Source organism: Streptomyces sp. NPDC051452, from assembly GCF_044454765.1.
Taxonomy (GTDB): Bacteria; Actinomycetota; Actinomycetes; order Streptomycetales; family Streptomycetaceae; genus Streptomyces.
In genome coordinates this window covers 111,892-169,562 of sequence record NZ_JBITEB010000001.1, presented here as the reverse complement: position 1 = coordinate 169,562, position 57,671 = coordinate 111,892, and the positions used below count along the sequence as shown (strand labels likewise).

40 protein-coding genes (2 of these 40 only partly in view) are annotated in these 57,671 nt (G+C 73.7%); 12 read left to right on the top strand and 28 right to left on the bottom strand.

The annotated features are described in order from the left end of the window. The 7 genes from ACIBA9_RS00735 to ACIBA9_RS00705 all read right to left on the bottom strand — a co-directional run. On the bottom strand, nucleotides 1-1,311 hold the 5' portion of the coding sequence (locus ACIBA9_RS00735; RefSeq protein ID WP_399359198.1) for a xanthine dehydrogenase family protein molybdopterin-binding subunit. The gene continues 786 nt to the left of window position 1, outside the view; 1,311 of the gene's 2,097 nt are visible here — the first part of the coding sequence; the start codon lies at nucleotides 1,309-1,311; the stop codon falls past the left edge of the window. Nucleotides 1,312-1,339: 28 nt separating this feature from the next. Next, nucleotides 1,340-2,335, bottom strand: coding sequence for an FAD binding domain-containing protein (locus ACIBA9_RS00730; protein WP_399359197.1), 996 nt, complete (start codon nucleotides 2,333-2,335; stop codon nucleotides 1,340-1,342). After that, a complete protein-coding gene (locus ACIBA9_RS00725) occupies nucleotides 2,332-2,871 on the bottom strand; it encodes a 2Fe-2S iron-sulfur cluster-binding protein (RefSeq protein WP_399359196.1) in 540 nt (179 codons plus the stop codon). Before ACIBA9_RS00725 ends, ACIBA9_RS00730 begins: the two co-directional genes overlap by 4 nt. Nucleotides 2,872-2,943: 72 nt before the next feature. Further along, nucleotides 2,944-3,804: a hypothetical protein gene (locus ACIBA9_RS00720; RefSeq protein ID WP_399359195.1), complete on the bottom strand. Its 861-nt coding sequence runs from the start codon at nucleotides 3,802-3,804 to the stop codon at nucleotides 2,944-2,946. 87 nt (nucleotides 3,805-3,891) lie between these two features. After that, nucleotides 3,892-6,072 carry an RICIN domain-containing protein gene (locus ACIBA9_RS00715; RefSeq protein WP_399359194.1) on the bottom strand — a complete coding sequence of 727 codons (2,181 nt, stop codon included), beginning with the start codon at nucleotides 6,070-6,072 and terminating at the stop codon, nucleotides 3,892-3,894. A gap of 22 nt (nucleotides 6,073-6,094) precedes the next feature. After that, complete coding sequence (locus tag ACIBA9_RS00710; RefSeq protein ID WP_399359193.1) at nucleotides 6,095-7,453, bottom strand: lectin; 1,359 nt, start codon at nucleotides 7,451-7,453, stop codon at nucleotides 6,095-6,097. Nucleotides 7,454-7,685: 232 nt separating this feature from the next. Next, nucleotides 7,686-9,578 (bottom strand): ABC transporter ATP-binding protein, encoded by a 1,893-nt coding sequence (locus tag ACIBA9_RS00705; protein WP_399359979.1) that lies wholly within the window; start codon nucleotides 9,576-9,578, stop codon nucleotides 7,686-7,688. Between the two features lie 186 nt (nucleotides 9,579-9,764). Between ACIBA9_RS00705 and ACIBA9_RS00700 the strand changes: the two genes are divergently transcribed. Together ACIBA9_RS00700 and ACIBA9_RS00695 are read left to right on the top strand one after the other, a co-directional pair. Then, nucleotides 9,765-10,739, top strand: coding sequence for a YbhN family protein (locus ACIBA9_RS00700; RefSeq protein ID WP_399359192.1), 975 nt, complete (start codon nucleotides 9,765-9,767; stop codon nucleotides 10,737-10,739). Nucleotides 10,740-10,789: 50 nt separating this feature from the next. Continuing rightward, the gene (locus tag ACIBA9_RS00695; RefSeq protein ID WP_399359191.1) at nucleotides 10,790-11,554 is read left to right on the top strand and encodes a crotonase/enoyl-CoA hydratase family protein; all 765 of its coding nucleotides are present in this window, start codon (nucleotides 10,790-10,792) and stop codon (nucleotides 11,552-11,554) included. A gap of 67 nt (nucleotides 11,555-11,621) precedes the next feature. On the opposite strand, the gene ACIBA9_RS00690 is transcribed toward ACIBA9_RS00695, so the two are convergent. The 3 genes from ACIBA9_RS00690 to ACIBA9_RS00680 are packed head-to-tail and all read right to left on the bottom strand — an operon-like array spanning nucleotide 11,622 to nucleotide 15,462. Beyond that, a complete protein-coding gene (locus ACIBA9_RS00690) occupies nucleotides 11,622-12,617 on the bottom strand; it encodes an NAD(P)/FAD-dependent oxidoreductase (protein WP_399359190.1) in 996 nt (331 codons plus the stop codon). Then, a complete protein-coding gene (locus ACIBA9_RS00685) occupies nucleotides 12,614-14,032 on the bottom strand; it encodes an FAD-dependent oxidoreductase (protein WP_399359189.1) in 1,419 nt (472 codons plus the stop codon). Before ACIBA9_RS00685 ends, ACIBA9_RS00690 begins: the two co-directional genes overlap by 4 nt. Continuing rightward, nucleotides 14,029-15,462, bottom strand: coding sequence for an FGGY family carbohydrate kinase (locus tag ACIBA9_RS00680; protein WP_399359188.1), 1,434 nt, complete (start codon nucleotides 15,460-15,462; stop codon nucleotides 14,029-14,031). The genes ACIBA9_RS00685 and ACIBA9_RS00680 overlap by 4 nt, the downstream gene beginning before the upstream one ends. Nucleotides 15,463-15,718: 256 nt before the next feature. Here ACIBA9_RS00680 and ACIBA9_RS00675 point away from each other — a divergent pair, with 256 nt between their 5' ends. The 3 genes from ACIBA9_RS00675 to ACIBA9_RS00665 all read left to right on the top strand — a co-directional run bounded on the left by ACIBA9_RS00675 (nucleotide 15,719) and on the right by ACIBA9_RS00665 (nucleotide 19,619). Further along, the gene (locus ACIBA9_RS00675) at nucleotides 15,719-16,711 is read left to right on the top strand and encodes a hypothetical protein (RefSeq protein ID WP_399359187.1); all 993 of its coding nucleotides are present in this window, start codon (nucleotides 15,719-15,721) and stop codon (nucleotides 16,709-16,711) included. A 98-nt stretch (nucleotides 16,712-16,809) separates the two neighbouring features. Continuing rightward, on the top strand, nucleotides 16,810-18,342 hold the full coding sequence (locus tag ACIBA9_RS00670; protein ID WP_399359186.1) for an amino acid permease: 1,533 nt from the start codon (nucleotides 16,810-16,812) through the stop codon (nucleotides 18,340-18,342). A gap of 188 nt (nucleotides 18,343-18,530) precedes the next feature. Then, entirely contained in the window at nucleotides 18,531-19,619 is a 1,089-nt protein-coding gene (locus tag ACIBA9_RS00665) for a mechanosensitive ion channel family protein (RefSeq protein ID WP_399359185.1), read from the top strand. Nucleotides 19,620-19,684: 65 nt separating this feature from the next. Here the strand turns inward: ACIBA9_RS00665 and ACIBA9_RS00660 are convergent, their stop codons facing one another. Both ACIBA9_RS00660 and ACIBA9_RS00655 read right to left on the bottom strand, forming a co-directional pair. Further along, nucleotides 19,685-20,203 (bottom strand): hypothetical protein, encoded by a 519-nt coding sequence (locus tag ACIBA9_RS00660; RefSeq protein WP_393898763.1) that lies wholly within the window; start codon nucleotides 20,201-20,203, stop codon nucleotides 19,685-19,687. A 124-nt stretch (nucleotides 20,204-20,327) separates the two neighbouring features. Further along, nucleotides 20,328-21,674: a hypothetical protein gene (locus ACIBA9_RS00655; protein ID WP_399359184.1), complete on the bottom strand. Its 1,347-nt coding sequence runs from the start codon at nucleotides 21,672-21,674 to the stop codon at nucleotides 20,328-20,330. 264 nt (nucleotides 21,675-21,938) lie between these two features. Between ACIBA9_RS00655 and ACIBA9_RS00650 the strand changes: the two genes are divergently transcribed. From ACIBA9_RS00650 to ACIBA9_RS00630, 5 genes are all read left to right on the top strand, one after another. Further along, complete coding sequence (locus tag ACIBA9_RS00650; RefSeq protein WP_399359183.1) at nucleotides 21,939-22,358, top strand: DUF4186 domain-containing protein; 420 nt, start codon at nucleotides 21,939-21,941, stop codon at nucleotides 22,356-22,358. A gap of 124 nt (nucleotides 22,359-22,482) precedes the next feature. After that, nucleotides 22,483-24,702 carry an NADP-dependent isocitrate dehydrogenase gene (locus ACIBA9_RS00645; protein WP_399359182.1) on the top strand — a complete coding sequence of 740 codons (2,220 nt, stop codon included), beginning with the start codon at nucleotides 22,483-22,485 and terminating at the stop codon, nucleotides 24,700-24,702. 200 nt (nucleotides 24,703-24,902) lie between these two features. Next, the gene (locus ACIBA9_RS00640; protein ID WP_399359181.1) at nucleotides 24,903-26,213 is read left to right on the top strand and encodes a bifunctional o-acetylhomoserine/o-acetylserine sulfhydrylase; all 1,311 of its coding nucleotides are present in this window, start codon (nucleotides 24,903-24,905) and stop codon (nucleotides 26,211-26,213) included. Continuing rightward, nucleotides 26,214-27,377, top strand: coding sequence for a homoserine O-acetyltransferase (locus tag ACIBA9_RS00635; RefSeq protein ID WP_399359180.1), 1,164 nt, complete (start codon nucleotides 26,214-26,216; stop codon nucleotides 27,375-27,377). It abuts the gene before it with no gap. Nucleotides 27,378-27,453: 76 nt separating this feature from the next. Beyond that, nucleotides 27,454-28,251: an N-formylglutamate amidohydrolase gene (locus ACIBA9_RS00630; RefSeq protein ID WP_399359179.1), complete on the top strand. Its 798-nt coding sequence runs from the start codon at nucleotides 27,454-27,456 to the stop codon at nucleotides 28,249-28,251. A gap of 262 nt (nucleotides 28,252-28,513) precedes the next feature. Here ACIBA9_RS00630 and ACIBA9_RS00625 read toward each other — a convergent pair whose 3' ends face one another. The 3 genes from ACIBA9_RS00625 to ACIBA9_RS00615 all read right to left on the bottom strand — a co-directional run bounded on the left by ACIBA9_RS00625 (nucleotide 28,514) and on the right by ACIBA9_RS00615 (nucleotide 31,130). Beyond that, nucleotides 28,514-28,975: a hypothetical protein gene (locus tag ACIBA9_RS00625; RefSeq protein ID WP_399359978.1), complete on the bottom strand. Its 462-nt coding sequence runs from the start codon at nucleotides 28,973-28,975 to the stop codon at nucleotides 28,514-28,516. A 95-nt stretch (nucleotides 28,976-29,070) separates the two neighbouring features. Further along, nucleotides 29,071-29,646: an RNA polymerase sigma factor gene (locus ACIBA9_RS00620; protein ID WP_399359178.1), complete on the bottom strand. Its 576-nt coding sequence runs from the start codon at nucleotides 29,644-29,646 to the stop codon at nucleotides 29,071-29,073. A 59-nt stretch (nucleotides 29,647-29,705) separates the two neighbouring features. Beyond that, nucleotides 29,706-31,130, bottom strand: a complete 1,425-nt coding sequence (locus ACIBA9_RS00615) for a S8/S53 family peptidase (protein WP_399359177.1) — start codon at nucleotides 31,128-31,130, stop codon at nucleotides 29,706-29,708. 74 nt (nucleotides 31,131-31,204) lie between these two features. Here ACIBA9_RS00615 and ACIBA9_RS00610 point away from each other — a divergent pair, with 74 nt between their 5' ends. Then, the gene (locus ACIBA9_RS00610) at nucleotides 31,205-33,817 is read left to right on the top strand and encodes a CHAT domain-containing protein (protein WP_399359176.1); all 2,613 of its coding nucleotides are present in this window, start codon (nucleotides 31,205-31,207) and stop codon (nucleotides 33,815-33,817) included. A 69-nt stretch (nucleotides 33,818-33,886) separates the two neighbouring features. Here the strand turns inward: ACIBA9_RS00610 and ACIBA9_RS00605 are convergent, their stop codons facing one another. Beyond that, entirely contained in the window at nucleotides 33,887-35,638 is a 1,752-nt protein-coding gene (locus tag ACIBA9_RS00605; RefSeq protein ID WP_399359175.1) for a LuxR C-terminal-related transcriptional regulator, read from the bottom strand. A gap of 94 nt (nucleotides 35,639-35,732) precedes the next feature. Between ACIBA9_RS00605 and ACIBA9_RS00600 the strand changes: the two genes are divergently transcribed. After that, nucleotides 35,733-36,818, top strand: a complete 1,086-nt coding sequence (locus tag ACIBA9_RS00600) for a M12 family metallopeptidase (protein ID WP_399359174.1) — start codon at nucleotides 35,733-35,735, stop codon at nucleotides 36,816-36,818. Nucleotides 36,819-37,049: 231 nt separating this feature from the next. On the opposite strand, the gene ACIBA9_RS00595 is transcribed toward ACIBA9_RS00600, so the two are convergent. From ACIBA9_RS00595 to ACIBA9_RS00540, 12 genes are all read right to left on the bottom strand, one after another. Continuing rightward, entirely contained in the window at nucleotides 37,050-38,261 is a 1,212-nt protein-coding gene (locus ACIBA9_RS00595) for an acetyl-CoA carboxylase biotin carboxylase subunit family protein (RefSeq protein ID WP_399359173.1), read from the bottom strand. Further along, complete coding sequence (locus tag ACIBA9_RS00590; RefSeq protein ID WP_399359172.1) at nucleotides 38,258-41,068, bottom strand: non-ribosomal peptide synthetase; 2,811 nt, start codon at nucleotides 41,066-41,068, stop codon at nucleotides 38,258-38,260. Before ACIBA9_RS00590 ends, ACIBA9_RS00595 begins: the two co-directional genes overlap by 4 nt. Nucleotides 41,069-41,084: 16 nt before the next feature. Beyond that, nucleotides 41,085-41,936, bottom strand: coding sequence for an SDR family oxidoreductase (locus tag ACIBA9_RS00585; protein WP_362151940.1), 852 nt, complete (start codon nucleotides 41,934-41,936; stop codon nucleotides 41,085-41,087). Then, a complete protein-coding gene (locus tag ACIBA9_RS00580) occupies nucleotides 41,933-42,646 on the bottom strand; it encodes a thioesterase II family protein (RefSeq protein ID WP_399359171.1) in 714 nt (237 codons plus the stop codon). Before ACIBA9_RS00580 ends, ACIBA9_RS00585 begins: the two co-directional genes overlap by 4 nt. 1 nt (nucleotide 42,647) lies before the next feature. Further along, nucleotides 42,648-47,663, bottom strand: coding sequence for an amino acid adenylation domain-containing protein (locus ACIBA9_RS00575; RefSeq protein WP_399359170.1), 5,016 nt, complete (start codon nucleotides 47,661-47,663; stop codon nucleotides 42,648-42,650). 134 nt (nucleotides 47,664-47,797) lie between these two features. After that, entirely contained in the window at nucleotides 47,798-51,571 is a 3,774-nt protein-coding gene (locus ACIBA9_RS00570) for an amino acid adenylation domain-containing protein (RefSeq protein ID WP_399359169.1), read from the bottom strand. Next, a complete protein-coding gene (locus tag ACIBA9_RS00565) occupies nucleotides 51,510-52,772 on the bottom strand; it encodes an MFS transporter (protein WP_399359168.1) in 1,263 nt (420 codons plus the stop codon). Before ACIBA9_RS00565 ends, ACIBA9_RS00570 begins: the two co-directional genes overlap by 62 nt. Nucleotides 52,773-53,440: 668 nt before the next feature. Next, a complete protein-coding gene (locus tag ACIBA9_RS00560; RefSeq protein WP_399359167.1) occupies nucleotides 53,441-54,859 on the bottom strand; it encodes an NtaA/DmoA family FMN-dependent monooxygenase in 1,419 nt (472 codons plus the stop codon). A 21-nt stretch (nucleotides 54,860-54,880) separates the two neighbouring features. Then, nucleotides 54,881-56,089, bottom strand: coding sequence for an LLM class flavin-dependent oxidoreductase (locus ACIBA9_RS00555; RefSeq protein WP_399359166.1), 1,209 nt, complete (start codon nucleotides 56,087-56,089; stop codon nucleotides 54,881-54,883). 134 nt (nucleotides 56,090-56,223) lie between these two features. Continuing rightward, a complete protein-coding gene (locus tag ACIBA9_RS00550) occupies nucleotides 56,224-56,346 on the bottom strand; it encodes a putative leader peptide (RefSeq protein ID WP_399359977.1) in 123 nt (40 codons plus the stop codon). A 68-nt stretch (nucleotides 56,347-56,414) separates the two neighbouring features. Next, the gene (locus ACIBA9_RS00545) at nucleotides 56,415-57,161 is read right to left on the bottom strand and encodes a GNAT family N-acetyltransferase (protein WP_399359165.1); all 747 of its coding nucleotides are present in this window, start codon (nucleotides 57,159-57,161) and stop codon (nucleotides 56,415-56,417) included. 67 nt (nucleotides 57,162-57,228) lie between these two features. Continuing rightward, nucleotides 57,229-57,671, bottom strand: the 3' end of a protein-coding gene (locus ACIBA9_RS00540) for an ABC transporter substrate-binding protein (protein WP_399359164.1). It continues 592 nt past the right edge of the window; 443 of the gene's 1,035 nt are visible here — the last part of the coding sequence; the start codon falls outside the window, past its right edge; its stop codon occupies nucleotides 57,229-57,231.

The window sequence follows — 57,671 nt, the reverse complement described above, 5'->3', positions numbered from 1 at the left end:
GGTGGAGGGGGAGACCTTGACGGGGTACGTCGCGGCGGCGACGCCGGTACCGATGAGCAGGGGGCCCTCGCGGCGGGTGCCGGGGCGCCGGTCGCGTCCGTCCCAGCCGAAGCGGCGGGCGCCTTCGCGCAGGCACTCCACGAGGTGGCGGCTGCTGAAGGGGGCGCCGCCGGCGGGCTCGCGGTCGGGTTCGTTGCGCACGCGCAGCTCCACCGGGTCCATGCCGAGGACGTCGGCGAGTTCGTCCACGGCCGACTCCAGGGCGTACATGCCGGGTGCCTCGCCGGGTGCCCGCATCCAGGAGTTGCTGGGCACGTCGAGGGCGACGACCCGGTGGGAGCTGCGCAGAGCGGGGCTGGCGTACATGACGCGGGAGACCACTGCGGCGTACTCCACGAACTCCTTCACGTGGGAGGTGTAGGTGCTCACCTCGTGCAGCAGGGCCGTGAGCCGGCCGTCCGTGCTCGCGCCGAGCCGCAGCCGCTGCACGGTGGGGGCGCGGTGGCCGACGACGGTGGGCATGTCGCGGCGGGCCTGGGCCAGGGTGACGGGGCGGCCGGTGTGCCGGGCGGCCATCGCGGCGAGGACGAGGTCGGGGCGTGGGGTGCCCTTGGCGCCGAATCCGCCGCCGACGTGCTCGGAGACCACCGTGATCCGCTCCTCCGGCAGGGCGAAGAGCTGCGCGAGCACGGAACGGGCGGTGGTGCCGCCCTGGCTGGAGGTGTGGACGGTGAGCCGGTCACCGGTCCACTGCGCGGTGGTCGCGTGCGGCTCCAGGGGGTGGTTGTGCAGGGGCGGCACCCGGTAGGTGGTGTCGACGCGGACGGGGGCGGCGGCGAAGGCGGCCTCGGGGTCGCCGTGTTCGACCCGGGCGGGCCCACTGCTGACCCGCTCGGGCTCGTGGGCGCGTGGGTGGTCCTCGGTGAACTCGGCGTCGTGGGGTTCGCCGGCGTAGGTGACGCGGACGGCCCGGGCGGCGGCGCGGGCCGTCTCCAGGGTCTCGGCGACGGCCAGGGCCACGCACCAGCCGCGGTGTGGCACGTGCGGGTCCTGCAGTACGGCGAGGGTGGCGTCGTCGGACTCGGCGAGGCGGGGGGCGTCGTCCGGGGTGAGGACGGCGAGGACGCCGGGCAGGGCGAGGGCGGCCGTGGTGTCGACGCCGGTGACCCGCCCGCGCGCGATCGTGGCGGGTACGGGCCAGGCGTGGGCGCGGCCGGGCACGGGTTGCTCGGCGGCGTAGCGGGCGGCGCCGCTGACCTTCTGCCGTCCCTCCCGTCGTTCGGCCGGGGCGCCGAGGGCGGTGTGGGTCATGGAGGCCTCCGATGGCATACCGGTCGGTTCACACCCCGGCGGGCGTCGGGGCGAGGCGGCCCAGGACGTCCAGGGCGAGATTGCGGGCGAGGGGCACTTTGTACGCGTTGTCCCGCAGGGGCTCGGCGTGGGCGAGTTCGAGGGCGATGGCGCCTTCGAAGGCGGCGGGCGTGGCAGGGGCGCCGAGCAGGGCCAGCTCGGTGTGCCGGGCCCGCCATGGCCGGTGGGCGAGCCCGCCGAAGGCGACGCCGACCTGGTCGACGATGCCGTCCTCGACGCGCAGCACGACGGCGACGGAGGCGAGGGCGAAGGCGTACGACGCCCGGTCCCGGGCCTTGCGGTAGGCGGACGGGGCGCCGGCGGTGGTGGCCGGGAGCAGCACGGCGGTGATCAGTTCGCCGGGGCGGATCCAGGTGTCCCGCTCCGGGTGCTCGCCCGGCAGCCGGTGGAAGTCGGTGACGGCCAGGCGCCGGGTGCCTTCGCTGCCGTACAGCTCGATCTGGGCGTCGAGGGCGGCGAGCGCGACGGCCATGTCGGAGGGGTTGGTGGCGATGCAGCCCGCGGAGTGGCCCAGGACGGCGTGGTCGCGGTGGACGCCCTCCCGGGCCCCGCAGCCGGTGCCCGGGGCCCGTTTGTTGCAGGGTTTGCCCAGGTCCTGGAAGTAGGGGCAGCGGGTGCGCTGGAGCAGGTTGCCGCCGGTGGTGGCGGCGTTGCGCAGCTGTCCCGAGGCACCGGCCAGGAGTGACTGGGAGAGTGCCGGGTAGCGGTCGCGGACGCGGGGGTCGGCGGCCAGGTCGCTGTTGCGGACGGTGGCGCCGACCCGCAGCGAGCCGTCGGGCAGGTCCTCGACGGTGTCCAGCGGCAGCCGGCCGACGTCGATGAGGACCGTGGGGTGTTCGACCCCGAGTTTGAGCAGGTCGACCAGGTTGGTGCCGCCGGCCAGGTAGCGGGCGCCGGGGTGGGCCGAGTACGCCTCGACGGCTTCCTGGACGGTGCCGGGCCTGAGGTATGCGAAGCCGTTCACCGGATCACGTCCTCCACCGCCTCGACGATGCGCGGATAGGCGCCACAGCGGCACAGGTTGCCGCTCATCCGCTCCCGGATCTCGGACCGGTCCAGCGGGACGGGCCGGCCGGAGGGGGCCGCGGGGTCGGTGACGTGGGAGGGGTGGCCGGCCTCCGCCTCGGCGAGCATGCCCAGGGCGGAGCAGATCTGGCCCGGGGTGCAGTACCCGCACTGGAAGGCGTCCCGGTCGAGGAAGGCCCGCTGGAGCGGGTGCGGCTGCTCGCCGTCGCCGCCGAGGCCCTCGACGGTGGTGACCTCGCTGCCGTCGAGGGTGACGGCGAGGAGCAGGCAGCTGTTGACGCGGCGTCCGTCGACCAGGACGGTGCAGGCACCGCACTGGCCGTGGTCGCAGCCCTTCTTCGAGCCGGTGAGATCGAGGTCCTCGCGCAGCAGGTCCAGCAGGACGCGCCGGTGGTCGACGAGCAGGGTGTGCGGTTTGCCGTTCACCCTGAGGGTGACCTCGGAGTGGTGGCCGGGCTGGTATGCGCTGGTCATGGCGGGATGACCTTCCGTACGGGCTGAGTGGCCGTGGGAACCGCGTATCCACGCCCGGACGGCTCACACGTCTCAGCCGGCGTCCGTACCGGAACGGGTCATCCGGTCGGTGACGTCCGCGGTGTCCCCGGCGGGCGGTGCGCTGACCCGCGCCTTGGTGCCGTAGTCGTACAGACGCAGCACGGTGGTGCTCGTCACCTGGGCGTTCTGCTGTCCCGGGGTCCTCTGCCTCAGCGGGTGCAGGGTGAGCCGGAGGCTCTCCTGGCGCAGCCGGCCCCGCTCGTCCAGCCACAGGTCCACGGGCAGCGCGGCCTTGCCCAGCTGGTGCCGCAGTTCCTGTTCCTGTGCGGCGTTGCCCGAGGTGAGCGCCGAGACGGGGACGAGGACGCGGTACCCGGTGGTGCGGGTGCCGTCCAGCGTCCGGGTGCCGAGGCGGGTGACGCTGCCGGAACCCACGCCCTTGAGGTAGCGCACGGGCTCGGCGGGGTCGCCCACCTGGGACCGGCCGGCGGAGCCCCGTTTGGCGAGCCGGGCCAGGTCGATCTTCGTCCAGGTCTTTCCGTCGGGGACGGTGCCGCCGTCCTTGCCGGACGGCTTCTGGTAGACCACGCCGTCGACGACGCGCTGCTCGACGGTGGTGCCCTGCGAGGTGAGCGTGATCCGGCTGGTGCCGCGCTCGAGGTCGGCGACCCCGCTGCCGTGCGCGGTGAGGGCCTGGCCGTCGGCGACGACCTTGGTGCTGACGGCCATCCTGGCGCCGCCCGCGGCGACCGTCCGGTCGTAGGCGTCCTGGACGGCGCGGGCGGGCGGGGTCGCGCTTTGCTGGGCCTGCGTGTGGCCGCCCTTGCCGGTGCCGTCCTCGCTGCCGCAGCCGGTGAGCCCGGCGGCGAGGGCGAGGACGGCGAGGGTGCTTGCGATGCGGGCCTTCGGCACGGTGCGTTCTCCTGGCAAGTCGGGTCGGTACGCGCTCACTTGACCCGATGTCGGTTTCCCTGTCCGGTGCCGCTCACGCCCGCCCGGTCACGGGTAGCGGACGAGGTTCGCCACGTTCGTGGCGGAGTTGGAGGGTCCTCCCGTGTTGTTGACGACATGGCTGATGGTGCCGGTGCCGCCGAGGGAGACGGTCACCATGCTGGTGAAGCGGACGTTGGGGTTGTTCGGTGCCTCGATGGCGTGGGCCGCGGTGACGGCGGGGTTGGCGTTGAAGTAGCAGTAGCTGCCGAGTCCGTAGGCCTGGTGGCTGGTGACGGAGTCGGCGACCTTGTAGGCCGCGTAGCCCTGGGTGGAGCCGTTCGTCCAGGCGGCCTGGTTCGGCGGGTCGTAGGGCATCTCGTTCTGGAAGAAGTAGGTGCGGCCGCCTTGGCCGTTCCAGATCGTCTGGTACTTCTGGAAGTGCTCGACGAACAGCCCGTACATCGTCACGTCGTCGCCGTTGACGACGAGTCCGGTGTCGGCGGTGTTGCTGGTCCAGCCGACGCCGCTGCCGTGGTCGGCGCGCCAGATCCACATGTGGTCGCCGATGACGTCGTCGCTGTTGACGACGAGGCTGGTGACCGCCTTGCCGACGCCCGCGCCGCCGACGCGGAAGTACACGTCGTGCAGGGAGGTCGGGTCGGCCGTGTGGGAGGCGGTGGAGCCGGCCGGTCCGACCTCGACGAGGGTCTTCGAGCTGGTGGTGCCGGCGTCGAAGAGCAGGCCCGCGATCTTGACGCCGTCGACGTCGGCGACGCTGAGGGCGGTGATGCCGTTGTCCGGGACGAAGGTGGCGAGCCCGAGGCCGAGGACGACCGTGTCGGGGCGGGTCACCTTCAGGGTCTGGTCGAGGTGGTAGACGCCCGGGGTGACGAGGAGGTTCCTGCCCGCGGCGAGCGCGGAGTTGATCTGGGCGGCGGTGGCGCCTGGCTTGACGACGTAGAAGGTGTCCAGGGACAGCGAGCTGCCCGCCGGGGCGCCGTCGGCCCAGCTGGTGGCCGTGGAGGCGGTGCGCACGGACGGCACGAACACCTGGTACTTGCCGGAGCCGTCGACGTACAGGAACGGCTTCTCCCGGGTGACGGGGCTCTGCGCGACGGTCGTGTGCGGCGGGTTGGGGAAGGTGGTGGCCGGGACGCCCTGGCTGCCGACGAAGACCATGTTCCAGTTGGCGCCGGTCCAGCCGCCGAGCTGGGAGTTGCGGGTCAGCCACTGCTGCTGGGTGCCGGAGTTCACCCGCCCGTCGATCTTGCTGTCGGCGAGGTAGCCGCCGGAGGACCAGCCGCCGTCGTCGAGGGCGAGGTTGCCGCGCAGATGCATCCGGCGGTAGGGGGCCGCCTGGGAGACCGCCCAGCGGTCGGTGCCGCCGGTGGGGGTGACGGAGAGGTTCTCGGCGCCGCGCCAGAAGTTCTGGGTGGCGTTGCCCTGGAACCAGTCGGCCTCGGCGTGCACCGCGCCGCCCACGTTGACGGCGTCCGGAGTCAGACCGAGACCGAGCACCTGGGTGTAGAAGCCGACGTTGACGTCGGCGCTGTAGGTGCCGGGCTTGAACAGGACGGCGTAGCGCTGGGAGCCGAACTGGTTGGTCTCGTGCTGGTGGAAGATCGAGTCCAGCCGGCTCTGGATCGTGGCGGCGGGCATCGAGGGGTCGAAGACGACGACGTTGGGCCCGAGGTCGGGGTCGGCGCCCTGGTTCACGGGGACCACCTGGAAGCGCTGGGCGGCGGTGCCGTTGCAGGTGTACTGCACGAACTGCGTGCTGTCGGCGGTCGAGGCGGCCGGGTCGTCCAGGCACTTGCCGCTGTTGCGGTTGACGAAGTGGAAGGCCCCGCCGCCCTCGTCCACGGGCTGCCACTGCTGGTTGGCGCCGCCGCCGTAGGTCCACAGGTGGACCGGGGCGTTGTCGGCGGTGGAGACGTCGGCGACGTCGGCGACCTGGTTGGTGTCGTTGCGGTTGTTGACGCGGACGTAGCCGTCGCCGGTGTCGGTGAAGCTCCATTGCTGGGCGGTGGAGCCGTTGCAGGTGTACTGCTGGACGGTGGTGCCGTTGGCGGTGGCGGCGGCCTTGGCGTCCAGGCATTTGCCGCTCGCCGCGTTGACGACGGTGGCGAAGCCGGTGGGCAGGCTCGCGGCCTGTGCGGGTGCGGGGGCGGCGGTGAGCAGGGACGCGGCCACCACGGTGATCAGCGCGGCCGCGGTCGATGCGCGGCGGCGGGTGAGGCGAGGCACTGGTTCTCCCGGTGGGCGAGGGTCAGCCGGTGTAGGCGGCGAAGACGCGGGTGTAGTCCCAGGCGGACTGGCTGACGCCGGAGCAGCTGTCGGCGGGGCCGCCGGTGCAGGGCCGGTCGCGGTTGGCGGACCAGAAGGTGAGCCGGGCCAGGTGGTGCTGCTGGGCGTAGGCGAGGATGGTGCGGAAGTCGTTCACCGTGACGGTCTCGTTGTTGTCGGTGATGCCGTTCATCGACGAGATGCCCATGTCCCGGTAGGCCTGGTCGTCGCTGTAGTGGTACGCGTTCTTGAGGGCGTTCTTCAGGCCCTCGGCCGCCTGTGTGGTGAGGTTGCCCATGTTCTGTCCGGCGCCGCCGAAGTCGAAGGGCATGATGGCCCAGGCGTCCACGGTCAGCCCGGAGGAGGCGGCCCGGTTGATGAGGCTGGTGTCGGGGCCGCTCTGCCCGGTGCCGATGGTGATGTACACCTTCAGGCCGGGGTTGTTGGCCTTGACCGTCTTGAGCGCGTCCACCGTGCGCTGCTGCACGGTCGGGTTGCCGTAGGCGTCGGCCTCGATGTCGATGTCGATGGCTTTCAGGCCGTAGGCGTTGATCACCTTCTGGTAGGCACCGGCGAGTTCGCCCGCGCTGGAGCAGGAGCTCTCCAGCTTGTTGCCGCTGTAGCCGCCGAAGGACGGGATGACGTCCCCGCCGTTCGCCCGGACGGTGTTGACGGTCTGCTGGTCGACGCCGCCGGTCAGGGCGCGGCTGCCGTCCCACTGCGGGTTGCAGTAGCCGTTGCTGAGCACGAAGGCGAGGGTGAACCACTTCACGCCGGTCGCCTGGGTGATGGTGCTCGGGTTCGGCGGGCTGCCCCAGCCGTTGTACAGGTACGGCGCGACGGCCATCGAGCCGGCCGGTGGCGTGGTGCCGCCGGAGGCGGGCGCGGTCCACTTCTGGTTGGCGCCGCCGCCGCAGCTCCAGATCTGTATCCGGGTGCCGTTGGCGGAGTTGTTGTCGGTGACGTCCAGGCACTTGTTCGCCTGCGGGTTGACGATGTCGTGGGCGGCCGTGACGGTCCACTGCTGGTTGGCACCGCCGGTACAGGTCCACAGCTGCGCCTTGGCGCCGTCGGCGGTCGAATTCCCGGTCACGTCCAGGCACTTGCCGAGGGCGCGGATGGTGCCGTCGCTGCCCACCGTCCACTGCTGGGCGCCGGTGCCGTTGCAGTCGTAGAGCTGGACGGCGGTGCCGTCGGCGGTGCCGGCCGCGGCGACGTCGAGGCACTTGCCGGCCAAGCCGGTGATCGTGCCGGTGGCGGCCTGGGCGGGGGCGGCGGTGAGCAGGCCGGTGGTGAGGGAGAGCACCGCGAGCGAGACGGCGGCGGGCAGGGTTCTGGCCATGCGGGGGCGGCCTTTCGGGTGGGGGGTCCGGACACGCCCAACAGCCAGGGGCACGCATGGCGTTGGGCGCGTCCGGTGTCTTTGTTTAAGGCGTGAAGTTAAAGGTCCGGACCACGCTAGTCAAGAGGTTGGACAGCGGTCACGGACCTGGACGCCCCCGAGCGGTGGCGGATCGCCGGTTCCCGGGCCGCCGGCCGGCCCCGCGCCCGCGCCCGGGGCCGACCGGCCGGTCTCAGATCCGCGCGTCCCCTCCCGCCGGCACCTCGTCCTCCCGGCGGGCGAACTGGGTCCGGTGCAGCTCGGCGTAGCGCCCGTCCGCGGCGAGCAGCTCCTCGTGCGTGCCCCGTTCCACGACCCGGCCGGACTCCACGACGAGGATCTCGTCGGCGGCCCGCACGGTGGACAGCCGGTGGGCGATCACCACGGCGGTGCGGCCCTCCAGCGCTTCGGTGAGCGCCTCCTGGACGGCGGCCTCGGAGGTGTTGTCCAGGTGGGCGGTGGCCTCGTCGAGGATGACCACGCGCTGGCGGGCCAGCAGCAGCCGGGCGATGGTCATGCGCTGGCGTTCGCCGCCCGAGAGCCGGTAGCCCCGCTCGCCGACCACCGTGTCCAGGCCGTCGGGCAGGGACCGTACGACGTCGGCGAGCCTGGCCCGGTCAAGGGCGTCCCACAGCTCCTCGTCGCCGGCGCCCGGGCGGGCCAGCAGCAGGTTGGCGCGCACGGTGTCGTGGAAGAGGTGGCCGTCCTGGGTGACCATGCCGAGGGTGGCCCGCAGGGACGAGGCGGTCAGGTCGCGCACGTCCACCCCGCCGATGCGGACGGCCCCCGCGTCGACGTCGTAGAGCCGGGGCAGGAGCTGCGCGATGGTCGACTTGCCGGCGCCGGAGGAACCGACCAGGGCGATGGTCCGGCCAGGTTCGGCGCTGAAGGAGATGCCGTGCAGGACCTCGGCTCCGCCCCGGGTGTCCAGGGCGGCGACCTCCTCCAGGGAGGCGAGGGAGACCTGGTCGGCGGCCGGGTAGGAGAAGCGGACGTCGTCGAACTCGACGGCGACCGGGCCGTCGGGCACCTCACGGGCGTCCGGCTTCTCCTCGATGAGCGGCTTCAGGTCCAGCACCTCGAAGACCCTCTCGAAGCTGACGAGGGCGCTCATCACCTCGACCCGGGCGCCGGCCAGCGCGGTCAACGGGGCGTACATCCGGGTCAGCAGCAGGGCGAGGGAGACGACCGCGCCCGCCTCCAGGGTGCCGTGCAGCGCGAACCAGCCGCCGAGGCCGTAGACGAGGGCCAGCGCGAGGGCGGAGACCAGGGTGAGGGAGGTGATGAACACCGACTGGGCCGTGGCCGTGCGCACCCCGATGTCGCGGACGCGGGCGGCACGCGCGGCGAACTCCGCCGACTCCTCCTCCGGACGCCCGAACAGCTTGACCAGGGTGGCGCCGGGGGCGGAGAAACGCTCGGTCATGCGGGTGCCCATCGCCGCGTTCAGGGCCGCCGCCTCGCGCTGCATCCGGGCCATCCGGCCGCCCATGCGGCGGGCGGGCAGCACGAACACCGGCAGCAGGACGAGTGCGAGCAGGGTGATCTGCCAGGACAGGGTGAGCATCACCGCGAGGGTGAGCACCAATGTGACCAGGTTGCTGACCACACCGGAAAGGGTGCCCGCGAAGGCCCGCTGGGCGCCGATCACGTCGTTGTTGAGACGACTGACGAGCGCCCCCGTACGCGTACGTGTGAAGAACGCCACGGGCATGCGCTGCACATGATCGAACACAGTCGTCCTGAGATCGAGGATGAGCCCCTCCCCGAGCGTCGCCGACAGGCGCCTGCCGAGGATGCCGAGCCCCGCCTCCACGATCGCGACGAGCGCGATGAGCAGGGACAGCCGGACCACCGCCGCGGAGTCGTGCCCCGCCACGATCGCGTCGACGACGCGGCCGGCGAGTACCGGGGTGGCCACGGCGAGCAGCGCCGTCACCACCCCCAGCAGGATGAAGCGGACGATGCCGGCGCGGTGCGGGCGGGCGAAGGCGGCGATGCGGCGCAGGGTGGCGAGGGCGAGGGGACGGCGCTCCGTCTGCGCGGTCATCACGCTGTGCAGCTGCGTCCATGCGGTGGTCTCCATGCTCATGGAAGAGAACGTAGAACCTCAAGGTTCGTTGAGGTCAATGTCCGCGGCATTTCACCCCCTCCGGAGTCCCCCCGACCGAAGGCCCCGATGACCTTGATGTCCCCGATGTCCACAGCCCGTAAGTCGCCGTCCGCGATCGGGCCATCCGCTGTTGGGCCGGCGCGGAGAACCTGTGGTGATGTGACCGCCGTACCCCTTCCTCCGCTCCCCGGGGGACGACTCCCCCGCCGCGTCCCGGTCCGCCGGGTGGTGTGCCTGGTCCCGTTCGCGCTCGTCGCCGTGGCCGCCGTACGGCACCGCTCGGTGCTCGCCGAGGGCCTTGGCCAGTTGCGCACCGCCTCCTGGCCATGGCTGCTCGCCGCGGTCGCCGCGACCTGTCTGACCTGGGTGGCCGCCGCGTTCACCCGGCAGGGCGCGGTGGTGCAGCCGCTGCCCAGGGGTCGGCTTCTGGCCACGCAGTTCGCGGCGGGCGCGGCCAATCATCTGCTGCCCGGCGGGCTGGGGGCGGGCGCGGTGAACCTGCGCTTCATGGCGGTGTGCGGGGTGTCGCTCGCCCGTTCCTCGGCGGCGCTCGCCCTGTATCTGGTGGCCGAGTGCGTGGGCCGGCTCGGTCTGCTGGCCGCGCTGCTGATCGCCTTCCCGGACGCGCTGCGGCTCGGCTCCCTGGCGCCGGCCGGCTCGGCGTTGCCGGTGCTGCTGGGCGCGGCCGCACTGTTCGCCGTCGCGGCGGCCGTCCTCGCCCTCGTGACACGGCTGCGCGCGCGGGTGCTGGCGTTCGCGCGGGACGCCCTGGGCGAGGCGCGTTCGGTGCACCGCCGGCCCGCCCGCGCGCTGGCCCTGTGGGGCGGCTCGCTGGCCTTCCCGGCGCTGCAGGCGGCCGCTCTCACCGCCGTCGGTCAGGCGCTGCGGCTTCCGGTGCCGGCCGCGCACATGGCGCTGGCGTATCTCGCGGCGACGGCCGCGGTCGCCGTGGTGCCGACCCCGGGCGGGCTGGGTTCGGTCGAGGCGGCGCTGATCGTGGCGCTGGTCGCGGTGGGCGGTCCGGGCGCGGGGGCCACGGCGGTGGTGCTGGCCTACCGGATCATCACCGTGTGGGTGCCGCTGGTGCCGGGGGCGCTGACGCTGGGGGCGCTGGTGCGGCTGAAGGTCGTCTGAGGCAGAGTGGGCCCTTCGCAACGAGAGTTCAGTCGGCAGGGGGTTTCGTCGTGTCGGTCCGTGTGGAGCGCGAGGGGCACGTCACCACGGTGGTCCTCGCCCGGCCCGAGGCGCGCAACGCGGTCGACGGCCCGATGGCCGCCCAACTCGCCGCCGCCTTCAGGGCGTTCGAGGAGGACGACAGTGCGCGGGTGGCGGTGCTGTGGGGCGAGGGCGGCACGTTCTGCGCGGGAGCGGACCTGAAGGCGATCGGCACCGAGCGCGGCAACCGGGTGGCGCCGGACGGTGACGGTCCCATGGGGCCGACCCGGATGCGGCTGTCGAAGCCGGTGATCGCCGCGGTGGCCGGGCACGCGGTGGCGGGTGGCCTCGAACTCGCTCTGTGGTGCGATCTGCGGGTGGCGGAGGAGGACGCCGTGTTCGGGGTGTTCTGCCGCCGCTGGGGAGTGCCCCTGATCGACGGCGGAACGGTACGGCTGCCCCGGCTGATCGGCGCCGGCCGGGCCATGGACATGATCCTGACCGGCCGCCCGGTACCGGCCCGCGAGGCCCACGCCATGGGCCTGGCCGACCGCCTGGTGCCCACCGGGCGGGCCCGCGCCGAGGCCGAGGCGCTCGCGGCGGGCATCGCCCGCTTCCCCCAGGCCTGTCTGCGCGGCGACCGGGCGTCGGCGCTCGACCAGGAGGGACAGGACGAGGAGACGGCGATGCGCGCCGAACTCGCCCATGGCCTTGCCGTACTGGCCGAGAGCCGGGAGGGCGCTGCCCGCTTCGCCGCGGGAGCCGGCCGGCACGGATCGTTCACGCAACCCTGAGCGGTCCGGCGACGGCAGGCGGGGGTGGGGCCCCGGCGCGACGAGGCGGAGCGGGCGGTGCCTTCGGTCAGGGGGCGCGCGGGGCGGGCCACGGCCCTCCCGTCAGCCAGTCCAGTGCCGCCGCGCCCGTCCGGGCCCCGTCCCGGGTCGCCTCCCCGGCCGGGCGGCCGGGAGCGCGGACCGCGCCGGTGGCGAAGACGCCGGGTCGTGAGGTGTGCGGGCCCGCGTCCAGGACGAGGCCGCCCCGGCGGGCGAGTTCGTTCTCGGGGACGAACTCGCCGGTGAAGACGACCGTGTCGCAGGGCAGTACCGCCGTACGGCCGTCGCGGCGGCGGACCCGGACCCCGGACAGGCGTCCGTGGCCGAGCAGCTCGGTGACCGTGGTGTCCGTGAGCAGCGGCGTACGGTGGCGCAGCCGGGCCGCGTGGGCACGGGTGCGGCTCGTCCGGGCGCGCGGATCCCCGGTGACCAGGGCGACGACCTCGGCACCGGCCGCGCGGACGGTGTCGGCCGCCCTGTACGACACGTCCTCGGCGCCGACGACGAGCGCGCGGGTGCCGATGTGCTGCCCGAACCGGTATACGGCCCGCTGGAGTTCGCCGGTGGTGTAGACGCCGGCGGGTCGGGTGCCGGGCACCAGGCGGGCGGTGCGGGGGCGCTCCCGGGCGCCGGTGGCGAGGATCACGGCGCGTGCGGCGATGGTCTCGGGCCCCTGGGGGCCGGTGGTCTCGAGCACCGGGCACCGCTCGTCGGTGGTGCCCGCCGGCCAGTCGAGTACCGTCACCCCGGTGCGGACCACCGCGCCCGCCCGGTCGGCCGCCTCGGCCATCAGCCGTGCGTAGGCCCCTCCGGACAGTGGACGCGTCCACGTGCCGAAGCCGCCGTGCGCGCAGTACCGGGGTGCTCCGCCGGGCTCCGTCTCGCGTTCCAGCACCTCCACGTGCCCGGCACCGGCGCCGGCCAGCCGGGCGGCGGCGGCGAGACCGGCGGGGCCCGCGCCGACCACGAGGGCGTCGACGAGGCGCGGGGGCGTCACGGCCGGCTGTTCCGTTCCGCTCGTCATGGCCGGCTCCCTCCCCCGGGTCCGTGTTCGAGCAGATCGCGGACCGCCGCCCCGCAGTAGAACCCCTGGCAGCGGCCGGCTCCGGCCCGGGTGCGGCGGCGCAGGCCCTCCCGGGTGCGGGCCGGGATCGTGCCGGCCAGGGCGTCGCGGATCTCGCCCCGGGAGACGCGCTCGCAGTGGCAGACGAGGACGGCGTACTCCGGGTCGGTGGCGACGAGTTCGGGCCGCTGGTGGGGGCGGGGGCAGTCCGCGCCGAGGTTCGGCAGGGCGACGGGCTCCGGTTCGCGTACCGGGCCGAGGTCGAGACCGCTGTCGGCCAGCAGGCCGGCCACGTGGGCGGCGATGGCCAGGGACGCGGTCAGTCCGGTGGAGCGGATGCCGCCGACGGTGACGTACGCCTGTCCGGGGTGAGCGGTGATGCGGTAGTCGTCCTGTCCGGTGGCCGCGCGCAGTCCGGCGTACACGGCGGTGATCTCCTCGTCGAGCAGGGCGGGCAGGATGCGCCGGCCCTGGTCCCGCAGCATGGCGAGCCCTGCGGCGGTGGAGTGGGTGGCCCGCTTGTCGTCGAGGTCCTCGGCGGTGGGCCCCAGCAGGACGTTGCCGTGGACGGTGGGCGCGATGAGGACGCCCTTGCCGAGTGCGGTCGGGACGGGCAGCAGGATGTGCCGGACGAGGGGGCGGGCGAGCTTGTCGTAGACCAGGAGCTGGCCGCGGCGCGGGGTGACGGTGAAGTCCCGGTGGCCGAGCCGGCGGTCGAGGGTGTCCGCGTGCAGTCCGGCCGCGTTGACCAGGTAGCGCGTGCGCAGGGTGCCGCGGCTGGTGGTCAGGAGGTGGTCGTCGCCGTCCCGGGACACCTCCTCGACAGCGGTGGCCAGGTGCAGGTCGACTCCGGCGCGGACGGCCTGGGTGGCGTAGGCCAGGGTGGTCGTCCAGGGGCAGACGACGCTCTCCCCGGGGACGTGCAGGGCGCCGAGCGCGCCGGGGCCCAGGCGGGGTTCGCGGGCGTACAGTTCACCGGCGCTCAGCCGGCGGGCGTCGAGGTACGCGTTGCGCCGGGCCTTCTCGGCCAGCCGGGGCAGGGCGGCCAGTTGCTCCTCGTCCCAGGCGACGAGCAGGGCGCCGACGCGTTCGACGGGGATGCCGGACTCGTCGGCGAAGGCGGTCAGTCGCCGGTGGCCCTCGCGCACCAGCCGGGCCTCCAGGGTGGCGGGGGTGGCGTCGAAACCGGTGTGCAGGATGGCGGTGTTGGCCTTGGAGGTGCCCTGTCCGACGTCGTCGTGGGCCTCCACCAGGGCGACCCGCAGGCGGGGCCGGCGGGCGAGTTCGCGGGCGACGGCGCAGCCGACGACGCCGGCGCCGACGACCGTCACGTCGTACGTCCGCCGGGGCAGCGGCCCCTCGGTGGTGACGGTCATGCGTCGAGCAGGGCGGCGACGGCGGTGCGGAAGCCGGCCCGGCGTTCGGCGGCCTCGGCGGCCGGGATGCGGGGTTCGTACACGGCGGCCGGTTCCGGGTCGGGCAGGGCGTCCTCGACGCCCAGCGCGGGGTCCGCGCCGAGGCGGGCGAGCGCGGCGGCGCCGAGCGCGGTGGCGTCGGGCAGCGCGCAGACCTCGACGGGGCGTTGCAGGAGGTCGGCCTGGGTCTGCATGAGCAGGGCCGAGCGCGTCAGTCCGCCGTCGACGCGGAGCAGGTCCAGCGGGGCACCGAGGTCGGTGGCGGCGGCCTCGGCGAGCTCGGCGACCTGGGCGGCGATGCCCTCGCACAGGGCGCGCACCACGTGCCCGGGGCGGGTGTCGAGGCCGAGACCGGTGAGGGAGCCGCGCAGGTCGCCGCGCCACCAGGGGGCGGCGAGACCGGCGAGGGCGGGGACGAAGGTGACGCCGCCGCTGTCGAGGACCGTGCCGCCGACGGGGTCGAGGTCGGCGGCCCCGGCGATGACGCCGAGGTCGGTGAGCCAGCGGACGGCGGACGCGGCCGTGTACACCTGTCCGTCCAGGCAGTAGCTGGTGGCGCCGGCGAGCCGCCAGGCCACGCAGCCGACCAGGCCGGAGGTGCCGAGCCGGGGCCGGTCTCCGGTGTGCGCGAGCAGGAACGCCCCGGTTCCGTAGGAGCACTTGGCGGTGCCGGGGGCGGTGACGCGCTGGGCGAGCAGGGCGGCCTGCTGGTCGACGATGAGTCCGGTCAGGGGGATCTCCCGGCCGAACACCCCGGTCGTGCCGACCGGTCCGGCCACGTCGGTCACCTCGGGCAGGCGCTCGTCGGCCAGGCCGTAGAGGTCGAGGGCGCGTGGGGACCACTCGGCGCGCTCCAGGTCCAGCAGCTGGGTGCGGCCCGCGGTGGCGGCGTCGGTGACGTACGCGCCGCCGGTGAGGCGGTGGATCAGCCAGGCGTCGGAGGTGGTGACGACGCCCTCGCGGGTGCGGTGGCGGCGGATCCAGGCCATTTTGGGCGCGGCGAAGTAGGGGTCCAGGGGCAGACCGGTCAGCCGACGCAACTCCTCGGCGTGCGGCCTGAGTTCGTGGCACACGGTCTCGGCCCGCCGGTCCTGCCACACCAGGGCGTCGGTCAGGGGGCGTGAGGTGGCCGGGTCCCAGGCCAGCACGGTCTCGCCCTGGTTGGCCAGACCCAGTGCCACGACGTCCTCGCCGGCCTCGGCGAGGGCGCGCCGGCCGGCGTCGACCAGCGAGTCGTACAGCTGGTCGGGGTCCACCTCGACCAGGCCGCCGGGCAGATGGCGGGGACGCACCTCGGCGAAGCCGGTGCCGAGGACGCCGCGCTCGGGGCAGACCACGAGGGCCTTGGTGCCGGACGTGCCCTGGTCGACGGCGAGGACCGGCCCCGTCATGGCATCCTCCCGCGCCCGCTCCCGAAGATCACCGCGTCAGCGTGCCGTCGACGCGTGCGGCTCGTCAAGAGTCGTTGGGCCGGAAGTCAACTCCAGGAAGTTAAAAGTTGAGTTGGCAACAATGGAAAGGGCGCAACCTCGGCCTCTATAGTGACCGCCGACCGCTCGCGACACTTCGATCACCGCCCCGGGGAGGGCTGTTGTTACGTCACCGCGTCACCTCACCGACGCGCCGGTGGCGGGGGGCCGACGGCTGATGGCCAGAGAAGGAGTCCGCCCCTCCTACGACCCCGCCGGCCCCGACCACGCCCTGCGCAGCGCGCTCCAAGACCTGCGCACCGGGCGCTGGATGGCCATGCGGGCCCTCCTCGCGGACACCACCCAGTGGTCGCAGTGGACCCAGCGCACCCAGGTCCTCGCGGCAGCCGCCGCCGGCACCGACGTGGTGCGGGCCTGGCTCGCGGAGGAGCCGGGCAGTGTCCACGCGGCCGTGCTGCACGCCCGGGTCGGGGTGGAGCGCGCACTGCGTGCCCGGCGCGAACGGCACCGCCGTACGCACGAGTTGTGGATCGAGGCCTGGGACGCCGCCCAGAGCGCGACCCGGCTCGCCCCGCGGGACCCCGTCCCCTGGGTGTGCCTGCTGGCGCTGGCCCAACTGGATCCGCAACAGCGCTGGGAGGAGCACCGGGCCGCCGCACCGGAGCCGATGCTGCCGCCGGCCCCGTGGGGGCTGCTGGCCGAGGCCGGCAAGCGCGACCCGTTCAACCGGGAGGCCCACCACCGCATGCTGCAGTTCCTGTACGCGCGTGGTGGCGGGGGCCGGCTCGCGGAGGCCGCCGGCTATGCCCAGTGGGCCGCCGGGCAGGCCCCGCCCGGTTCCGCGCTGCACGTACTCCCGCTGTACGTACGCGTCGAGCGCTACCGCCGGGACAGCGGACACGACGCGGCGCTCGACCTGCACTGGGTGGCGGAGGACGCGGCGCGGGAGGCGGGGCGCGCCCTGGACTCCTGGTTCGAGCACACCCACCGCGCCGAACGCTCGCTGCTGGACCTCAACCACCTGGCGCACGCCCTGTGGGGCTGTCTGCGATTCCGGGACGCGGCCCGGGTGTTCGAGGCGATCGGCCCGTACTTCACGCCGCCACCCTGGATGTACCGCTCCCCCGACCGCGACCGGGCCGCCGACCTCTTCGCCCAGGCCCGGGACCGCTGCCGGGCCGCAGCGGACGGTTCCGCCGCACATCACTGAGCGGAACGCGCCGCCATCTGTGAACGCTCGTCCGATCCGCCCCCCCTGACGCGCATCCCCCGGTGCCGCGTTCCCCCCGATTCCCCGGAGGTCTGAGCATGTCCCGCACCCCCGATCCGACGCCCGCCGCGGGCGTGCCGCCGCAGGACGAGGAACAGCGCCTGCGCGAGCTCGGCTACCGGCCGGTGCTGGCCCGACGCATGGGCGGCTTCGGCAACTTCGCGATCAGCTTCTCGGTGATCTCGATCCTGTCCGGCTGCATGACCCTGTACGGCTTCGGCCTGAACACCGGTGGGCCCGCGGTGATGTTGTGGGGCTGGGCGGGCGTCGGCCTGTTCGTGCTGTGCGTCGGCCTCGCGCTCGCCGAGGTCACCAGCGCCTACCCGACGTCCGGCGCGCTGTACTACATGGCCGACCGGCTCGGCGGCCGTCGCTGGGGCTGGTACACCGGCTGGCTGAACCTGCTCGGTCTGCTCGGCGCGATCGCCGGCATCGACTACGGCGCCGCCCTGTTCGTCGGCGCCTTCGCCAACCTGCGGTGGGGTTTCGAGCCGACGCCCGGCAAGACCATGCTGATCTTCTGCGTCATCCTGCTGCTGCACGCGACGCTGAACCTGTTCGGCGTCCGGCTGGTCAGCGTGCTCAACTCGGTCAGCGTGTGGTGGCACCTGGCGGGCGTCGCGCTGATCGTCGGCGCCCTCGCGATCGTCCCCGACCACCACCAGTCGGCGTCCTTCGTCTTCACGAAGTTCGCCAACGAGACCGGCTGGTCCAACCCGTTGTACGTGGCGGCGATCGGCTTGCTCCTCGCCCAGTACACCTTCTCCGGCTACGACGCCTCCGCCCACCTCTCGGAGGAGACCTCGCAGGCCTCGGTGTCCGCCGCGCGCGGCATCGTCCGGGCCATCTGGGTCTCCTGGCTCGCTGGTTTCGTGCTCCTGGCCGGCCTGACCTTCGCCATCCAGGACTACGACGCGACGCGCACCACCGACACCGGGGTGCCGCCCGCGCAGATCCTGCTGGACGGACTCGGCACCGACGGTGCCAGCGCGCTGCTCGTGGTGGTGATCATCGCCCAGCTGTTCTGCGGCAACGCCGAGGTCGCCGCGGCCAGCCGGATGGTGTTCGCGTTCAGCCGGGACGGCGCGCTGCCCGGTTCGCATCTGTGGCGCAAGGTGAGCGACCGCACCCAGACCCCGGTGGCCGCAGTCTGGCTCGCGGTCGTCGTGGCCGGTCTGCTCGCCCTGCCGTCCCTGTACTCGGCGACGGCCTACAACGCGGTGACCGCCATCAACGTCATCGGCATCACCCCCGCCTACGCCATCCCGGTCCTGCTGCGGCTGCGCGCCGGCGACCGGTTCCGGCCAGGCCCCTGGCACCTGGGCCGCTGGAGCAAGCCCGTCGGCTGGGTCGCGGTCGTGTGGGTGGCCTGTGTGACCGTGCTGTTCTGCCTGCCGCAGGCGTCGCCGGTCACGGCCGACACGATGAACTACGCCTCCATCGCGCTCGCCGTGGTCCTGATCCTCGCCAGCGTCTGGTGGTACGTCGCGCGCCGGACGTACGGCACGCCCACCACCGCCGCCTACGGCAGCGACCGTGACCAGGCCGAACTCGCCGAGGGCATCGTCTGATCGCCCTGCCGGGGGCGGTGGTCCGGGTGCGAACCGGTGCGCCGGATACGGCAGGATGAGCGAGCGCGCGGATCGCCGGTGGACAGCCGGCCCCGCGCGATCGCACATCCCGCAGATCGAGCAGGTGACAACGTGACGAGACTTCACACCAGGCTCCGCGCAGCCGCTTCGGGTTCCGGAGGTGACCGGTGAACCGCGCGCTGACCCTGGACGACCTCGTCCTCGCCGGAATCGCCCTGGGCGCGGGCCTGTTGCTCGCCTTCATGTCCCGCACGCTGCTGCGCTGGCTGGCCAAGCACGCCAAGCGGACCCGCTGGAGCGGTGACGACGTCATCGTGGACGCGCTGCGCTCGGTCGTCCCCTGGGCGGCGATCGCGGGCGGAGCGGCCGCGGCCGCCGCCGTACTGCCACTGACCAGGGCCGTCCAGCACCGGACGGATCAACTCCTTCAGGTCTGGCTGATCTTCGTGGTGACGCTGTCCGCGGCCCGCGTCGTCGCCGGTCTGGTCCGCAGCGTCACCCAGTCCCGCTCGGGCGTGGCGGGCTCGGCGACCATCTTCGTGAACATCACGCGGGTCCTGGTGTTGGCGATCGGCTTCCTGATCGTGCTCCAGACGCTCGGCATCTCGATAGCCCCGCTGCTGACCGCCCTGGGAGTGGGCGGTCTGGCCGTGGCCCTCGCGTTGCAGGACACGCTCGCCAACCTGTTCGCCGGCATCCACATCCTCGCCTCCAAGACCGTCCAGCCGGGCGACTACATCCGGCTGAGCAGCGGCGAGGACGGCTACGTGGTCGACATCAACTGGCGTCAGACGACGGTCCGTCAGCTCTCCAACAACCTGGTGGTCATCCCCAACGGCCAGCTCGCCAAGGCCAACATGACCAACTACACCCGGCCCGAGCAGCAGCTGACCGTACCGGTGCAGGTGGGCGTGGGCTACGACTCCGATCTCGAGCACGTCGAGCGGGTGACGGCGGAGGTCGTCACGGAGGTCATGCGGGACGTCGCGGGCGCCGTACCGGACCACGAGGCCGCCGTGCGCTTCCACACCTTCGGCGACTCCCGCATCGGCTTCACGGTGATCCTCGGTGTCGGCGAGTTCAGCGACCAGTACCGGATCAAGCACGAGTTCATCAAGCGCCTGCACCGCCGCTACCGCGAGGAGGGCATCCGCATCCCGGCCCCCACCCGGACGGTGGCGCTCCAGCAGGGCGCGGTGATACCGCAGCAGCGTGGCGGGGAGGACCGCGTACCGGGCTCCGTGCGGGCCGAGTAGGCCCGAGCGAGCCGCCGAGCAGGCCGGCCGGCGCCGGGAGGACACGCCGGCCGGGTGCGCGGTGGTCAGTGCGTCACGGCGATCTTGAACGAGATGATCACCAGGCCGAGCAGCAGGTTGATCGCCGCGCTGCCCGCCACCAGCGGCCAGGACGCCCCCGACTGCCGCGCGCCCGCCGCCGACCAGCCCACCTGACCGGCGACGGCCACGGCGACCGCCAGCCAGCCCGCGCCGGCCACGTCCAGTCCGAGCAGCGGGCTCACGGCGACGGCGAGGGCCGGCGGGACGGCCGCCTCGACGATCGGCCACTCCTCGTGGCAGACCCGCCGGACGGTGGCCCCGTCCAGCGGACGTTGTGCGAGGCGGGCGCCGAACAGCTGGGCGTGGACGTGTCCCACCCAGAAGACGAGACCGGTGAGCAGCAGCAGGATCACCAGTTCCAGCCGGGGGAACTCCCCCAGGCCGCCGGCGCCGATCACCACCGACGCGGCGAGCATCGACCCGTACACGGCACCCGTGTAGTCGGCGTCGGCACGGCGCGCGGCACGGCGTTCCCGGGCCGGGGAGCGGTCGGTCGGAGGCATCGCCGTGACCTTTCCGTGCGGAGGTCCTCGTGGGGGCCTCGTGGGGGCCTCGTGGGGGCCTCGTGGGGGGCCTCGTCCGGTAACTGGGGTCCCGGCGGGCCCTCGCGCCGGGCGGGGCCCGGTCTCAGCGCTCGCCCGGGGGCGGCCCCGGGGCGACGCGTCCGGTGTCGAGCCGGATGCGGCCACCGGCCGCCAGCAGGGCGAGCAGGGCCAGGACGCCGAGCAGCACGAGGACCAGCAGCACGACCGTCAGGACCGTCGGATGGTTCCAGAGGGCGAACACGAGCACGATGATCAGCAGGACGGCCAGGGTGATGCCGCGGCGGTAGGCCAGCGTCCAGGCGCCGACCCGGCCGGTGTCGATCTGGTGCGCGGCCGCCCAGCGGGCCGCCGAGTCCGCCGTGCGGTCGGACGCCCCCCGGACGGCCACGGGCAGCCGGCCCGGCCCGACGAGATAGGCGCCCAGCGCGACGACGACGCCCAGGACGATCGCCGTACGCAGGCTGACCCGCAGAAAGCGCAGCAAGGTGTCGAACACGGCCGCGGCGGCGGCCCGGGACTGCACCTGCGGCGGGAGGTGGTCGAGGTAGTAGTGGCGGGCCACGATCAGGGCCACGGCCACGACCAGGCAGGCGAACGCGGCGCCCAGCGCGGTGCGCGCCAGGGCCCGGCGCCGGCGGCGGGCCAGCAGGACCCCGGCGACGCCGAGCACGAGGACGAGCACGGGCAGCCAGTTGCCGACGATGCCCAGCAGCCGCGCGGCGTCGCGGAACTCGGCGAGTTCGTCGGAGTGGAACAGCACCAGTTCCCGGTTCACCTGCGGAATCTCGGCGGCGGGTTTCAGCCCCGCGTCGACCAGCTCCTTCTTGACCCGGTCGACGGCGGTGCCCACGTCCAGGCTGACCGTGCCGTCGCTGACGCCTACCGCGCCGCGCCCCTGCCCGGTCAGGGCGTGCACGACGGCGTTGTGCGCGGTGCGGTTCGCGGTGCGCCACACCGTCGCGAAGGCTTCGCTGTCGACGACCCGGGTGGCGGCCTTGGTCACGGCCTGGTTCGCCGCGGAGTCGAGCTGGGGTCCCAGCCCCCTGATCGCGTCGGCGGCACGCGGCGGCAGGCCCTCCTTGCTCAGCCAGGCGGCGATGTCGCCGGCCGCCCGCTGCCCGTCCACATGGGCTCCCACGGCCTCGGTGATCCGATGGACCGCCGCGTCCCGGACCGCTGGGTCGCCGGCCAGCGGCGCGACGGTGGCCACATAGCGGTTGGTGTCGAGCACGATGTCGTGCACCCAGGTGGCCAGCAGCGCCAGCGGGACGAGGACGCAGGTCAGCACCAGGAGGATGGTCGAGGCGGTGGCGCGCGCGACGCGTGTGGCGGAGCGATGGGGGGCGCGCCCGGGCGGCGGTGTCTGCGCGCCACGGGCCGTGGCGTCACGGTCCGGGTCCGGCGCGTGCGGATCGGGCGGCTCGGTCACGGGGCTCTCCGGCGCGGTAGGTGCCTGGACATTCCCATTGCGTCAGCCCGGCGGGCCCCGCGCGCGCCGGGTGGGCCGGACGGACCAGCGGGCTCCCCCGGGGCCCGGTGCCGGGCACTTTGTTGCGTGCGGCCCGGCGGCCTGATGCGATGGCGGTGTGGGCCGTCCTCGCCATCGAAAGACGGCGGGCCCGGCGAAATCGTGGCGGGCGGCACCCGCGCGGCCCGGAGCGCCGGCTTCGGGCCCGGAACGGAAGGACGACGGGTGGTGGACGACGGTCGGCACCGGGCGCTGCGCATCCTGGACCAGCGGATCGACGCCCTCGCGCGGCAGCCGTTCCGGGCGCGGTTCCACTTGCGCGGGCGGGACCGGGCGACGGCCGAGCTGAAGGGCCCGGACACGATCCGCCGGCACGCCGACGACCTGATCGGCAAGCGGTTGGCACCGGCCGAGCCGTACAAGGACGGCAAGCAGACGCCGTACCGGGGGCATCCGGTGTTCGTGGCCCAGCACGCCACGGCGACCTGCTGCCGCGGCTGCCTGCTGCGCTGGCACGGGATCGCCAAGGGGCGGGAGCTGACCCGCGCGGAGCGGGCGTACGTGGTCGACGTGATCTGCCGCTGGATCGAGCGCGAGATGACGGGTGAGGCCGGGGCCGCTCCGGCGGGTGATCGGCCGTCCTGACCGCGCGGGCCCGGATCCGGCAGGGGGGCGGGGGCGTTTTCCGGCCGGGACCCCTGTCGAGCCGACCCCGGTCACGAGATATCTTGATGTCGAGCAATGTTGCAGACGTGGAGCGGAGCACCCGGTGACTGACTCGACCATCATCTACACCTACACAGACGAGGCCCCGGCCCTGGCGACGCATTCGTTCCTGCCGGTGATCCAGGCGTACGCGTCGCAGGCCGGTGTCGCCGTGGACACCCGCGACATCTCGCTGGCCGGACGTATCATCGCGCTCTTCCCGGAGTACCTGAACGAGGACCAGCGCATCCCGGACGCCCTGGCCGAGCTGGGCGAGCTGGCCAAGACGCCCGCGGCCAACATCGTCAAGCTGCCGAACATCTCGGCGTCCATCCCGCAGCTGAAGGCCGCCGTCGCCGAGCTGCAGGCCAAGGGCTACGCGCTGCCGGACTACCCGGACGACCCGAAGACCGACGAGGAGCGCGACATCCGCGCCCGCTACGACAAGGTCAAGGGCTCCGCCGTCAACCCGGTGCTGCGCGAGGGCAACTCCGACCGCCGCGCCCCGGCCTCGGTGAAGAACTACGCCAAGACCCACCCGCACCGCATGGGCGCCTGGAGCTCCGACTCCAAGACCGACGTGGCGACCATGGGCGTGGACGACTTCCGCTCCACGGAGAAGTCCGTGGTGATCGCCGAGGACGGCTCGCTCCGTATCGAGCTGGTCGGTGACGACGGCTCCACCACCGTGCTGCGCGAGTCGGTACCGGTGCTGGCCGGCGAGGTCGTCGACGCCTCGGTGCTGCGCACCGCCGCGCTGCGCGAGTTCCTGACCGCGCAGGTCGCCCGGGCCAAGGCGGAGGGTGTCCTGTTCTCCGTGCACCTGAAGGCCACGATGATGAAGGTCTCCGACCCGATCATCTTCGGTCACGTGGTGCGCGCCTTCTTCCCGAAGACGTTCGCGAAGTACGCCGAGACGTTCGCCTCGGCCGGTCTGACCCCGAACGACGGTCTGGGCGGCATCCTCAAGGGCCTGGAGAACCTGCCCGAGGGCGCCGAGATCAAGGCCTCCTTCGACGCCGAGATCGCCGAGGGCCCGGCCCTCGCCATGGTCGACTCCGACAAGGGCATCACCAACCTGCACGTGCCCTCGGACGTCATCATCGACGCCTCGATGCCGGCGATGATCCGCACCTCCGGCCACATGTGGGGCCCGGACGGCCAGGAGCACGACGCCCTCGCCGTCATCCCGGACTCCTCCTACGCCGGTGTCTACCAGGCCGTCATCGACGACTGCCGGGCCAACGGCGCCTTCGACCCGTCGACGATGGGCTCCGTCCCGAACGTCGGCCTGATGGCGCAGAAGGCCGAGGAGTACGGCTCCCACGACAAGACCTTCGAGATCCCGGTGACCGGCACCGTCCGCGTCGTCGACGCCTCCGGTGAGGCCCTGATCGAGCAGGCGGTCTCCGCGGGCGACATCTTCCGCGCCTGCCAGACCAAGGACGCCCCGATCCGCGACTGGGTCAAGCTGGCCGTCACCCGCGCCCGCGCCACCGGCGACCCGGCCGTGTTCTGGCTGGACGAGGGCCGCGCGCACGACGCCAACCTGATCGCCAAGGCCGAGCGCTACCTGGCCGAGCACGACACCGAGGGCCTGGACATCAGGATCCTGTCCCCGGTCGAGGCCACCAAGCTGTCGGTGGAGCGCATCCGCCGCGGCGAGAACACCATCTCGGTCACCGGCAACGTGCTGCGCGACTACCTCACCGACCTGTTCCCGATCCTGGAGCTGGGCACCAGCGCCAAGATGCTGTCGGTCGTCCCGCTGATGGCGGGCGGCGGACTGTTCGAGACGGGTGCCGGCGGCTCCGCGCCCAAGCACGTCCAGCAGCTGGTCAAGGAGAATTACCTGCGCTGGGACTCGCTGGGCGAGTTCTTCGCCCTGGTGCCGTCCTTCGAGCAGTACGCCGAGACCACCGGCAACACGCGGGCCAAGGTCCTCGCCGACACCCTCGACCGCGCCACGGCGACCTTCCTCGACGAGGACAAGTCCCCGACCCGTCGCGTCGGCGGCATCGACAACCGCGGCAGCCACTTCTACCTGTCCCTGTACTGGGCGCAGGAGCTGGCGCGGCAGACCGACGACGCCGACCTGGCCAAGGCGTTCGCGCCGCTCGCCGAGACCCTCGCGGGCAACGAGCAGCGGATCGTGGACGAGCTGAACGCCGTCCAGGGCTCCGCGGCCGACATCGGCGGCTACTACCAGGTCGACAAGGCCAAGGCGGACGCGATCATGCGCCCGTCCACCACCTGGAACGAGGCCCTGGCCGCGCTCGGCTAAAGCGCCCGCCGCGGCCTCGGCCGCCTGGTGAGTGACAGTCCGCCCCGGTCGGTGTCCCCGGCCGGGGCGGACGTGCGTGGTGCGCGCGCCGGTTATTTTGTGACGTCCTCATGTCACGTTTCGTATAGGACTGTTCCGCCCTGCCCGACTGTGCTTACCTCGTCACAAGGCAGCGCCGATCTCTCCGTGCGAGGAGCAGCATGAGCACCCAAGCCGACACCTCCGCCTGGTCGTTCGAGACCAAGCAGATCCATGCCGGTGCAGCGCCCGACCCGGTGACCGGCGCCAGGGCCACGCCGATCTACCAGACGTCGTCGTTCGTCTTCCGGGACACCCGGCACGCGGCCGACCTGTTCTCGCTCGCCGAGCCCGGCAACATCTACACCCGGCTGCACAACCCGACCCAGGACGTCTTCGAGCAGCGGATCGCCGCGCTGGAAGGCGGCGTGGCCGCGGTGGCGCTGTCGTCCGGTCAGGCCGCCGAGACCCTGGCGATCCTCACGCTGGCGGGCGCCGGCGACCACATCGTCTCCAGCCCGTCGCTGTACGGGGGCACGTACAACCTGTTCCGGCACACGCTGCCCAGGCTGGGCATCGAGGTGTCCTTCGTGGCCGACCCGGACGACACCGAGGCCTGGGCGGCGGCGATCCGGCCGAACACCAAGGCGCTGTTCGCCGAGTCGCTGGGCAACCCGCGCGGCAACGTGCTGGACGTACGGGCGGTCGCCGACGTCGCGCACGCGGCGGGCGTCCCGCTGATCGTGGACAACACCGTGCCGACCCCCTATCTGCTGCGGCCCTTGGAGCACGGCGCGGACATCGTCGTGCACTCCGCGACCAAGTTCCTCGGCGGTCACGGCACCACGATCGCGGGCGTGGTGGTGGACGGCGGCACCTTCGACTTCGGCGCGCACCCCGACCGCTTCCGGGACTTCACCGAGCCCGACCCCAGCTACCACGGTCTGCGGTACTGGCCGGCGCTCGGTCCGGGCGCCTTCGCGGTCAAGCTGCGGGTGCAACTGCTGCGCGACCTCGGCCCGGCGCTCGCCCCGCACTCGGCGTTCCTGCTGCTGCAGGGCGTGGAGACGCTGAGCCTGCGCCTGGAGCGGCACACCGCCAACGCGCAGGCTCTCGCCGAGTGGCTGGAACAGCGCGACGAGGTCGCGGTGGTCCACTACCCGGGGCTCCGGTCCAGCCGGTGGTACGAGGCGGGGCAGCGGTATCTGCCCCGCGGGGCCGGTGCCGTCGTCTCCTTCGAGCTGCGGGGTGGCGTGGAGGCGGGCCGGCGGTTCGTCGACGCCGTCGAGCTGTTCAGCCATCTGGCGAACATCGGCGACGTACGCAGCCTGATCATCCACCCGGCGTCCACCACCCACAGCCAGCTGGACGAGGAGCAGCTCACGGCGAGCGGCGCCTCGCCCGGGCTGGTGCGGCTGTCGGTGGGCATCGAGAGCGTGGCCGACCTCAAGGCGGACCTGGAGGCCGGTTTCCGCGCCGCCAAGGACGCGTAGGTGGCCGTCGGCGCGGCCTTCGGGGAGCCCCTGCCGCCGGCCACCGGCGCCTGGCGGGAGGGGGACCCGCCCGGACGGCGGCAGTGGTACACCGCGGAGAAACCGCTGCCGCTGGAGACCGGCGGTGAAGTGCCCGAGGTGCGGCTGGCGTTCGAGACCTGGGGGCGGCTCGCCCCCGACCGTTCCAACGCGGTACTGGTGCTGCACGCGCTCACCGGGGACAGCCATGTCGGCGGGCCCGCCGGACCCGGCCACCCCACCCCCGGCTGGTGGGACGCGCTGCTCGGTCCGGGTCGGCCGCTGGACACCGACCGCTGGTTCGTGGTCGCGCCGAACGTCCTCGGGGGCTGCCAGGGCAGCACCGGGCCGTCCTCCCCGCGCCCGGGTGGCGGGGGCGCCTGGGGCGGCGCCTTCCCGTTCCTCACCCAGCGCGACCAGGTCGCGGCGGAGGCCGGGCTCGCGGACGCGCTCGGCGTCGACCGCTGGGCGCTGGTCGCCGGGGGCTCCATGGGCGGCATGCGGGCGGTGGAGTGGGCGGTGTCGTACCCGGAGCGGACCGACGCGCTGCTGCTGCTCGCGACGACGGCGGCGGCGAGCGCCGAGCAGATCGCGTGGGCGGGCATCCAGGTGGGCGCCATCCGCGGTGATCCGCACTGGCAGGGCGGCGACTACCACGACAGCGGCCGGGGACCGCACACGGGTCTGGGCCTGGCCCGCCGCCTGGCCCATGTCACCTACCGCAGCGAGCCGGAGCTGCGGGTCCGCTTCGGCCGGCTCCCGCAGGAACCGCCAGGCCCCGAGGACCCGCGGGATCCGCTGCGTGGCGGCCGCTACCAGGTGGAGTCCTACCTCGACCATCACGCGGCCAAGCTGATCCGCCGCTTCGACGCGGCCAGCTATGTCGTCCTGACGGAGGCGATGAACGCCCACGACGTCGGCCGGGAGCGCGGCGGGCTGCGTGCCGCCCTCGCCCGGGTGAGCGCGCGCACCCTGGTGGCCGGCGTCGACTCCGACCGTCTCTATCCGCTCGACCAGCAGCGCGAACTGGCCGAGTTGATCCCGGGCGCCGGCCGGCCGCGACTGGTCCGGTCGCCGTACGGGCACGACGGGTTCCTGATCGAGACGGAGCAGGTGGGCGCGTTGGTACGGGAGTTGCTCGGCTGACACGGATGAACCCTCGTCGGTGCCGTGTGACACCTTGGTCCCGTCCCACGCCACCGACGGCCCCCAGGAGCAGCCCGTGCCCGAGTCCGCCCCCGCCCCCTCCTTCGAACTCCTGCCCGGCGGCGCCGAGTCGCCGGTGCTGCTGCACGTGCCGCACTCGGCGCGGACGATTCCCTCGGAGGTGCGCGCCGGCATCGTGCTCGGCGACGCGGAACTGGAACGGGAGCTGGACCACATCACGGACGCGCACACCGCCGAGCTGGCCGAGCGGGCGGCCGCCCTGGCCGGCGTCACGCCCTGGCGGTTCGTGAACCGGCTCTCGCGGCTCGTGGTGGACCCGGAGCGGTTCCCCGACGAGCGGGAGGAGATGCTCGCCGTCGGCATGGGGGCCGTCTACACGCGGACCACCCACCGGGCGGAGCTGCGCCCCGCGGACACCGATCCGCGGCCGCTCGTGGAGCGGTACTTCCGGCCCTATGCCCGGGCCATGACGCGTGCGGTGACGGACCGGCTGGCGGCGACCGGGCGGGCCGTGATCATCGACGTCCACTCGTACCCTTCCGAGCCGCTGCCCTACGAGCTGCACGCGGCCGGACCGCGGCCACCGGTGTGCCTCGGCACGGACGGCTTCCACACCCCGCCGGAGCTGACCCGCGCGGCCCGCGAGGCCTTCGCCGGATGCGGGGGAACGGGCCTGGACAGCCCGTTCGCCGGCACCTACGTACCGCTGGACTTCTACGGCCGTGACGCCCGGGTGGGCGCGCTCATGGTGGAGATCCGCCGCGACACGTACATGGCGGAGCCGGGCGGCCCGTCCGGCCCCGGCCTCGGCCGGCTGGCGTCGGCGCTCGCCGCGCTCGTCGACGCCCTGTGACCCGCCCGCCGGGCGGCACGCCGCACTCCCCGGCGGGACAGCGGCGGGGCGCGTACGACCGGGGAGTGGGCACGCTCACCGGGCAGTCCACGGCGCGGCCCGTGCCCGGGAAGGCATCGGCGCCGCCGGTTGGGGAGACTGATCACCGCCGCCGCACGGTCCGGGCCGCACCGAGCTGACTTGTCGTCAGATAAGCCGGTCGGCACCGCACTTCACGCCGGCCGCCCGGACTGCGGCTGCCGGTGCCGACCGGGTGAGCGGCTCAGGCCCGCAGCCACTCCGTGACGATCACCTGCGCGCCGGTCCGCAGCCGCAGGGCGAACGGGCCGGTCGGCGGGGCGTCGCTGGTGAAACGGCCGAGGGTGTCGACGGCGACCGGCCGGGCCGTCTGCGGGCCGCCCAGTACCTCGACGCGCGCGGGACTGGGCGGCAGCACCTGGCCGATCAGGCCGTCGTCGGTGACCTCGACGTCGACCGTGAGCTCCCCCGCGCGGAAGGTCAGCATGCGTGGCGCGTCCGTGACGCCCCTGACCGGCAGGGCGTCCACGAGGGAGTCGAAGGTCAGTTCGGCGATCCGGGCGTCCAGGTCGTGCAGGGCGTAGGCGTCCAGGGCGAGTTGGCGCAGCGAGTCGGGGACGGGGTCCAGGACGGCGGCCGCCTGGCGCAGTTCCTCCTCCAGCAGTGCGTCCGCGAAGTCGTCCCCGTCCGCGCCGTGCGGGAACAGCCCGAACTCGTCGTGCCCGTTCTCGTCGTGCCCGCTCCCGTCGTACCCGCTCCCGTCGTACCCGTTCTCGTCGGGTCGGTTCTCGTGGTGTCCGTTCACACCGCACCTCGTGCGTCCATCCGGGCCCGCAGGCGGCGCAGACAGCGCTGGCGCAGCGGTCCGATGCTGCCGACCGCGATGCCGAGCGCGGCCGAGATCTCCACATAGCTGGGTGGCGGGGAAGCCATCAGCACGCGCAGCAACTGCCGGCACCGGTCGCCCAGGCCGTCCAGTTCCAGCCACAGCCGGCGGACCCGCTCGGCCCGGTCCGCCGCCTCTTCCGACTCGATCAGCGACTCCTCCGGCGTCCGCTCCTCGCTGGCCCGGTCCAGGACCTGCGGATCGTCGGTGAGCGTCAGCCGGGTCAGGCTCCTGAGCACCTTCAGGCACTCGTGCCGGGCCGTACTGGCCAGCCACGACGCGGCCTTGTCGGGTTCGCGGATCCGGCCCAGGTGCTGGGCGAAGCGGAACCAGACGGTCTGATAGACCTCGTGGCCGTCGGCGTCGGAGAGCCGGTAGGCGCGCACGATCGACCACACCAGCGGGCTCATGCCTTCCACCAGCGCCTTCCAGGCCGCGGCGTCCCCGTCGACGGCGGACTGGACCAACTCCCCGACCTCTGCTCGGTCCACGGCTCCACCCCTTGTGTACGGGATGTCATCGTACGCCGCGGAGCCTGCGCTCTTGGACCTCACGCGGGCACCGCCGGGGTCGCGAGGGGGACCGGGCGCCAGGTGGGCGGGCGCAGTGCCGGGACGTGCGCCCCGCGCACCTCGGCCCGGCCGGCCGTCTCCACGAGCAGCCGGGCGGCGGCCGTGCGCGGGGCCCGGTCCCGGCGGGCCGTCAGCCGCGCGGCCACGAGCCCGGCGACCACCGGGGTCGCGAAGGAGGTGCCGCTCCACTGGGCGAGCCCGTCGAACATCACCTGGTCCGGCTTGCCCCCGGTGCTCTCGCGCCCCTCGCTCAACACGCCGGTGTGGCGCGGGAACTGGCAGGTGCAGGCGTAGCCGAAGCCGAACCGGCAGGCATCGTAGGTGGAGTGCTGGTAGAGATACGGCACGGGGGTGTCGAAGCCGGTGAGGGCGCTGGTGAGGCGCTCGCCGGGGGCGTAGACCCGGACCCAGGGGCCGTGGTTGCTGAAGCAGGCCTCGGTGTCGCCGTCCGCGCGCAGCGCGCCGACCGACAGCACGCAGTCCGCGTACTCGGGCAGCGCGGCGTAGGCGGCGGGCCAGAACGGTGTGTCACCGCCGTTATTGCCAGCCGCGGCCACCAACAGGGTGCGACGGGAGCGCAGTTCCCGCATGAAGGCGTCCAGACCGATCAGACCCTCGGTACCGTCGGTGGGCGTGCCCGCGGAGAGGCTGATGACGTCGGGCCAGCCGTCCCGGTCCACGGCCTCGAAGAGCTTGGCGCCGAACTCGGACTCCAGCACGGCGCCGGCGTCGTTCAGCAGGCCGCTCACGGTGAGGGTGGCTTCGGGCGCGAGGGCCGCCAGGATGCCGGCGATGAACGTGCCGTGTCCGACGTACTGGTGGAGCAGGCCGTCGCCGTCGGTCTCGTGCAGCTGGGCGTCACCCGTGGTGCGGGCGAGGAGCGGGTAGGAACGGTGGTCGTGCACGAGACCGTTGTCGACCACCAGGACCCGCACGGGGCGGTCCGGGTGGCGGCCGCCGTGCGCCGGGGCGGGGTTGGCCGCCTCGGTGCGGGCGACCGGCACCGGCTCGTCGCCGGGGCAGGCGTTGACGGCGATGTGCACCACGTGGTTACGGCCCACCAGCCGGCGGCCGCCACGGCCCTCCGCCTCCCGCAGGGCACGCAGGGCGTGCGGCACGGTGTCCTCTCCCCCGTCCGGGTCGCCGACCCGGATGCGTGTGACACCGCCGCGGTTGGTCCGCGGGCCCGCGGGGCGGACGTGCTCGGGGAACAGCCCCGGGGTCGCGGTGAAGTGGGCGCGCACGGCGTCCTCCACCAGCAGGGCCTCCTCGCCGTCCCGGGCGAGGACGACCCCCCGCTCGTACAGGAAGTGGGCGTCCTCGTCCGGGCCCATGGCCAACGGGACGCCGGGCATCGAACGCTGGATGTGGTCGAACTGCTCGTGGAAGCGCTGTGGCGCCATGTCGTGTCCTCCCCCTCAAGACGGTTCGACAGTCAGAGCCGCCGGACCACCGTCTGATACAACAGGCCACTACCATGCGAGGCGTGACGGCGGGAAGCGAGTCGGTTCTCGAATTGCTGCCCCTGGTGTTCGCCGATCCCGGCGAGGCCCGGGCACGCGCGGAGCGGGTACTCGAGGCCGCCGCGCCGCCGCTGCACGCCAGCGTCGCCCACCAGGTGCTTGGGATCTGGCAGCGGGACTTCGGTGACCTGCGGGTCGCGCTGCGGCATCTGCGGCGGGCCCGGGACCTGGCAGCGCGCGCGGATTCGGCCGACCGGGAGGCCGACGTGCTCGCGACGCTGGGGGTCGCACTGGTGCACGCGGGGCGCACGCGGCAGGGGCTCGCGTCGTTCGAGCGGGGAGTCGCGCGGGGTACCGGGCACACCCGGGCCCGCGTGCTGTACCGGCGGGCGTACGTGTGGTGGGTGCTGGGGCACCACCGGGAGGCGCTGGAGGACGTGCGGCGGGCACTGCCGGTGCTGCGACAGGTCGCCGACGACATCTGGACCGCGCGGGCGCTGACCCTGCGGGCCACCGTGCATCTGGCCCTCGGCGCGGTGGACCGGGCGGACGCGGACTTCGCGGCGGCCGAGCGGCTGTGGGACACCACCGGCCAGGAGCACGACAAGGCGGACGCGGTGGAGAGCCGGGGACTCGCCGCGTTCCGCTCCGGGGACATCCCGGCGGCGCTGCGGCTGCTGGACGAGGCCGAGGAGCGGTACGCGAAGCTCGGCACGCCGACCTACATGCTCTCCGTGCGGCGCTGCGAGGTGCTGATGGCGGCCGGACTGGCCCCGGAGGCGCTGGCCGAGGCGGACGCGGCGACGGCGCTGCTGGACCGGATCGGCGGGCAGTCCACCCGCAAGGCGGAGCTGCTGCTCGCGGCCGCGTGGGCGGCCCGCTCGGCCGGGGACGCCCACACCGCGATCGCCCGTGCCGCCGTCGCCGTACGGCTGTTCGCGGCGCAGCGACGGGTGTGGTGGGAGACCCATGCGCGGCTGGTGCTGATCGGGGCGCGGGTGGCGGCCGGGCGCCGGTCGGGGCGGCTGGTGGCGGACGCGGCGGCGGTCGCCGAGCGGCTGGCCGGCTTCGGCTCGCCCGCGGCGCCCGAGGCGTCGCTCCTCGCGGGCCGGATCGCGCTCTCGCTCGGCTGGACGGCGGACGCGGAGCGGCATCTGGCGGTGGCCGCGCGCAGCCGGCACGGCGGGCCGCCCACCGCCCGGGTGACCGGCTGGGCGGCGCAGGCGCTCAGGGCGCGGGCGGCCGGTTCCCGGCGGGGGGTGCTGGAGGCCTGCCGGCGTGGTCTGGACGTGCTGGACGACCACCGGATGACCCTGGGCGCCTCGGAGTTGCGTGCCCATGTGACCGCGCAGGGTGCCGAACTGGCGGCGCTGGCACAGGAGGTGAGCCTCGACCAGGGCGGTCCGCGGCGGCTGCTGGCGTGGAGCGAGCGGTGGCGGGCGACCGTGCTGTCCGCGCCGCCGACCCGGCCGCCCGACGATCCGGCGCTGCTGAGCGGTCTGACCGCCTACCGGGAGATAGCCGCCCGCGCCGAGGGCGCCCGGATGCAGGGCCGCCCGGTGCCGGCGCTGGAGCGCGAACAGCGGCGCCTGGAAGGGGAGATCCGCTCCCGCACCCGCCATATGCGCGGGGCCGCGCCCGGCACCGGGGACCGCTTCGACGCGGGCCGGCTGCTGGACCGCCTCGGTACCGGCCGACTGGTCGAACTGGCCGTCGTGGACGGTCGGGTGCACGTCCTGCTGTGCGGGCAGGGGAGGGTACGGCGGTTCGACGGCGGGTCGCTGGCCGAGGCGGTGGCCGAGGCGGAGCACGTGCAGGCCGGGCTGCGCCGGCTCGCCCACCCCGGGGCGGAGGCGCGGCTGCCGCTGGTGGAGGCGGCGGGCGCGCGGCTACAGGAGCTGCTGCTGGGCGGGGCGGCGGCGCATCTCGGTGCGGGGCCGGTGGTGATCGTGCCGCCGGGGGCGCTGCACCGGGTGCCCTGGGCGTTGCTGCCCGCGCTGCGGGAGCGGGTGCTCAGCGTGTCGCCGTCGGCGGGCAGCTGGCTGCGCGCCCGGGAGACGCGGCCGCCGTCGGACGGCCGGACCGTGCTGGTGCGCGGCCCGGGCCTGGCGACCGGTGGTGGCGAGGTGGTGGAGCTGGCGGGCCGGTACGGCACGGCGACGGTCCTGGAGGGGGACGACGCCCAGGTGCCCCGGGTGCTGGCGGAGCTCGACGGCGCGGGTCTCGCGCACCTGGCGGCGCACGGCACGTTCCGCGCGGACAGCCCGCTGTTCTCCGCGCTGCGGATGGCCGACGGTCCGCTGATCGTCCACGACTTCGAGCGGCTCGCCCGCAGCCCGCACCGGATCATCCTCTCCAGCTGCGACACCGCCCGCCTCGCCTCGGTCGGTGCCGATGAACTCCTGGGCCTGGTCACGGCGTTGCTGCCGTTGGGCACGGCCGGGGTGGTGGCGAGCAGCGCACCGGTCAACGACGCGGCGGTCGTCCCGCTGATGCTCGCCCTGCACCGGGGCCTGGCCGCCGGCCTCTCGCTGGCCGAGGCCCTCCGAGACGCCCGCGCCACCCTCCCGTCGGACGCCACCCACCAGGCGACCGGCTGGGCCTTCGCGGCGTTCGGCGCGGCTTGAGCCACGGAGACGTCCCGGCCACGGCCCCGCGCCGGGCACCACGGCTGGGCAAGGGGGCCGGTGCGGTCCCTACGCCGGCCCGGCGACCCGCTGCTCCACCAGTCGGGGCAGCGCCTCCCGGTCCCCCGTCCCGAGCCGCGTGTAGGCGCCGTACAGATGGTTCCCCACCGTTCGCACGGACAGGGTCAGCCGCTCGGCGATCTCCCGGTTGCTGAGTCCCGCCGCCGCCAGCGTGACGATCTGCCGTTGCCGGGAGGTGAGTTCGTCCAGGGTGAGCCCGGCCAGCGCCGGTGTGCGCGCGCCCTGGCACCGCCCGGCCAGGGCGAGCGCACGGGTGCGCGACCGCCGCGCGGCCCGGGGATCGCGGTGCGCCCGCACGGCCTGAGCGTGTGCCTCCGCGGCGAACAGCAGCAGCCCGCGCTCCTGTAGCGCCTCGGCCGCCAGGTCCAGGGCGGTCCCGTCGCCGTGGGCGAGCGCTTCGGCGTGCCGGGCGAGGACGCTGCCCGCGGGCAGCCGCCCCGCGGCAGGTTCGGGGACACCGAGGCGCACGGCCTCGTAGAGGACGTGCACCTCGTCACCGCCGGTCCCGGCGGCCCGCCCGCGTGTGCCCACCGCCTCGTCCGACCGGCCCTCGGCGCACCGCAGTTCGAACCGGCAGCCGGGATCGTCCGGCGACCGCCGCAGCCCCTCGCGAGCCCAGGCCGCGGCGTCCCGCACCTCGCCGCGCAGCCGTGCGTACCGGGCCCGTACGGCGGCGTAGCCGGGCGGCAGCGGCATGCCCTCCGCCACCAGCCACTCCCCCACCGGCGTGGGCACCGGCCGCACGTCCAGCCGCTCGATCCGCTCCACGAGAGTGCGCCGTTCGGCGTCCAGGGCAGCGCCGTACGCGTCCGCGGCGGGGGCCAGCCCCCGGGCTCGCAGGTGGCCGGTCGTGGCGCGCAGAGCCGGGCCGTGCAGGGGGTGGGCGAGGGTGACGGCACCCCGGTCGTCCACCTCGATCAGGCCGTCCGCCTCCAGGAGTTCCAGGACGCCGAGGTCGAGACCGGCCATCGGCAGCGGCAACGGCTCGGCGAAGGCCAGGCGTTCGAGGGTGGCACGCTCGCCGGGGGCGGAGCGCGCCAGGAGCGGGGCGAGGCGCTCCCGCACGGCCGGGGTGACGGGCAGCGGTCCGCGCCAGGCCCGTGCGTCGGTGCCCTCCACGGGCGTGAGCCGGCCGTCGGCGGCGAGCGCGCCCACCAGGTCCCGGAGCAACCGCAGGTCCCCCCGGCACACCCGGTGCAGACGGCCGGCCGTCAGGGGTTCCAGCCCCGCCGCGGCGAGCAGGCGCGCGGTGTCCTCGCGGGGCAGCGGGGCGAGGGCCAGCCGGGGCAGCAGTTCGCCGGTCCACAACCGTGCCACCGCGCCCGGTGCGGGCACCTCGTCCACCGCGGCCACGAGCAGGCGGGTGCGTCCGTGCGCGGCGAGCTGGTGGACCAGGGCGGCGGAGGCCTCGTCCAGCAGGTGGGCGTCGTCCACGACGAGCAGCCGTACCGAGCGCAGGAGCCGGACCGCGTCGTGCAGGGAGACGGTGTCGGGAAGCAGGTGCGCGAAGGCCGCGAAGGGCAGGCCCCGCGCCTCGGGGGTGCCGGTCACACGGGTGTGGTCCGCGCCCCGGACCGCCTCCGTGAGCAGCCGGGTCTTGCCGTGCCCCGCCGGGCCGGTCACGACGATGCCGTCCCGCGTGGTGCTCAGCGCCTCGCGCACCAGCGCCAGTTCGTCCTGCCGGCCGGTGAACGGCCAGGACGGCTGCAGTGTCTTCGTGTGCTGCCGGAAAGTCCTCACGTCATCGGGAGCGCGCCTACTCGGATTTGATACAGGGGTACTTGAGTAGCCCCCGACTCAGGCGCCCGGCACCGGCGGCGGGCACGCTGGCCGCATGACCCGACGCCTGTGCTCGCTTCCTCGGCAGCCGGCCCCGTCCTTCGCGGCGGGGCTGACGGCCGAGCGGCTGGGCGCGCTGCTCGCCGGGCGGCGGATGTGGGTCAACGGCACCGTCCTGCACTACTGCTTCCTCGACGCCGGCTCCGACGCCTCGGTGATCCCGGTTCCCGGGACCGGGGAACCTCGCCGGGTGCCGTGGGCGGGGAGCGAGGCGCAGCGGGAGGTGGTGCGCGAGTGCTTCCGCGAGTGGCGGGGCCTGGGCATCGGCGTCCGCTTCGCCGAGGTCGGCGACCGGGACGAGGCGGAGCTGCGGATCGGCTTCCAGACCGGTGCCGGTTCCTGGTCGGCGGTGGGCCGGGAGGCGCTGTCGGTCGGCCGGGGGGAGCGCACGATGAACCTCGGCTGGGACGTGACCGCGGCGGGGGAACGCGGGACCGTCCTGCACCAGATCGGGCACGCGCTCGGCATGGTGCACGAGCACCAGAGCCCGTTCGCCGGGCTGCACTGGGACGACGAGGCCGTGTACGCCGAGCTGGCGGGGCCGCCGAACTTCTGGAGCCGGCAGACGACGTACACCAATGTGCTGCGCACGCTGGAGGCCGGTGAGGCGAGCGGCTCGGTGTGGGACCCGCAGTCGGTCATGGCGCTGCCGTTCGGGCCGGGGCTGGTGCTGGAGCCGGAGCGGTACCGCGCGGGGCTTGCCCCGTCCGGCACACCGTCCCCGGCCGACAAGGAGTTCGGCTTGCGCTGGTATCCGTCGGCCGGCTGCGACCGGCCGGCCGCGCTGGTGCCGTTCCGGTCGGTCCCGCTGGGTCTGGGCCCGGCGGAGCAGGCCGACTTCACCGTCGAGCCGTCGGAGACCCGCGAGTACACCGTGGGCACCTTCGGCGAAGCCGACACCGTACTCGTGGTCTTCGAGGAGCGCGACGGGGAACCGCGCTTCCTCGCAGGCCACGATGACGGCGGCTGCCCGGACAACGCCGTTGTCGGGGTGCGGCTTGTCAAGGGCCGCCGCTATGTCGTCCGGGTCCGCCTGTACTCCACCTGGGGCTCGGGAGAGACCGCGATCATGTGCTGGTGACGGCACACGGACGACGAGGACCACGGTCCGCCGCCGGGGGGAACGGCCGCGGACGTCACCCCACGGGGGAGGTGACGTCCGCGGCCACACCGGCCGTCGCGGGCCGCCCACATGAGCGCCCGGCGTCCATCGGCCCGGCGTCCATCGACTCGACGTCCGCCGACTTGCCCCCACCGACCCGGCGTCCGTCGACCGGGGTCCGGAACCTGTGCCCGGACCCCGCGTCGGACCTCACAGGGTCCGCAGCACCTCCAGGCCGACGGCTTCGGCCGCCTTGTCCAGATCCGCGCGGCACTGCTCGGCGCTCTCCGCCGCCACGGTGATCAGCGCGTACCGCCCGGACACATGACCGTTCGGGGGGAGTCTGAGTTCCTGGCCCGGCAGGGCGATCGCCTCCGCCGAGTCCACCGAGCCGGGCAGCGCGCCCGGCTCGACGCGCACCTCGCGTGCGATGCAGTCCGCCTCCGGATACAGGAACCGCACGGCCGCGACCCGGCGCTCGCGTGCCGTCAGCTCCGGCCGCCGCCCGCAGGCCACCTGGGCGGCGGCCCGTGCCGCGTCGACGCCGAGCGCGAGCCGCCCGATGTCGGGGATGCGGTCGCCGCCGATACGGGCGTTGATCTCGACGATCCTCGGGCCGTCCGAGGTCAGCCGAAGCTCGGTATGGGTCCATCCGGTGGTGAAGCCCACCGCCGTGTGCGCCGCCTGGACCACCTCGAGCAGCCGGGGGTCCGACAGCAGCGGGTCCCAGCCGTCGACCAGGTGCCCGGTCTCCTCGAAGTAGGGCGGGAAGCCGCATTCCTTGCGGGCGACGAACGCCGGTGTCATACGGCCCTCGTGCCAGGCGGCGTCCACACTGATCTCGGGTCCGTCCAGGTACTCCTCCACCAGGACGTCCCCGGGGGCCACCTCCATCGCCCCGGGCGCGGTGGCCGCCCGGGCGAGACGGAAGGAGCGGGCCAGCGCGTCGGCCGACCCGACCTTCACCACGCCCGTACTGGCGTTCAGGGCGCGGGGTTTGAGCACCAGCGGGTAGCCCACCCGGGCCGCCGCGGCGCGCGCCTGCGGCAGCGACGTCACCAGGATGGACCGGGCCTGCGGCACCCCGGCGCGGTCCAGGGCCTCGCGGGTGGCCCGTTTGTCCCGGCAGCGCAGGGCCGCCTCGGGCGGCGTGCCCGGCAGTCCGAGGGCGGCGGCCAGCCCGGCGGTCTGCACCACCCGGGTGTCGTCCCAGGTGAGCACGGCCTCGCAGGTGAGCGTCCGGGCGGCTTCCCGTAGCGCCGTGACGTCCGAGGTGTCGACCACGGTGTGTCCGCTCAGGTACGGCGTCTCCCAGGTCGGCGCCCGGTCGGCGAGCAGATGGATGTCGTACTCCTCGGCCACGGAACGCAGCAGGTAGGCCCGGTAGGCTCGGGATCCGGCGCCGATCAGCAGGAGGGTCATGTGCGGGCCTCCGCCCCTTCGAGGACCGCGGTGAGGGCGGTCACCGTGCGGTGCAGATACAGCTGGGGCAGCGGGAACGTGGGCAGCCCCTGTTCCCGCATCGCCGCCAACAGCCGTACGCCGAGCAGGGAGTTGCCGCCGAGGGCGAAGAAGTCGTCGTCGGGTCCGACCCGGAAGCCGAAGAGCTTCTCCCACACCGCGCGCAGCCGTGACGCGAGGTCGTCGCCGGCCGCCTCGGGCACGGCGGGGCCCTGGTCGCCGAGCGGCAGGGGCAGCCGGGCGGTGTCGACCTTGCCGTTGGGGGTCAGCGGCAGGGCCGACAGCGCGGTGAGGGTGGACGGGACCATGTGGTCCGGCAGGAAGCGGGCCGCGTGCCGCCGTACGTCCTGGACGTCGCCGGTGAGGGCACCGTCGGCACGGAAGACGACGTAGCCGTCCAGCCGGGCCCCGGCCGTGTCGCCGTCGGTGCCCTCGCGCAGCACCACGGCCGCCGCGTCGACCGCCGGCGCGTCGAGCAACCGGGCCCGGATCTCGTCCAGTTCGATACGGAAGCCGCGCAGCTTCACCTGGTTGTCGAGACGGCCGAGGTGTTCCAGCCGGCCGTCGGGCAGCAGCCGCCCGCGGTCGCCGCTGCGGTACATGAGTCCGGGCGCGTGCGGGTCGGGCAGGAAGCGCTGCTCGGTCAGCTCGGGACGGTTGAGGTACCGGCCGGCCACGCCGTGGCCGCCGACGTAGATCTCGCCGGGGACGCCGGGCGGCAGCTCGCGGCCCTCGGGATCGAGGACGTAGACGTGCCAGCCGGGCAGGGGGCGGCCGACGGAACGGGAGCCGGTGAGTGCCTCGCGGCGGGTGACGGTCTGCGCGGTGACGTGCACGGTGGTCTCGGTGATGCCGAACATGTTGACGAGCCGGCACTCCTCCTCGGGGTGGCGGTCCTGCCAGAACCTCAGGGGGCGGGTGTCCAGGGGTTCACCGCCGAAGACGACCAGGCGCACGGAGGCGGAGACCGGCTCGTCCCGGTCCACCCGCATCAGCTGCGCGAAGGCGCTCGGGGTCTGGCTGAGCACGGTGACCCGCTCGGCGGCGAGCAGCGCGGCGAACCGCGCGGGGTCCCGCGACGCCCAGTACGGTACGACGACCAGCCGGCCGCCGGTCATCAGGCAGCCCCAGATCTCCCACACGGAGAAGTCGAACGCGCTGGAGTGGAAGAGCGTCCACACGTCGTCGGTGCCGAGCCCGAAGTCGTCCTTGGTGGCGGCGAGCAGTGCGGCGACGTTGCGGTGCGGTACGACGACGCCCTTGGGCCGGCCGGTGGATCCCGAGGTGTAGATGACGTAGGCCGGGGCGTCGGCCGGCGGATCGGCGGCGGTGTCCGGTTGCCCGTCGGCGGCCAGGGCGCGGGGCGGTACGAGCCGTACCCCGTCGGTGTGGGGGAACGCCTCGGACTCGGTGACCACCAGACGCGGTGCGGCGTCCTCGGTGGTGTAGGCGAGCCGTTCCTCCGGATAGGCGGGGTCCATCGGGACGTAGGCGGCGCCCGCCTTGAGCACGGCGAGCAGCACCACGACGAGATCGAGGGAGCGGTCGAGGCAGACGCCGACCCGGTCGCCGGGGCGCACGCCCAGCCGCCGCAGCCCGGCGGCGCCTCGGGCCGCCTCCTCGTCGAGCTGCCGGTAGGTCAGGGTGCGGTCCTCGAAGGTGACGGCGGGCGCGTCGGGGGTGCGCCGTGCCCAGCCGCGTACGGTCTGCTCGATCCGCTCGTCGGGCGCCGGGGCCGGGGTCTTGAGGCCTCCGAGCCGGGCCAGGGCGTGACGCTGGGCGTCGTCGAGGAGGGCGAGGGCGGTGAGCGGGGTGTCGGGGTCGGCCGCGACCAGGGACCGGTGGGCGGTGGCGAGCATGCCGGAGAGCCAGCGCACCGTCTCGTCGCCGAAGGCGGAGCGGCGGTAGCGGCAGGTGCCGGTGAGGACGGTGGAACCGTCGTCGGCGAGGTGCACCGTCAGGTGGTGCGGGGGCGCGAGGAAGGGCCGGACGTCGATGGTCTCGGCCTTCACGCCCTCGCCGGTGAGTGCCTCGGGCGCGTCCGTGGTGAACAGGCCGACCGCGGGGGCGGGGCCGGGTGCCGGGACGGCCCGCCGGACGCGTTCGAGGTACTGGCCGACCGTCGGTGCCCCTTCGGTGCTGAGGGTGAGGGCGTGTTCCGGGTCCACGCCGAGCACCACCTCCTCGCGGCCGGTGCAGCGTGCCAGGACCAGGCCGAGCGCGGCCCGCAGGGTGAGTGCGGCGGGCAGGGCGCCGTCGGCGGGCACCGTGAAGGCGTGCTCGCCGGTGGCCGGGTCGCCGGCCGTGCCGCATCCCCACACGGGGGGCTCCGCCCGGTCGAGGGCGTTCAGTGCCGCCCGCAGCCGCTCGCCGTGCTCCGCCGTGGCCGCGCCGGCCGGAGCCGCTCCCCCACCCGCCGGGGCCACCTCCGGCGGGGTGGTGTCGGCGAGTACCGCCCGGGCCAGGTCGTAGGGGTCGGCCAGGACCGCGCGGTGGGCGACCACGACCAGGTCGGCCACCTGGTCCGTGTACCGCAGCAGCACCGCGCGCAGGCCGGGGCCGGTGCGCGGGTCGGCGGAGCGGGACAGTTCGCGCTCCCGGTGCAGGGCGGCGACCTCGCTGTCCGCGCCGCCCGGTACGTCCTCCACCCACAGCCGGGCGCCGCTCACGGCGTGCGCCAGGGCGCGGCCGAGCCGCCGTGGGTCGGCCCCGGTGTGCACGCGGAGCGCCATCGACCGGCACAGCCGGTCGGTGTCGGTGTTCGTCATCGCGTTTCCTCCCCCGTCATCGGCTGGTGAATCCGCCGTCGACCGTCACGGTCGTGCCGGTCACCTGGCGTGCGGCGTCGGAGCCGAGCCATACGGCGGCCCCCGCCACGTCCTCCGGTTCGATCAGCCGGTTCATGGGCTGGGCCGCCACGAAGGTCTCCTCGTGTTCCTCGACCGGCACCTCGAGGGACCGGGCGATCTCCGTGAGCATGCGGCCCTCGGCGGCGTCGTCGTCGCGCACCGAGCCCGGGCACAGGGCGTTGACCCGCACCCCGTACGGCGCGAGGTCCAGGGCGGCCGCCTTGGTCAGCCCGACGAGGGCGTGCTTGGCCGTCACGTATCCCGCGAAATGGCGGTAGCCGACCAGGCCGGCGGTGGAGGCGACGTTGATGACGCTGCCGGAACGGCGACCGGTCATGGCCGCGCCCACGGACCGGATCATGCGCCAGGCGCCCGAGACGTCGATGTCGAGCATCAGGTCCCACTCGTCGGGCGCGATGTCGTGCACCGTCTTGCCCGAAGGGGCGGCGATCCCGGCGTTGTTGAGCAGTACGTCGATCCTGCCGAACCGGTCCAGGGCGCTGTCGACCACCGCGCGCACGGCGTCCAGGTCCCGGACGTCCGCCTCCGCGGTGATCACCGTGGTCCCGGGGCCCTGCTCGCGGCAGAGCCTTGCGGTGTGCGCGAGTTGGCCGGGGGTGCCCAGCGGGTAGGGCACCCCGTCCAGGTCGTGGCCGATGTCGGTGAGCAGCAGGTCGGCCCCGGCCCGGGCGTAGGCCAGCGCGCACGCCCGGCCGATGCCGCGGGCCGCGCCCGTGACGATCGCGGCCTTGCCGGCGAGGGCGCCGGCGGTGAGCACCGGGCTCATCGCAGGACTCCCGGTGCGGCGAGTTCGGCGTCCAGGAGCCGGACCAGGCCGACGGGCGAGTCCACCAGGTACATGTGTCCGCCGGGCAGTTCGACCTGCCGGCAGCCGGCGGTGGTGGACGCCTCCCACTCGGCGGCCTGCTCCCGGGAGACCAGTTCGTCGCTCTCCCCGCGCACCGAGATCACCGGGACCGCCAGTGGTTTCTGCGAGGGCGCCCGGTAGTTCTCGTGCATCTCGACGTCGGCGCGCAGCGGCGGCAGCAGCATCTCCCGCAGGTCGGGGTGTTCGAGGGCGGGATGGGAGTAGCCGGCGAAGTCCCGCACCTGGCGCAGGAACTCGTCGTCGCTCAGGCCGGTGGCGCGGGTCTCCCGCCGGGTCCAGGGGCCGGGGGAACCGGAGACGAACAGCTTGACCACCTCGGGCCGGCCGAGCGCGGTGATGCGGTGTGCCATCTCGTAGGCGAGGACCGCGCCGAGGCTGTGCCCGAAGAGGGCGACGGCCGGGCTGCCGGCGATCTGGTCGAGCACGGACGGCAGCAGGTCGTCCACCGCCGCGAGGACGTCGGTGTACGGCTCCTCGCCGAACCGCTCCTCCCGGCCGGGCAGTTGGACGGGGGTGATGACGACGGTGTCGCTGCCGTACTCCTGGCAGCGGCGGAACGCGGAGGCGCCGGCGCCCGCGAAGGGGAAGCACAGGACGGGTATCGGCATGTCAGTCCTCCAGTTCGGCCGCGGACGCCCAGGCCCGCCGGATGAGTTCGCCGGTCCCGGCGGGGTTGCCGCGCACGAAGTAGTGGCCGCCCGAGGCCAGCCGCCGGAAGTCGACGCGGTCGGCGACGCGTTCCCAGCAGCGGAACGTGTCGGCGGCGTGGGCCAGCCCCTTGTCGTCGTCGGCGACGACGACGGTGACCGGTGCCTCGATCCGCCAGTCGGGGCCGTCCTCGGTCAGGCCGATGAAGTAGCGGTAGCCGCCGCAGACGTCGTGCCGGAAGAGGCTGCCGGTGAACGAGGTGTACCGGGCGTCGAGGCCGTCCAGCTCGCTGTAGCCGGTCTCGTCGACCATGTAGCGGATGATCTCGTCGTCGGTCCAGCTCTCGATCATCTCGATGGACTCCCGCATCTCGGACGCGGGGGGCAGCAGCTTGGAGCCGATGAAGACGTGCCGCAGGTCGAATCCGCGTTCCTCCAGCACCCGGGCCAGCTCGACGGTGACGGCGGCACCGCCGCAGTGGCCCCACAGGATCAGGGGCAGGTCGGCCTTCGCCTCGATCCGCGCCACCGTCCGCTCGACCGTCTCGGTGACGTCGGTGAAGTCTCCCGGGCGGCTCGGGTTGTGGCCGGGTGGTTCGAGGCCGTACACCACCAGTTCGTCGGTGAGTTCGCCGATGGCGTCGGCGAGCGGTTTGAAGTTGACCGGGTGACCGCAGGGGTAGGGCACGCAGACGACCGCGGCCCGGGCTCCGTCGGCGGTGGACGACAGCAGGTGGAGCAGTTCCTCCTCGTCGTCGTGTTCGTGGGTGTCGACGAGTGCGGCGAGTGCGGTCAGGCGGGGCACGCGGGTCAGGTCGGAGAGCGTGACCAGGCCGTCGAGTTCCAGGACGACGCGGAGCGCGGAGAGCGAGTTGCCGCCCAGGGCGAAGAAGTCGGCGTCGGCGCCGATCTCCCCCTCCGGCAGGCCGAGGACGCCCGCCCAGGCCGTACGGATGCGGGCGACGGTGGCCGCCGACGCCGTGCCGCCGGCCGGAGTGCCCGTTCCGGCCTCGGCGCGCGGCTCCGCGGGGGCGTGGCCCAGCAGTGCCGCGTCCTCCTCGGCGAGCAGGTGGCGCGCCTCGTGCGGCGCGTCCGGCTCACTCGTCATCGACTCCAGGACGCGGACGAAGTAGCCGCCGATCCGGTCGATCTGCTCCTCGTCGTAGAGGTGGGTGTGGTAGTGCAGGCAGAGTTCGACCTCGTCGGTGAAGAAGTTCCGGGAGAACTCCGTACGGAAGGGGAACTCGGTCTCCGAGTCCACGCGCATGCCCAGCAGGGAGAACTCGGGCAGTTGCCTGAGGTTCTTCAGCAGGTAGAAGTGCGTGAAGTTGAAGGTGGTCTCGAACAGGGTGCGCTGGGTGGCGAGGTCCTGCTTCATCTTGGCCATCGGGTAGCGGCGATGGGGCAGCAGGTCGAGTTCGGCGCGGTAGACCCGGCGCACGAGGTCCGCCCAGCTGCCGCCCGCCAGGTCCACCTGGAAGGGGACCGTGTTCAGGTGCAGGCCGAGCGTGGTCTCCGCGCCGGGCAGTTCGGGCCGGCCGCTGTGCTCGTAGCCGGTCATCACCGTGTCCTGGCCCGCGACCAGGCCGAGGACCTTCATATGGGCGGCGAGCAGCACGTCCTTGAAGGGCACGGACAGGGCGTCGGCGGTGGCCTCGACGCGCTTGGCGAGTCCCTCGGGCAGCGGTACGTCGCGCAGGACGACGGTGAAGTCGTCGGTGTGCCCGGCACCGGGCCTCGGGGGGACGCGGGCGGGCCGCGGGTCCGCCAGCACCGAGCTCCAGAACTCCCTGGACTCCGGTGAGCGCAGCGCCTCCCGTTCCAGGCCGACGAAGTTGCGCAGATGGTTGTCGACCGGCGGGCGGGAGGTGTCGCGGCCCTCGCGGATTTGGTGGTACAGCTCGAACAGCTGGGTGTGCAGCAGGGAGATGGACCAGCCGTCCAGCGCCGAGTTGTGCTGGCTGACCGTGTACCGGTAGTGCTCGTCGCCGAGCACCTGCACATGGAGGGTGACCAGGCCGCCCTCCTCCCACACGAAGGCGCGGGACTTCTCGCGGGCCAGCCACCGCTCGTGCCAGGCCTCCTGGCCGGCCTCGTCGAGGTGGCGCAGGTCGTCGACGGTCAGGGGCGGTGGCACGTCGCGGTGCACGATCTGGAGGAACTCGCTGTATCCGGTGAGGTGGTAGGTGGTGCGCAGGATCGGGTGCCGGCCGGTCAGCTGCCGTACGGCCTCGGTGAACGCCTCGGTGTCGAAGGCGCCGGTGATCGAGTAGCTCAGCACGTCGTGGTACTGGCCGAGTCCCCCGGTGATCTCGGTCTGGAAGATCAGGCCCGCCTGGAGCATCGACAGCGGATAGGCGTCCTCCGCGTCCTCGGGCAGCAGGGCCCGGTCGGCCTCGCAGACCAGCTCGAACGGCTGGAAGGCGCCGCGTGCCGCCACGTCCGCGACCACGGCCCCGGATGTGCCGTCACCGTCGATGGTCTCGACGAGCTGGGCGATGGTCTGGTGACGGAACAGCTGCTGGAAGGTGAAGTCCAGTCCCTTCGCACGGGACTTGGCGAGCACGGACACGAAGTGGATCGAGTTGCCGCCCAGGGCGAAGAAGTTGTCGTGCACGCCGACCCGGGCGACACCGAGGACGTCGCGCCAGATACCGGCGAGAATCTCCTCCCGCCCGTTGCGCGGCGCCACATGGGCGGGCGCCTTGCGGCGCAGGGCCTCGGGGGTACGCAGATACGCCCGGTCCAGTTTGCCGTTGGGGGTGAGCGGAAGCCGGTCCAGCACCAGGACGCGGCCCGGGATCATGTACTCCGGCAGCTCCTGGCGGATGTGTTCCTTCAGCGCCGCCTCGCCCACCTCGCCGTCCGCGACGACGAAGCCGCGCAGCGAGGTCTGCCAGCCGTCGTCGACGGCGACGACCGCGGCGTCCCGCACCCGGTCGTGGGCGCGCAGCCGCTCCTCGATCTCGCCCGGCTCGACGCGGAAACCGCGCACCTTCACCTGGAGGTCGACGCGGCCCAGGTAGTCGAGTGTGCCGTCGGGCAGCAGCCGGGCCCGGTCCCCGGTGCGGTACAGCCGCTCCTCACCGGTCGCGGCGCGCACGGCCGCGCCGGTGACGAACTTCTCCGCGGTCAGCTCGGGCCGCCCGAGGTAGCCGCGGGCCACGCCGACGCCCGCCACGTGGAGTTCGCCGGGGACGCCTACCGCGCACGTGTGGCCTTCGGCGTCGAGCACGTACAGCCGGATGTTGTCGATGGGCCGGCCGATGGGCAGCCGGGCCAGGTCGCCGAGGCCGGCCACCGGCTGGTGGGTGACGTCCACCGTCGCCTCGGTGGGGCCGTAGAGGTTGACCAGCCGGGCGCCGGGGACGAGTTCGGCGAACTTCTCGCTCTGGGCCGGGTTCAGCGCCTCGCCGCTGGTGAACACCTGGCGCAGCGTGCCCAGTTCGGAGCCGTCACCGAACCTGGCGAGGTGTCCCAGGAACATGGTGAGCATCGAGGGCACGAAGTGCACGGTGGTGACCCGGTGCCGGTCGATCGCGGCGAGCAGCGCGGCGGGGTCCTTCTCGGTGCCCGGGGCGGGCAGTGCGAGGGCGGCTCCGGTGAAGGACCACCAGAACAGCTCCCAGACGGAGACGTCGAAGGAGACGGAGGTCTTCTGCAGCAGGACGTCGCCGGGGCCGACCGGGTAGGCGCGCTGCATCCAGTTCAGCCGGTTGACGGCGCCGCGGTGTTCCACCAGGACACCCTTGGGGCGTCCGGTCGAACCGGAGGTGTAGATGACGTAGGCGACGTCCCCCGCGGTGGCCGACGGTTCGACGCGACCGGCGCCGGTCGCGTAGGACGCCTCGTCGTCCAGGTCGATCCCCGGTGTGCCGCCGGCGGCGTCGGCGAAGCGGGCCTGGTGCAGGACGAGGCGGGCGGAGCTGTCCTCGAGCAGGTAGTCGATGCGCGAGCGCGGGTAGGAGGGGTCGACCGGCAGATAGGCCGCGCCCGCCTTCAGGACGGCGATGATGCCCGCGATCAGCTCCGGGGAGCGGTCCGCGATCAGGGCGACGATCTCGCCCGGCCCGATCCCGCGCTCGCGCAGGGTGTGCGCCAACCGGTCGGAGCGGGCGTCGAGTTCGGCGAAGGTGATGGTCGAGTCGTCGGTCAGCAGGGCCGGCGCGTCGGGGGTGCGGGCCGCCTGGGCGGCGAACAGGCCGTGCAGGGTGGCGTCCTCGTCGAAGGGCTGCCGGGTGTCGTTGCTCGCCGCGATGACCGCGTCGTCCTCGGCGGTGCGCAGCTCGATTCGGGTCACCGGCAGGTCGGGCTCGGCCGTGGCGCGCTCCAGCAGCAGCGCGTACTGGGCGGCGGCCCACCGCATGGAGGCCTCGGCGTACCGGTGGCGGTCGTAGTGGAGGCTCACCACCAGTTCGCCGCCCTCGCGTGCGACGACGAAACGGGTGCCGCCGAGCGTGCGCGGGCCGGGGTCGTGGAAGCCCGTCAGTTCCAGCGCGGTCTCGAAGACGTCGGTGCGCCCCAGTTCGGCGGCGAGTGCGGCCACCGGGAAGTCCTGGTGCTGTTCGGCCTCGCGTACGGCGGCCGAGACCCGGGACAGCAGCTCGCGCAGGGTGCCGTCGGGCCGGGCGCGCACCAGCAGTGGGCCGCCCGCGAACTCGGGCGCGGCCCCGCGCGTCGGCTGGGCGACGGTCACCTCGTCCTGGCCGGTGTGGCGGCCCAGCAGGGCGACCAGCGCGGAGGTGAGGACGACGTGGAGCATCTCGGGCTTGCCGCGGCTGATCCGGTCGAGCCGCTCGGTGAGAGCCGGGCCGAGGCGGCGGACGTGGGTGCCGGTCTCCGGTTCGCGTCGGCCGTCGCGCGGCCGGAGGTCGGGGAGGAAACCGGAGGGCTGCGCGAGCGAGGCCAGCTGGGATCGCCAGTGGCCGTCCCGCGCTTGCGGTGCGGAGAGTGCTGCCTCGTGGTCGAGCGATTGCATGCGATGTCTCCTGCGCTGAAGCGACGTGGGATCAGGCGTACACACGGAGTGATCGATGGACCGCGGCGAGTCACCCGTCGGACGGTGGGGGGGGTGACGGCGTCAGGTGCTCGGGCGCCGGGGCGCCCAGCGGGTCAGAGGTCGAAGTCGAGGTCGGGTGGGGCGGATCGCGCGGCCGCCGGTGCGGCGGACGCGGGGTGGCCGGGACACAGTGCGCCGAGCGGGGCCGCCGGGTCGGCCGTGAGGGCGTCGAGCAGGGCCACGAGGTCGTCGCGCCAGCCCTCCACCGTGTCCCGGCGCAGCAGCCCGGACGCGTAACCCCAGGCCGCCCGCAGGGTGTCGGCGTCCTCGTGGATCTGCAGGTTGAGGTCGAAGACGGCCTGCCCGGTGTGTTCCAGGCGCAGCGGCACCCGGGCCCCCTGGAAGTCGACCGCCAGATAGCGGGCGCTGTGCAGGGCGATGAGGGCGTCGAAGAGCGGGGTGCGGCTGTAGTCGCGTACCGGCGCGGCCAGGGCGACGACGTCGTCGAACGGGAAGTCCTGGTGGGCGAAGGCCTCCTCGGCGGTGCGGGCGGTACGCCGCAGACAGGTGTCGTAGGACAGGGCCGGGTCCGCGTCGACGCGCAGGCACACCGTCTGCGCGAACATGCCGACCGTGCGGTGCAGTCCGGGGGCCGTGCGCCCCGAGGCGGGTGTGCCGATCGTGACGTCCGCCGTGCCCTTGAGCCGGCCGAGCAGGATGCCGTAGGCCGAGGCGAGCACCGCGAACAGGGTGACGTCCCGCTGCCTGGCCAGCTCCCTGAGGCGTGCCGTGCGCCGCGGGCCCAGGTCGAATTCGACGACGTCGCCCGCGAGTTCCCGCAGGGGCGGCCGGGGTTGGTCCGTGGGCAGATCACGCGGGTCGGGCGCGGTGGCGAACTCCCGGCGCCAGTACGCCTCCTGTGACTTGCGCTGCCTTCGCCCCTCGGGTCCGGCCAGCCAGACGGCGTAGTCGCGGTACCGGAGCGTGGGCGCCGGCGGTTCGTCGCCCGCGTACAGGGCGGTGAGGTCCTCGAGCAGCGGGGCCAGCGAGAAGCCGTCGACCACGATGTGGTGCAGGTCCAGGCGCAGGACGACGGCGGTCGGCGTGCGGTGCACCTCCGCCCGCCACAGGGGTGCCCGGGACAGGTCGAAGGGCCGGACGAAGGCGGCGAGCGGCCCTGGTTCGCCGTCGTGCAGCCGGATCGGCGACTCGGCGTCGGCGTCGATGCCGATGCCGATGCCGATGCCGATGTCCGCTTCGATGTGCTGCGCTACCTCGCCGTCGTCCGTGACGGTGAACCGGGTGCGCAGCGCGTCATGGCGCCGGGCCAGTCGGCGCAGGGCGTCGGCGAGCCGCGACGGGTCGGTGTCGGCGGGCAGTTCGAGCGTGAGCGGCACGTTGTAGTGCACCGCCCGTTCGTCCTTGAGCTGTTCGAAGAAGAGCCGGCGCTGCTGCGGAGTGACCGGGTAGGACGGCCGGGACGGCGCGGGCCCGATCGCCGGTTCGGTGACGGGGTCGCTCTCCCGCAGCAGTGCGGCGAGCCGGGCGAGGGTGCCGGAGCGCAGCACGACGCTGACGGGGCAGGCGCGTCCGAGTCTCTCCCGGGCGCCGGCGGCGATCAGGGTGGCGGTGAGGGAGTCGGCGCCGAGGTCGCGCAGATCGTGGGTGACGCCGATCCCCTCGACGCCCAGCGCCTGTTCGGCGAGGTCCACCAGGGCTCGCTCGATGTCGTCCGCGGGCGGGACGGCGGGGGTGCCGGGCAGCAGCCGGGTGCCGTCGGGGTCGGGCAGGGCGGCGCGGTCGACCTTGCCGGTGTGGTTCAGCGGCAGCGCCGCGAGCGGGACGAGGTGGGCGGGGACCATGTGGGGCGCGAGCGCCTGCGCCAGATGGGCCCGCAGGGTCTCCGGTGCCGGCGGGCGCGGCCCGGCGTAGTAGCCGCACAGGTACTTCTCCCCCCGGCCCGGACGGGAGCGGGCGAGCACGATGGCCTCCGCCACGTCCGGGTGGCCGAGCATGGCCTTCTCCACCTCGGCCGGTTCGATGCGGAACCCGCGCACCTTGACCTGGTGGTCGCGCCGGCCGAGGAACTCCACGATCCCGTCGGGCCGCCAGCGCGCCAGGTCACCGCTGCGGTAGAGGCGTCCGCCGCCCGGGGAGAACGCGTCCGCCGTGAAGCGCTCCGCGGTCAGCTCGGGCCGGCCCAGATAGCCGCGCGCCACCCCGTCCCCGCCCAGGCACAGTTCGCCGGGCACGCCGACGGGGCACAGCCGCCCCCGGTCGTCCAGGACATAGGCGGTCGAGTGCGCGATCGGACGCCCGATGGGTATCCGGCCCAGGTCGTCCCGGCTGAGCCGGTGGGTGAGCGAGAAGGTGGTGTTCTCGGTGGGGCCGTACCCGTTGACCAGCGTGAGGCCGGGGCAGGCCGTCATCACCTTCGCGACGTGCACGGAGGACAGGGCGTCACCGCCGACGAGGAGTTCGCGCAGCCCGCGGAAGGCGGTGGCGTCCTGTTCCACGAGCTGGTTGAACAGCGGCGAGGTCAGCCACAGGGTGGTGATGTCGTGGGCCGCCAGCTCACGCCCGAGGGCGCGGGCGTCCAGGATGACGTCGGAGTCCGCCAGGTGCACGCTGCCGCCGTTCAGCAGCGGGCCCCACAGCTCGAAGGTGCTGGCGTCGAAGGCGATGGAGCCGGTGGGCAGGACCCTGAGGTCGGGTCCGAACCGGACGTAGTCCGTGCCCTTGACCAGCCGCACCACATTGCGGTGGGTGACCTCGACTCCCTTGGGCTGCCCGGTGGTTCCGGAGGTGTAGCAGATGTAGGCGAGGTCGGCCGCCGAGGCCGGCGCCGTGTGCGCGCGGTGGTGTTCCGTGGGGGGCGCGGGGAGGTGTGCCGTGGGGTGGAGCACCGTTCCGTCGAAGGCGAAGTCCACGGGCAGCTCGGGCGAGGCGACCAGGACACGCACCGAAGCGTCGGCGAGCAGCCATTCGGTGCGCCGGGCCGGGTGGCCGGTCTCCAGCGGCAGGTAGGCACAGCCGGCCTTGAGGATGCCGAGCGCGCCGACGACGAGGTCCGCGGTACGCCCGGTGCGCAGGCCCACCCGCTCCCCGTGGCGTGCGCCGGCCGCCCGGATGGCGTGGGCGAGCCGGTCGGCGGCCGCGTCGAGCTCGCCGTAGGTCAGCCGCCCCGAGCAGTCGGTGACGGCCGTCGCCTCCGGTGTCCTGCGGGCCTGCTCGCCGAAGAGCGCCGGGACGGTGGCGCTGTCCGGGTAGGGCCGGGCGGTGTCGTTGAAGGCGCCGAGGATGAGCGCCCGTTCCTCGTCGTCGAGCAGGTCCGCCTCGTGCACCGGGTCCTGCGGGCAGCGTCCGAGGAACGCGGCGACGCGCCGGAGATGGCCGCCCAGGCGCCGCGCGGTCGACTCGTCGAAGAGTGAGGTCCGGTAGCCCAGGAGCAGGTCGGCCCCGTCCCGGGTCAGCGCGAGTTCCGCCGAGCCCGCGGGCACCGGGTGGTCCGCGTAGCGTACGGCGGTGTCCGCGGGGCGCTGTCGCGGGGCCGCGTGCGCGGTCCGGGCCAGCAGGGCGGAGACCGGTTCGTCCGGCTCGACGGTGAGGGTCAGGGACCCCGCGCCGCGTTCGCCCAGGTCGACGTCGAGCAGCAGCCGACGCTGACCGGTGTACCGGTGCAGCAGTACGGCGAACGCCGCCAGGTCGTGCGGTGTCGCGGCGTTCGGCAGGCGCAGCCAGGCGAAGGCGGCCTCGGCGGCGTCCCGGGTGCGCGGGTGGTCGGTGACGAGGAGGACGGCGTCTCCCCCCGTCTCGGGCTGGGTGTCAGGAACCCGCGGGGACGGCGTCGGCGTCCGGGTCGGTATCCCGCTGCGCACTCTGGTCATCTGCTGCTGTCACCCCCAGCCGGAAGGGGAGGTTGCGGAACAGGACCAGAGTGAGGGCGCCGGGCAGGACGGCGAGCGAGGCGACGACCAGGATGAGAACGCTGTAGTGGCCGCCGCTCAGCAGCACACCGCCGAGGGCGGAACCGGCGGGCAGCGCGCCGGCCATGACGGTGCGCATCAGCGTCATCGCCCGGCCCCGCATGGCGCCCGGCACGCGGGTCATGCGGACCACACCGCCGAGGACCGTCATGGGCGCGGACAGGATGCCGTTGAGCACCAGGCCGATCAGGATGAACGGCAGTGCCTTCGGTACGAGCAGGAACAGCACGGCGCCGGACAGGAGTTGCAGCACACCGATGCGCAGCATCTGCCTCTCGGAGGTCTTCACGGCACCGGAGACGAGGGAGCCGATCAGCTCGCCGGCCGCCATCACGGCCAGCATCAGGCCGAGCACGCCGGGGCCGCTGTGGAACTCGTCCTTGGCGAGCCAGGGCAGGGCGACCACCAGGGCACCCGCCGAGACGTTGAAGGCTCCGAAGGAGAGGGTGAGCACCAGCAGGAAGCGGTCACGGGTGACCAGCCGGAACACGGGTTTCCAGCCGGGCTTCGCGCCGGGGGCGTCACCGGACGGTTCGGGACGGGCGAGGGGCGCCTTGATCATGCCGATGAGCAGGGCGAAGGCGAAGTAGGTGGCGGCGTCGAGCAGCAGGACGTTCTGGGCGCCGAACGCCGTGATCATCAGTGCGCCGAGGGCGGGTCCGACGACGTTGGCGGCGCCCATGGCGGTGGCCTCGAGTCCGGAGGCGGCCTGGAGCTTGTCCTCGGGGACCAGTTCGGGCAGGACGGCCGGTGTGCCGGCCAGCGGGATGATCTTCAGCAGTCCGTAGACGAGGGCGACCGCGTACAGGTGCCAGACGTGCAGTGCGTCGGCCAGCGCCAGCAGCGGCACCAACGCGACGACGAAGCCCCGGAAGACCGAGTCGGAGATGAAGAGCTTGCGCCGGGAGAACCGGTCGAGCAGCGGTCCGACGAACGCGCCTCCCACGATCACGGGGAGGGTGAGACAGACACCCAGGACGCCCAGACCGGCGGCGCCGGCCTTGTCGAGCGTGATCCAGGCGAGTGCGGCATAGCTGGCGCCGTCACCCAGGAGATTCAGCACCAGGGCCGACCACAGCAGGCGGTAGTCCCTGAGTCGCAAAATGGCTAGATATGCTTTCACGTAACCGCACCGTTCTATGGGCCTGTAGGCAGCAGAAGTGCACGGGCGGGCGTGTTGTTCACGCCAAAGATTGCCCGTATGGCCGTGCAGAAGAAAGGCGCGCCGACGGGCCGCCGCCCACAGGGGAGCGGACAGACCGAATCAAGACACCCGGTCCGGCGCCGAAATGATCTGAGCTGCTGATACGCACACGTGTCGGGCCTGCGCCCGAATCCCCCGGCAGAAATACCTGACGCAGCGCCCCCCGCCCTGCTCTCACCGCCCCTGAGCGGCAACCCCCGATTTCCGTCACATGTTCTAACAGTCGCGCCGAGTTCGAGTCAAGTAATTCACACGCCGCAATTTTGGCGGGTTCTCGACTTGCCGCGACCTGATATGGCTCCGAAATTCCGTGGTTCATCTCCGGGATCGGGCGCCCGGCATGTCAACAAAGGATCTTTTGTCAAGACCTGATGTGCCGGCCGGCCGTCCGCACCGCCCCGCCGGGCGATTTCCCGGCGCATGCGAAAGGGAGCGAGCCGGCCCGTTCCGGCTCGCTCCCTCGACCTGGCCGGAAACACCGGCCCCGCTCCCCCCGGCCCACGACGCGCTCCCCCGCCCGGCAAGGGGAGCCGGCCGGTCAAAGGGTCAGGTGAGGTCTCGGAACCTCAGGAAGCGGCTCGCGTCGCCGACGCGCCGGCAGCGGCAGCGGCAGCGGCAGCGACGCCCACCTCGGCGTCGTCGTCCGGGTGCGCCAGTCCCAGGTGGTCGCGCAGGGTCGTGCCCTCGTACTCGGAGCGGAAGACGCCCTGTTCCTGAAGGAGCGGCACCACCTTGTCGGCGAACGGGTCCAGGCCGCCGGGGGTGATGTGCGGGACCAGGATGAAGCCGTCGGAGGCGTCCGCCTGCACGAAGTCGTTGATGGTCCGGGCGACGGTGGCCGGGGAGCCGATGAAGCTCTGCCGGTTGCCGGTGTTGATGACCAGCTCGCGGATGGACCACTTGTTGGCCTCGGCGAGCTGCCGCCACTCGCGGGCGACGGCGACCGGGTCACGGTACATCCGCACCTGGGCGCGGCCCCGGGAGATGTGCTCCTCGCTCACCACCGGGTCCACGTCGGGCAGCGGTCCCTCCGGGTCGTACGCCGACAGGTCCCGGTTCCAGACGAACTCCAGGTGCTTGATGGCCGTCGCCCCGCTGACCTGCTGCCGACGCACCTCGCGGGCCAGTTCTGCGGCCTCCTGGTCGGTGTCGCCGAGGACGAAGGTCGCGGCGGGCAGGATGAGCAACTGGTCCGCGCGGCGGCCGTACTTGGCGAGGCGGGACTTGACGTCCGTGTAGAAGGCCTGGCCCTCCCGCAGCGTGGCGTACCGGCTGAAGATCGCGTCCGCGCCGGCGGCCGCGAACTCGCGGCCGTCGTCCGAATCGCCAGCCTGGAAGATCACCGGGCGGCCCTGCGGGGAGCGCGGCACGTTGAACCGGCCGTGGATGTCGAAGTGCCGCCCCCGGTGCTCGAAGGCACCCGCCTTGGCGTCCCGCAGGAAGGCTCCGGTGGCCTGGTCGGCGAGGATCTCGTCGCCGCGCCAGGAGTCGAACAGTTCGTGCGCGGTGGTGAGGAACTCCTGGGCGCGGGAGTAGCGCTCCTCCTGCGGCAGGAAACCGCCGCGGCGGAAGTTCTCCCCGGTGAAGGCGTCCCACGAGGTGACGACGTTCCAGGCGGCCCGGCCGCCGGAGAGATGGTCGAGGCTGGCGAACTGGCGGGCCACCTCGTACGGCTCGTTGAAGGTGGAGTTGATGGTGCCGGTCAGCCCGAGCCGGTCTGTGACGGCGGCCAGCGCGGCCAGCACGGTGAAGGTGTCGGGGCGGCCGACGACGTCCAGGTCGTAGATCCGGCCGCCCTGTTCGCGGAGCCTGAGGCCCTCGGCGAGGAACAGGAAGTCGAACTTGGCGCGCTCGGCGGTGCGGGCGAAATGCGCGAAGGAGCTGAACTCGATGTGGCTGCCGGCGGCCGGGTCGCTCCACACGGTGGTGTTGTTGACACCGGGGAAGTGGGCGGCCAGATGGATCTGCTTCAACGGCTTGCTCATGGGGGTGCGTTCTCCTCCGACTCAGGCGGTGGCTGCGGCGTAGCGGTTGGCGGGGCGGGCGAAACCGAGGAGGCCGCGCAGGGTGTCGGCCTCGTAGGCGTCCCGGAAGCGGCGGCGGCGCTGGAGCTCGGGCACCAGGTCCCGGGCGATACGGGGCAGATCGTGACCGGCGACGGCGGGCCGCAACCGGAACCCGGTCAGCCCGGACTCCGCCAACTCCTCCAACAGGTCGGCGAGTTCGGATGCCGTACCGCTGAACGTCCGGGCATCGCCGGTGTACGGCTCGCCCGCGAGCGCGTCGAGGCGTCCGCGCCGGTCCTCCGCCTCGGCCCGGGAGTCGTCGAGGAGGACGACGAGGTCCCCGAAGACGTGCAGGGTCTCGTCGGCGCGGCCGGCGGCCTGCTGCTCGGAGCGGATCTCGGCGACGATGGCGCGGGCCTGCCGCGCGTCGTGCGGGGTGACATAACCGATGTCGGCCTGACGGGCGACGAGGCGGTACGGGATCGTCTGGTGGGCGAGGGCGCTGACCAGCGGCTGGCCCTGCGGCGGCCGGGGCGTGATGGAGGGGCCCTTGACATCGAAGAAGCGGCCCTCGAAGTCGATGTAGTGCAGCTTGTCCCGGTCCACGAAGCGGCCCGTGGCCGCGTCCCGGATCTCGGCGTCGTCCTCCCAGCTGTCCCAGAGCCTGCGGATCACCTCGACGTGGTCGGCGGCCTCGTCGAAGAGTTCGGTGAGCGTCTCCCGCGCGTCCGGGCTGTCGTAGGCGGCGATCGGGCCGATGGTGCGGCGGCCGAAGTGGGCGGCCTCGTTCGGCCGGGCGCTGATCTGCACGCGCAGGCCCGCGCGTCCGGCGCTGACGTAGTCCAGGGTGGCGATGGCCTTGGATATGTGGAACGGCTCTGTGTGGGTGGCCACCACGGTCGGCACGAGACCTATGTGCCGGGTGAGGGGGGCGACACGGGAGGCGATGAGGACGGCGTCGAGCCTGCCGCGGACCTGGTCGGTGCGCTCGTCGGGCTCCAGGAAGTGTGAGGACTGCGGGCCGAGGCCGTCCTCGATGGTGACGAAGTCGAGCAGGCCGCGTTCGGCCTCGGCGACCAGGTCGGCCCAGTATCCGGCGGTGAACAGGTCGCGGGGGCGGGCGACCGGCTCCCGCCAGGAGGCGGGATGCCAGCCGGTGCCGTCGAGCGCGACGGCGAGGTGCAGGGGGGAGGGAGGAGCTGAGGACACGTCGGTGCCTTTCTTGACGTCCGGAGATGCCCGCGGATGCGCGTCCCCGACATGCCCGGGGTACCGGTGGATGCCCGGTGGCGCAGGCGGGCGCGGCGGGGGGGGAGCCGGCCGGGGGCCGGGCGAGGCTCGGGTCAGCGGCGACAGAGCGCGGCGGACACGCGCTGGAGGTCGATGTGCGGCCGCGAGTGCAGCCGGACGGAGCGGTACGGGCGCGCGAGGCGCGGCGCGCGTGCGCACGGCAGGGCGCGGGCCATGGCCGTCACCTCCGTCCGTCGGGCACGGCGGGCCGGACCGGCGACCGCCTGGCGGAGCTCATCGGAACTCACAACGCCCGCCCCGCGACGGATGTTCCCGGAGCGCGTACCCGAAGGATCGGCGAGCGGCGGCGCGGGGCGAACCCGATCGACTCGTACAGCCGGACCGCCCGGGTGTTGTCCGCGGCGGCGTGCAGGAAGGGGGTCTCCCCGCGGTCCCGGATGCCCGCCGCGACCGCCCGCACCAGCCGGGTGGCCAGCCCCCGGCCGCGGTGTCCCGGATCGGTGCAGACGGCACTGATCTCGGTCCAGCCGGGCAGCCGCAGCCGCTCCCCGGCGAGCGCGACCAGCCGGCCCCCGTGCCGGATGCCGAGGTAGGTGCCCATCTCGACGGTCCGTCGCAGGAACGGTCCGGGCCGGGTCCGGCCGACCAGGTCGAGGATCTCGGGGACGTCGGCGAGGCCCAGCCGCACCGCCTGCGGATCGGCTTCGGCGCGCAGCCCGGTGTCCACCAGTTGTACGCCCGCACCGGCCGCGACGATCTCCCAGCCGTCGGGGACCTGCCTGACGGATTTGATCCGTACGGTGTTCCCGGGGCCGACGAGCGTGTGCAGGTCGCTCCAGGCCGCCGGATCCGCCGGGTCGGCGAGGGCGGCGCAGTCGTAGGTGTCGGGCCGGTAGCGGGCCGCGCGCCCGTGCCGCTCGGCGAGATGGGCGTGCGGGCCGGCCAGGGCGGCCCAGACGGCGTTGTCGAGAGCGCGCGTGTCGGGCGGGGAGGGGGCTCCGCCTCGGCGGACGTCGGTGGGCAGGGCCACGGAGGCGGAGTCCTTCCTCGATTCGGCATGCGGCTCGCGGGATGTACGGGGCGAGGGTGACGCTTCGTCAGGAGTTGTCGAGGGGCAGCCCGGGGGGATTCACCCGCGACGTCGGCACGGCCTCGTTGGCGAGGTTGTAGGCGGCCAGCCACTTGGCGTACTGCCCGTTCTCGATCAGGTGGTTGATGGCGTCCGCGAGCGGCTTGGCCAGACCGCTGCCCTTCTTGGCGGTGGCGGCGATGAGGCCCTGGAGGCTCGCGCCGGCGCCGGAGAAGGTGCCCGCGCCGCGGGTCGGGTTGGGCGTGCGGGCGGTCTGCCGGGCACGGTAGGCGACACCGGGGTTGGGACCGAAGAAGGCGTCGATCCTGCCGCTGCCGAGTGCCAGGTTGATCGCGTTCTGGTCGGGGAAGTACTTGACGGTGAGCTTCTTGCCCTCCTTGGCCAGCTTGGCCTTCCACTCCAGGAGGATCTTCTCCTGGTTGGTGCCGGAGCCCACGGAGACCGTCAGGC

Bases quoted from the DNA above. Each gene is read 5' to 3' on its own strand.
- ACIBA9_RS00670 (WP_399359186.1), top strand. From the start codon at position 16,810: ATGTCCCGCACCCCCGATCCGACGCCCGCCGCGGGCGTGCCGCCGCAG.
- ACIBA9_RS00705 (WP_399359979.1), bottom strand. From the start codon at position 9,578: ATGGAGACCACCGCATGGACGCAGCTGCACAGCGTGATGACCGCGCAG.
- ACIBA9_RS00710 (WP_399359193.1), bottom strand. From the start codon at position 7,453: ATGGCCAGAACCCTGCCCGCCGCCGTCTCGCTCGCGGTGCTCTCCCTC.
- ACIBA9_RS00680 (WP_399359188.1), bottom strand. From the start codon at position 15,462: ATGACGGGGCCGGTCCTCGCCGTCGACCAGGGCACGTCCGGCACCAAG.
- ACIBA9_RS00580 (WP_399359171.1), bottom strand. From the start codon at position 42,646: ATGCCGATACCCGTCCTGTGCTTCCCCTTCGCGGGCGCCGGCGCCTCC.
- ACIBA9_RS00640 (WP_399359181.1), top strand. From the start codon at position 24,903: ATGAGCACCCAAGCCGACACCTCCGCCTGGTCGTTCGAGACCAAGCAG.
- ACIBA9_RS00685 (WP_399359189.1), bottom strand. From the start codon at position 14,032: ATGACCGTCACCACCGAGGGGCCGCTGCCCCGGCGGACGTACGACGTG.
- ACIBA9_RS00660 (WP_393898763.1), bottom strand. From the start codon at position 20,203: ATGCCTCCGACCGACCGCTCCCCGGCCCGGGAACGCCGTGCCGCGCGC.
- ACIBA9_RS00570 (WP_399359169.1), bottom strand. From the start codon at position 51,571: ATGACCAGAGTGCGCAGCGGGATACCGACCCGGACGCCGACGCCGTCC.
- ACIBA9_RS00690 (WP_399359190.1), bottom strand. From the start codon at position 12,617: ATGACGAGCGGAACGGAACAGCCGGCCGTGACGCCCCCGCGCCTCGTC.
- ACIBA9_RS00560 (WP_399359167.1), bottom strand. From the start codon at position 54,859: ATGAGCAAGCCGTTGAAGCAGATCCATCTGGCCGCCCACTTCCCCGGT.
- ACIBA9_RS00610 (WP_399359176.1), top strand. From the start codon at position 31,205: ATGCGAGGCGTGACGGCGGGAAGCGAGTCGGTTCTCGAATTGCTGCCC.
- ACIBA9_RS00725 (WP_399359196.1), bottom strand. From the start codon at position 2,871: ATGACCAGCGCATACCAGCCCGGCCACCACTCCGAGGTCACCCTCAGG.
- ACIBA9_RS00600 (WP_399359174.1), top strand. From the start codon at position 35,733: ATGACCCGACGCCTGTGCTCGCTTCCTCGGCAGCCGGCCCCGTCCTTC.
- ACIBA9_RS00675 (WP_399359187.1), top strand. From the start codon at position 15,719: ATGGCCAGAGAAGGAGTCCGCCCCTCCTACGACCCCGCCGGCCCCGAC.
- ACIBA9_RS00575 (WP_399359170.1), bottom strand. From the start codon at position 47,663: ATGCAATCGCTCGACCACGAGGCAGCACTCTCCGCACCGCAAGCGCGG.
- ACIBA9_RS00585 (WP_362151940.1), bottom strand. From the start codon at position 41,936: ATGAGCCCGGTGCTCACCGCCGGCGCCCTCGCCGGCAAGGCCGCGATC.
- ACIBA9_RS00595 (WP_399359173.1), bottom strand. From the start codon at position 38,261: ATGACCCTCCTGCTGATCGGCGCCGGATCCCGAGCCTACCGGGCCTAC.
- ACIBA9_RS00615 (WP_399359177.1), bottom strand. From the start codon at position 31,130: ATGGCGCCACAGCGCTTCCACGAGCAGTTCGACCACATCCAGCGTTCG.
- ACIBA9_RS00550 (WP_399359977.1), bottom strand. From the start codon at position 56,346: ATGGCCCGCGCCCTGCCGTGCGCACGCGCGCCGCGCCTCGCGCGCCCG.
- ACIBA9_RS00590 (WP_399359172.1), bottom strand. From the start codon at position 41,068: ATGACGAACACCGACACCGACCGGCTGTGCCGGTCGATGGCGCTCCGC.